General features: G+C 34.9%; 60 protein-coding genes and 2 pseudogenes (2 of these 62 cut by a window edge). 42 read left to right on the top strand and 20 right to left on the bottom strand.

Annotation, left to right across the window (positions count from 1 at the left end):
• The 4 genes from MKZ17_RS11885 to MKZ17_RS11870 all read left to right on the top strand — a co-directional run.
• Window positions 1–132: the end of a DUF2812 domain-containing protein gene (locus tag MKZ17_RS11885; RefSeq protein WP_340723945.1), read on the top strand. It extends 1,062 nt beyond the left edge of the window; 132 of the gene's 1,194 nt are visible here — the last part of the coding sequence; its start codon lies beyond the left edge, outside the window; its stop codon occupies window positions 130–132.
• Between the two features lie 177 nt (window positions 133–309).
• Window positions 310–1,347 (top strand): serine hydrolase domain-containing protein, encoded by a 1,038-nt coding sequence (locus tag MKZ17_RS11880; protein ID WP_340723944.1) that lies wholly within the window; start codon window positions 310–312, stop codon window positions 1,345–1,347.
• 123 nt (window positions 1,348–1,470) lie between these two features.
• Window positions 1,471–2,223: an SDR family NAD(P)-dependent oxidoreductase gene (locus MKZ17_RS11875; protein WP_340723943.1), complete on the top strand. Its 753-nt coding sequence runs from the start codon at window positions 1,471–1,473 to the stop codon at window positions 2,221–2,223.
• A gap of 289 nt (window positions 2,224–2,512) precedes the next feature.
• A complete protein-coding gene (locus MKZ17_RS11870) occupies window positions 2,513–4,357 on the top strand; it encodes an S-layer homology domain-containing protein (protein ID WP_340723942.1) in 1,845 nt (614 codons plus the stop codon).
• A 129-nt stretch (window positions 4,358–4,486) separates the two neighbouring features.
• On the opposite strand, the gene MKZ17_RS11865 is transcribed toward MKZ17_RS11870, so the two are convergent.
• Window positions 4,487–4,807, bottom strand: a complete 321-nt coding sequence (locus MKZ17_RS11865; protein WP_340723941.1) for a heme oxygenase — start codon at window positions 4,805–4,807, stop codon at window positions 4,487–4,489.
• Between the two features lie 198 nt (window positions 4,808–5,005).
• On the opposite strand from MKZ17_RS11865, the gene MKZ17_RS11860 reads away from it, so the two are divergent.
• The 3 genes from MKZ17_RS11860 to MKZ17_RS11850 are packed head-to-tail and all read left to right on the top strand — an operon-like array spanning window position 5,006 to window position 7,805.
• A complete protein-coding gene (locus MKZ17_RS11860) occupies window positions 5,006–5,980 on the top strand; it encodes an ABC transporter substrate-binding protein (protein ID WP_340723940.1) in 975 nt (324 codons plus the stop codon).
• Between the two features lie 12 nt (window positions 5,981–5,992).
• On the top strand, window positions 5,993–7,030 hold the full coding sequence (locus tag MKZ17_RS11855; protein ID WP_340723939.1) for a FecCD family ABC transporter permease: 1,038 nt from the start codon (window positions 5,993–5,995) through the stop codon (window positions 7,028–7,030).
• Window positions 7,017–7,805, top strand: coding sequence for an ABC transporter ATP-binding protein (locus MKZ17_RS11850; protein ID WP_445326913.1), 789 nt, complete (start codon window positions 7,017–7,019; stop codon window positions 7,803–7,805). Before MKZ17_RS11855 ends, MKZ17_RS11850 begins: the two co-directional genes overlap by 14 nt.
• A 41-nt stretch (window positions 7,806–7,846) precedes the next feature.
• On the opposite strand, the gene MKZ17_RS11845 is transcribed toward MKZ17_RS11850, so the two are convergent.
• Together MKZ17_RS11845 and MKZ17_RS11840 are read right to left on the bottom strand one after the other, a co-directional pair.
• The gene (locus tag MKZ17_RS11845; protein ID WP_340723938.1) at window positions 7,847–8,323 is read right to left on the bottom strand and encodes a YusW family protein; all 477 of its coding nucleotides are present in this window, start codon (window positions 8,321–8,323) and stop codon (window positions 7,847–7,849) included.
• A gap of 113 nt (window positions 8,324–8,436) precedes the next feature.
• Window positions 8,437–9,072, bottom strand: a complete 636-nt coding sequence (locus MKZ17_RS11840) for a hypothetical protein (protein ID WP_340723937.1) — start codon at window positions 9,070–9,072, stop codon at window positions 8,437–8,439.
• Between the two features lie 121 nt (window positions 9,073–9,193).
• On the opposite strand from MKZ17_RS11840, the gene MKZ17_RS11835 reads away from it, so the two are divergent.
• The 4 genes from MKZ17_RS11835 (at window position 9,194) to MKZ17_RS11820 (ending at window position 13,017) form a co-directional block, all read left to right on the top strand.
• Window positions 9,194–9,709: a hypothetical protein gene (locus tag MKZ17_RS11835; protein WP_340723936.1), complete on the top strand. Its 516-nt coding sequence runs from the start codon at window positions 9,194–9,196 to the stop codon at window positions 9,707–9,709.
• A gap of 361 nt (window positions 9,710–10,070) precedes the next feature.
• A complete protein-coding gene (locus MKZ17_RS11830; RefSeq protein ID WP_340723935.1) occupies window positions 10,071–10,577 on the top strand; it encodes an RNA polymerase sigma factor in 507 nt (168 codons plus the stop codon).
• Entirely contained in the window at window positions 10,564–11,442 is an 879-nt protein-coding gene (locus tag MKZ17_RS11825) for a DUF3298 domain-containing protein (protein WP_340723934.1), read from the top strand. The genes MKZ17_RS11830 and MKZ17_RS11825 overlap by 14 nt, the downstream gene beginning before the upstream one ends.
• 222 nt (window positions 11,443–11,664) lie before the next feature.
• Window positions 11,665–13,017: a TraB/GumN family protein gene (locus MKZ17_RS11820; RefSeq protein ID WP_340723933.1), complete on the top strand. Its 1,353-nt coding sequence runs from the start codon at window positions 11,665–11,667 to the stop codon at window positions 13,015–13,017.
• 50 nt (window positions 13,018–13,067) lie between these two features.
• On the opposite strand, the gene MKZ17_RS11815 is transcribed toward MKZ17_RS11820, so the two are convergent.
• Window positions 13,068–14,435, bottom strand: a complete 1,368-nt coding sequence (locus MKZ17_RS11815) for an FAD-binding oxidoreductase (RefSeq protein WP_340723932.1) — start codon at window positions 14,433–14,435, stop codon at window positions 13,068–13,070.
• Window positions 14,436–14,599: 164 nt separating this feature from the next.
• Between MKZ17_RS11815 and MKZ17_RS11810 the strand changes: the two genes are divergently transcribed.
• The 5 genes from MKZ17_RS11810 (at window position 14,600) to MKZ17_RS11790 (ending at window position 19,202) form a co-directional block, all read left to right on the top strand.
• On the top strand, window positions 14,600–15,610 hold the full coding sequence (locus MKZ17_RS11810; protein ID WP_340723931.1) for a methionine ABC transporter ATP-binding protein: 1,011 nt from the start codon (window positions 14,600–14,602) through the stop codon (window positions 15,608–15,610).
• Window positions 15,603–16,271, top strand: a complete 669-nt coding sequence (locus MKZ17_RS11805) for a methionine ABC transporter permease (protein ID WP_340723930.1) — start codon at window positions 15,603–15,605, stop codon at window positions 16,269–16,271. Before MKZ17_RS11810 ends, MKZ17_RS11805 begins: the two co-directional genes overlap by 8 nt.
• A gap of 12 nt (window positions 16,272–16,283) precedes the next feature.
• Window positions 16,284–17,102, top strand: coding sequence for a MetQ/NlpA family ABC transporter substrate-binding protein (locus tag MKZ17_RS11800; RefSeq protein WP_340723929.1), 819 nt, complete (start codon window positions 16,284–16,286; stop codon window positions 17,100–17,102).
• Window positions 17,103–17,215: 113 nt separating this feature from the next.
• A complete protein-coding gene (locus MKZ17_RS11795; RefSeq protein WP_340723928.1) occupies window positions 17,216–17,749 on the top strand; it encodes a sigma-70 family RNA polymerase sigma factor in 534 nt (177 codons plus the stop codon).
• Window positions 17,736–19,202 (top strand): hypothetical protein, encoded by a 1,467-nt coding sequence (locus tag MKZ17_RS11790; protein ID WP_340723927.1) that lies wholly within the window; start codon window positions 17,736–17,738, stop codon window positions 19,200–19,202. Before MKZ17_RS11795 ends, MKZ17_RS11790 begins: the two co-directional genes overlap by 14 nt.
• 38 nt (window positions 19,203–19,240) lie before the next feature.
• On the opposite strand, the gene MKZ17_RS11785 is transcribed toward MKZ17_RS11790, so the two are convergent.
• Window positions 19,241–19,582: a GlpM family protein gene (locus MKZ17_RS11785; protein WP_340723926.1), complete on the bottom strand. Its 342-nt coding sequence runs from the start codon at window positions 19,580–19,582 to the stop codon at window positions 19,241–19,243.
• A gap of 340 nt (window positions 19,583–19,922) precedes the next feature.
• On the opposite strand from MKZ17_RS11785, the gene MKZ17_RS11780 reads away from it, so the two are divergent.
• From MKZ17_RS11780 to MKZ17_RS11740, 9 genes are all read left to right on the top strand, one after another.
• Window positions 19,923–20,720: an AraC family transcriptional regulator gene (locus MKZ17_RS11780; protein ID WP_340723925.1), complete on the top strand. Its 798-nt coding sequence runs from the start codon at window positions 19,923–19,925 to the stop codon at window positions 20,718–20,720.
• A gap of 124 nt (window positions 20,721–20,844) precedes the next feature.
• Entirely contained in the window at window positions 20,845–21,849 is a 1,005-nt protein-coding gene (locus tag MKZ17_RS11775) for an ABC transporter substrate-binding protein (protein WP_445326950.1), read from the top strand.
• A gap of 82 nt (window positions 21,850–21,931) precedes the next feature.
• Complete coding sequence (locus MKZ17_RS11770; protein WP_340723923.1) at window positions 21,932–22,942, top strand: FecCD family ABC transporter permease; 1,011 nt, start codon at window positions 21,932–21,934, stop codon at window positions 22,940–22,942.
• Window positions 22,932–23,960: a FecCD family ABC transporter permease gene (locus MKZ17_RS11765; protein ID WP_340723922.1), complete on the top strand. Its 1,029-nt coding sequence runs from the start codon at window positions 22,932–22,934 to the stop codon at window positions 23,958–23,960. Before MKZ17_RS11770 ends, MKZ17_RS11765 begins: the two co-directional genes overlap by 11 nt.
• 6 nt (window positions 23,961–23,966) lie before the next feature.
• Window positions 23,967–24,755, top strand: a complete 789-nt coding sequence (locus MKZ17_RS11760; RefSeq protein ID WP_340723921.1) for an ABC transporter ATP-binding protein — start codon at window positions 23,967–23,969, stop codon at window positions 24,753–24,755.
• A gap of 9 nt (window positions 24,756–24,764) precedes the next feature.
• Window positions 24,765–25,496, top strand: coding sequence for an alpha/beta hydrolase (locus tag MKZ17_RS11755; protein WP_340723920.1), 732 nt, complete (start codon window positions 24,765–24,767; stop codon window positions 25,494–25,496).
• 309 nt (window positions 25,497–25,805) lie between these two features.
• Window positions 25,806–26,864 (top strand): ribosome small subunit-dependent GTPase A, encoded by a 1,059-nt coding sequence (rsgA, locus tag MKZ17_RS11750; RefSeq protein ID WP_340723919.1) that lies wholly within the window; start codon window positions 25,806–25,808, stop codon window positions 26,862–26,864.
• A 90-nt stretch (window positions 26,865–26,954) separates the two neighbouring features.
• Complete coding sequence (cls, locus tag MKZ17_RS11745) at window positions 26,955–28,403, top strand: cardiolipin synthase (RefSeq protein WP_340723918.1); 1,449 nt, start codon at window positions 26,955–26,957, stop codon at window positions 28,401–28,403.
• Window positions 28,404–28,541: 138 nt separating this feature from the next.
• The gene (locus tag MKZ17_RS11740; RefSeq protein WP_445326912.1) at window positions 28,542–30,341 is read left to right on the top strand and encodes a M3 family oligoendopeptidase; all 1,800 of its coding nucleotides are present in this window, start codon (window positions 28,542–28,544) and stop codon (window positions 30,339–30,341) included.
• A 47-nt stretch (window positions 30,342–30,388) separates the two neighbouring features.
• Here MKZ17_RS11740 and MKZ17_RS11735 read toward each other — a convergent pair whose 3' ends face one another.
• Window positions 30,389–31,447 (bottom strand): nucleoid-associated protein, encoded by a 1,059-nt coding sequence (locus MKZ17_RS11735; RefSeq protein WP_340723917.1) that lies wholly within the window; start codon window positions 31,445–31,447, stop codon window positions 30,389–30,391.
• A 707-nt stretch (window positions 31,448–32,154) separates the two neighbouring features.
• Here MKZ17_RS11735 and MKZ17_RS11730 point away from each other — a divergent pair.
• Window positions 32,155–32,748 (top strand): YpjP family protein, encoded by a 594-nt coding sequence (locus MKZ17_RS11730; protein ID WP_340723916.1) that lies wholly within the window; start codon window positions 32,155–32,157, stop codon window positions 32,746–32,748.
• A gap of 245 nt (window positions 32,749–32,993) precedes the next feature.
• On the top strand, window positions 32,994–33,407 hold the full coding sequence (locus tag MKZ17_RS11725) for a molecular chaperone (protein ID WP_340723915.1): 414 nt from the start codon (window positions 32,994–32,996) through the stop codon (window positions 33,405–33,407).
• 306 nt (window positions 33,408–33,713) lie between these two features.
• On the opposite strand, the gene MKZ17_RS11720 is transcribed toward MKZ17_RS11725, so the two are convergent.
• Window positions 33,714–34,049, bottom strand: a complete 336-nt coding sequence (locus MKZ17_RS11720) for a L,D-transpeptidase (protein WP_340723914.1) — start codon at window positions 34,047–34,049, stop codon at window positions 33,714–33,716.
• Between the two features lie 311 nt (window positions 34,050–34,360).
• Here MKZ17_RS11720 and MKZ17_RS11715 point away from each other — a divergent pair, with 311 nt between their 5' ends.
• Window positions 34,361–35,047, top strand: coding sequence for a DUF421 domain-containing protein (locus MKZ17_RS11715; protein ID WP_340723913.1), 687 nt, complete (start codon window positions 34,361–34,363; stop codon window positions 35,045–35,047).
• Between the two features lie 57 nt (window positions 35,048–35,104).
• Here MKZ17_RS11715 and MKZ17_RS11710 read toward each other — a convergent pair whose 3' ends face one another.
• The 4 genes from MKZ17_RS11710 to MKZ17_RS11695 form a co-directional block, all read right to left on the bottom strand.
• The gene (locus MKZ17_RS11710) at window positions 35,105–35,281 is read right to left on the bottom strand and encodes an asparagine synthase (RefSeq protein WP_340723912.1); all 177 of its coding nucleotides are present in this window, start codon (window positions 35,279–35,281) and stop codon (window positions 35,105–35,107) included.
• A 181-nt stretch (window positions 35,282–35,462) separates the two neighbouring features.
• The gene (locus MKZ17_RS11705; protein ID WP_340723911.1) at window positions 35,463–35,762 is read right to left on the bottom strand and encodes a gamma-type small acid-soluble spore protein; all 300 of its coding nucleotides are present in this window, start codon (window positions 35,760–35,762) and stop codon (window positions 35,463–35,465) included.
• A 230-nt stretch (window positions 35,763–35,992) separates the two neighbouring features.
• Window positions 35,993–36,316 (bottom strand): DUF378 domain-containing protein, encoded by a 324-nt coding sequence (locus MKZ17_RS11700; RefSeq protein ID WP_340723910.1) that lies wholly within the window; start codon window positions 36,314–36,316, stop codon window positions 35,993–35,995.
• A 262-nt stretch (window positions 36,317–36,578) separates the two neighbouring features.
• Window positions 36,579–36,962 (bottom strand): RidA family protein, encoded by a 384-nt coding sequence (locus MKZ17_RS11695; RefSeq protein ID WP_340723909.1) that lies wholly within the window; start codon window positions 36,960–36,962, stop codon window positions 36,579–36,581.
• Between the two features lie 105 nt (window positions 36,963–37,067).
• Between MKZ17_RS11695 and MKZ17_RS11690 the strand changes: the two genes are divergently transcribed.
• Window positions 37,068–37,406 (top strand): winged helix-turn-helix transcriptional regulator, encoded by a 339-nt coding sequence (locus MKZ17_RS11690; protein WP_340723908.1) that lies wholly within the window; start codon window positions 37,068–37,070, stop codon window positions 37,404–37,406.
• A gap of 182 nt (window positions 37,407–37,588) precedes the next feature.
• Here MKZ17_RS11690 and MKZ17_RS11685 read toward each other — a convergent pair whose 3' ends face one another.
• Entirely contained in the window at window positions 37,589–37,993 is a 405-nt protein-coding gene (locus tag MKZ17_RS11685) for a VOC family protein (RefSeq protein ID WP_340723907.1), read from the bottom strand.
• Between the two features lie 249 nt (window positions 37,994–38,242).
• Here MKZ17_RS11685 and MKZ17_RS11680 point away from each other — a divergent pair, with 249 nt between their 5' ends.
• Entirely contained in the window at window positions 38,243–40,030 is a 1,788-nt protein-coding gene (locus MKZ17_RS11680) for a S9 family peptidase (protein ID WP_340723906.1), read from the top strand.
• Between the two features lie 577 nt (window positions 40,031–40,607).
• On the opposite strand, the gene MKZ17_RS11675 is transcribed toward MKZ17_RS11680, so the two are convergent.
• The 5 genes from MKZ17_RS11675 to ku form a co-directional block, all read right to left on the bottom strand.
• Window positions 40,608–41,549 (bottom strand): FecCD family ABC transporter permease, encoded by a 942-nt coding sequence (locus MKZ17_RS11675; protein ID WP_340725547.1) that lies wholly within the window; start codon window positions 41,547–41,549, stop codon window positions 40,608–40,610.
• A gap of 52 nt (window positions 41,550–41,601) precedes the next feature.
• Entirely contained in the window at window positions 41,602–42,603 is a 1,002-nt protein-coding gene (locus MKZ17_RS11670; RefSeq protein ID WP_340723905.1) for a FecCD family ABC transporter permease, read from the bottom strand.
• Between the two features lie 111 nt (window positions 42,604–42,714).
• The gene (locus MKZ17_RS11665) at window positions 42,715–43,632 is read right to left on the bottom strand and encodes an iron-hydroxamate ABC transporter substrate-binding protein (protein ID WP_340723904.1); all 918 of its coding nucleotides are present in this window, start codon (window positions 43,630–43,632) and stop codon (window positions 42,715–42,717) included.
• A gap of 18 nt (window positions 43,633–43,650) precedes the next feature.
• A complete protein-coding gene (locus tag MKZ17_RS11660) occupies window positions 43,651–44,433 on the bottom strand; it encodes an ABC transporter ATP-binding protein (RefSeq protein ID WP_340723903.1) in 783 nt (260 codons plus the stop codon).
• Between the two features lie 307 nt (window positions 44,434–44,740).
• The gene (ku, locus tag MKZ17_RS11655; protein WP_340723902.1) at window positions 44,741–45,568 is read right to left on the bottom strand and encodes a non-homologous end joining protein Ku; all 828 of its coding nucleotides are present in this window, start codon (window positions 45,566–45,568) and stop codon (window positions 44,741–44,743) included.
• 107 nt (window positions 45,569–45,675) lie between these two features.
• Between ku and MKZ17_RS11650 the strand changes: the two genes are divergently transcribed.
• Complete coding sequence (locus MKZ17_RS11650; RefSeq protein ID WP_340723901.1) at window positions 45,676–47,511, top strand: DNA ligase D; 1,836 nt, start codon at window positions 45,676–45,678, stop codon at window positions 47,509–47,511.
• Window positions 47,512–47,588: 77 nt separating this feature from the next.
• Window positions 47,589–48,305: a 3-ketoacyl-ACP reductase gene (locus tag MKZ17_RS11645; RefSeq protein ID WP_340723900.1), complete on the top strand. Its 717-nt coding sequence runs from the start codon at window positions 47,589–47,591 to the stop codon at window positions 48,303–48,305.
• Between the two features lie 390 nt (window positions 48,306–48,695).
• On the opposite strand, the pseudogene MKZ17_RS11640 reads toward MKZ17_RS11645, so the two are convergent.
• Window positions 48,696–48,884: pseudogene (locus MKZ17_RS11640) on the bottom strand (winged helix-turn-helix transcriptional regulator); the annotation flags it as partial.
• 42 nt (window positions 48,885–48,926) lie between these two features.
• On the opposite strand from MKZ17_RS11640, the gene MKZ17_RS11635 reads away from it, so the two are divergent.
• The 3 genes from MKZ17_RS11635 (at window position 48,927) to MKZ17_RS11625 (ending at window position 50,722) form a co-directional block, all read left to right on the top strand.
• Window positions 48,927–49,214: a zinc-binding dehydrogenase gene (locus MKZ17_RS11635; protein WP_340723899.1), complete on the top strand. Its 288-nt coding sequence runs from the start codon at window positions 48,927–48,929 to the stop codon at window positions 49,212–49,214.
• Window positions 49,215–49,522: 308 nt separating this feature from the next.
• Window positions 49,523–49,939, top strand: a complete 417-nt coding sequence (locus MKZ17_RS11630; protein ID WP_340723898.1) for a hypothetical protein — start codon at window positions 49,523–49,525, stop codon at window positions 49,937–49,939.
• Between the two features lie 288 nt (window positions 49,940–50,227).
• Window positions 50,228–50,722, top strand: coding sequence for an RHS repeat-associated core domain-containing protein (locus tag MKZ17_RS11625; protein ID WP_340723897.1), 495 nt, complete (start codon window positions 50,228–50,230; stop codon window positions 50,720–50,722).
• Window positions 50,723–51,099: 377 nt separating this feature from the next.
• On the opposite strand, the gene MKZ17_RS11620 is transcribed toward MKZ17_RS11625, so the two are convergent.
• Complete coding sequence (locus tag MKZ17_RS11620; RefSeq protein WP_340723896.1) at window positions 51,100–51,318, bottom strand: hypothetical protein; 219 nt, start codon at window positions 51,316–51,318, stop codon at window positions 51,100–51,102.
• A 68-nt stretch (window positions 51,319–51,386) separates the two neighbouring features.
• Between MKZ17_RS11620 and MKZ17_RS11615 the strand changes: the two are divergent.
• The 6 genes and pseudogenes from MKZ17_RS11615 to folA all read left to right on the top strand — a co-directional run.
• Window positions 51,387–51,584: pseudogene (locus tag MKZ17_RS11615) on the top strand (tyrosine-type recombinase/integrase); the annotation flags it as partial.
• A gap of 399 nt (window positions 51,585–51,983) precedes the next feature.
• A complete protein-coding gene (locus MKZ17_RS11610) occupies window positions 51,984–52,712 on the top strand; it encodes a YiiX/YebB-like N1pC/P60 family cysteine hydrolase (RefSeq protein WP_340723895.1) in 729 nt (242 codons plus the stop codon).
• Between the two features lie 58 nt (window positions 52,713–52,770).
• A complete protein-coding gene (locus MKZ17_RS11605) occupies window positions 52,771–53,952 on the top strand; it encodes a hypothetical protein (protein ID WP_340723894.1) in 1,182 nt (393 codons plus the stop codon).
• 185 nt (window positions 53,953–54,137) lie between these two features.
• On the top strand, window positions 54,138–54,329 hold the full coding sequence (locus MKZ17_RS11600) for an ABC transporter permease (protein ID WP_340723893.1): 192 nt from the start codon (window positions 54,138–54,140) through the stop codon (window positions 54,327–54,329).
• Window positions 54,330–55,142: 813 nt separating this feature from the next.
• Window positions 55,143–56,123, top strand: coding sequence for a thymidylate synthase (locus MKZ17_RS11595; RefSeq protein WP_340723892.1), 981 nt, complete (start codon window positions 55,143–55,145; stop codon window positions 56,121–56,123).
• A 25-nt stretch (window positions 56,124–56,148) separates the two neighbouring features.
• Entirely contained in the window at window positions 56,149–56,619 is a 471-nt protein-coding gene (gene folA / locus MKZ17_RS11590) for a type 3 dihydrofolate reductase (protein WP_340723891.1), read from the top strand.
• A 57-nt stretch (window positions 56,620–56,676) separates the two neighbouring features.
• Here the strand turns inward: folA and MKZ17_RS11585 are convergent, their stop codons facing one another.
• Window positions 56,677–57,267 (bottom strand): hypothetical protein, encoded by a 591-nt coding sequence (locus MKZ17_RS11585; protein ID WP_340723890.1) that lies wholly within the window; start codon window positions 57,265–57,267, stop codon window positions 56,677–56,679.
• 145 nt (window positions 57,268–57,412) lie between these two features.
• On the opposite strand from MKZ17_RS11585, the gene MKZ17_RS11580 reads away from it, so the two are divergent.
• Window positions 57,413–57,671 carry the beginning of a tartrate dehydrogenase gene (locus MKZ17_RS11580; protein WP_340723889.1) on the top strand. The gene runs 794 nt beyond the window's last position, so only the first 259 of its 1,053 coding nucleotides appear in the window; its start codon is at window positions 57,413–57,415; its stop codon lies off the right edge, out of view.

Below are 57,671 nucleotides of genomic sequence, written 5' to 3'. Positions count from 1 at the left end.
GAGGCTGAAAAGAAGGAAATATTTGCTTCGAAAGGAAAAGCGGTAATGTACATCCGATATTTTGGATATGCAGAAATGGATGTGCTAATTGAGCATGCTGCGCAAAAAATTAATCTACTTACTGAGGATTAACCATAACTACATAAATTGAGAAATATGTAGATTTAGAAAACTTCCAAGAAACTGTTTATTTCTTTTTTGCACTATGTTAGGCTAGATTTGCCAAGTTTTGTTATTCTGATTAATCAGAAAATATTTGCGAACCAGTTTTTTATCTTAAATTAAAAATTCCAATTGAGGGGAAATAAGATGAAAATGAATATGGTTGAAGAGAAAGTTAAAGAATTAATTGAAGAAAATGATTTTTCAGGGGCTATTTTTGTTCAAATGAATGAATCGTTGATCGAGCAATTTAGCCATGGCTTTGCAAATCGTACGGATCAAGTATTGAATCAAGTTAATACACGATTTGGTATCGCTTCCGGTTGCAAATTATTTACAGCTATTGCGATTTGTCAACTTGTTGAGCAAGAGAAAATTACGTTTGAAACGAAGTTAAAAGATTGTTTACATTTCATGTTTCCAGCTTTTGATTCATCAATTACAATTCATCATTTATTAACGCATACTGCAGGTATACCGGATTATTTTGATGAAGAGTTGATGGATGATTTTGAAGAATTATGGATTACACATCCGATGTATTTAATTCGAAACTTAAGTGACTTTCTACCTTTATTCCAAAATAAACCGATGAAGTTACAGGTTGGTGAAAGGTTCCATTATAATAATGCAGGGTATATTATACTTGGACTTATTGTGGAAACTGTCAGTGGTATGAAATTTAGTGAATATGTAACTGCGTATATATTTAAAAAGGCGAATATGCATGCTTCCGGTTATTTTGAATTAGATGCACTTCCTTTGAATACCGCGACTGGATATATAGATTTTCCAGACGGTAAATGGAAATCGAATATTTATTCGCTGCCTGTTAAGGGCGGTGCTGATGGCGGTGCATTTGTTACAGTCGAAGATATGAGTAAACTATGGGATTCATTAATGAATTTTCAATTATTAAGTGAGACGTATACGAAAAAATTACTCACACCATACATTCATACAGATGATGACTTTAATCGATTTTACGGCTATGGGATATGGATTGACCAAATTCATTATGAAATTTCCAAGTATCATGTAATGGGCTACGACCCAGGTGCAAGCTTCCATGCAGCCTATTATCCTATTAATAAAGCGATATCTGTAGTTTGTTCGAACAAAAGTACAGGTGCATTCCCCATTTTTAATGCGGTTGAACAAATGATAAACGACCAAAAAGAATAGTTATTTTTGAACAATTTAGGATATACATTTTAATGGTAAATCGAAACAAGTTTGACATATGGTTTTGAGTTTTCTTTTTTTGCTTATACTAGCAGTGAATTTATTAAAAGGGAGTTGTTTAGTATGCGTTTACAAGATAAAGTCGTTCTTATTACTGGTGGTGCTGGTGGTATCGCAACAGGCATGGCTACAGCTATGGCAAAAGAAGGTGCCATCTTAGCATTAATCGATATTAATGAAGAAGCAGGGAAAAAGGTAGAAGAAAAAATCAAAGAAATTTCTCCAAAATCTATGTTTTTCATTGCAGATTTATTTGACGTTGAGAACTTACCTAAAATTATTGAAAAAGTAATTGAAACGTACGGTAAATTAGATGTATTAGTCAATAATGCACACGCATCAAAACAAAAGCCTTTTGAAGAAATTACACAAGAAGATATGGATTTATCCTTTGGTACAGGTTTTTATCCAACATTTTATTTAATGAAAGCTGCATTGCCACATTTAAAAAAGACGAAGGGATCTGTCATTAACTTTGCATCTGGTGCAGGGTTAGCTGGACAACCAACACAAACAGCATATGCGGCTGCGAAAGAGGCCATTCGAGGAATTTCTCGAGTAGCAGCAAATGAATGGGGTAAATACGATATTAACGTCAATTTAATAAGTCCAATCGCAAAATCACCAGCTGTAGATCGCTGGGCAGAGGAATTCCCTGAAATGTATCAAGCAAGTTTACAACGAATTCCACTTGGACGTTGGGGTGAGCCAGAAGAAGATATCGGGCGTGTAGCTGTATTTTTAGCCTCTGAAGATGCCCGTTATATTACTGGTCAAACGATTATGGTAGATGGCGGTTCGATTCAATTGCGCTAATTTATGAAATTATAATGCATGTTATCTGATTTAATAAAAGGAGTTGCCTTGAAGAGGGTAATTCCTTTTTTAGTATAAAAAATAGTATTTTAACTATTATATTATAAACAACCACAACTTGTAATTTATGGTACAATAATTGTAATAATATTAAAATTCTTTCAGTGGAACGCTACCTTTAAAAACTGATAAGAATAAATCCTATAAAACATTTATCAATATTCCAAATGAAGTTATTACAGAGAGAATTAGCCCCGTGGCGTAATTGATTTTAGAAAGGTTGAATTCAATGAATTATAAAAAATCAGCAGCATTATTTTCATTAGTCGCAATACCAATGGCAGTTACGATGATTCCAAATTCAGAAGTTTTCGCAGAGGAAAATAAGGAGAAGTTTTCTTATTATTGGGATGGGAATTATTATTCTAGCCAAGCATCCTATGTAGAATATTTAATTAATCAGATTAATGCATCCCATAGTTCCTTCCAATACAACTTACAATTGGCACATAACGCATATGAGGCACTTACTGCTATTGAAAAGGCGCAAGTTTCCAATGCGTGGCTTTTAATGAACTATTTAAATACATATACGAATAATCAAACGATTGTTTCGAACTTTACGGCGAAAATGGCGGCAATTTCGATTCGCAATAGTACATTTATTCGTGATGTCGATGCTGCGAGTCGCTATTATAACGCATTAACTTCTTTAGAAAAAGCGGCCATTCCGACATATTTAGTCACACAACTACAAAACTATAAAGACCGTATTTCCGAAATGAAAGCAGTTGAGGAAAGATTTGCAGCTTTAAACGTGCTAGATTCGAATTACCAGGCAAATTATTTATCGGTGATGCAGGCGTACAATGCATTACCATATGATTATCGATTATTACTCTCTACACAAGTGGCAGAGAAAATAAAAGAATATGAGCTTTATCATTCCGTTGAGTATAATCGTCAAGTAGCTCAAACGGTTATTACAGCAATTGGAAAATTATCAACGGTTTCATCACCTAAAGAAGTAGAAAATGTACGAAATCTTTATGAAAAACTAACAACTTATCAAAAAGCCTTTGTAACAAATAGTAAGGAGTTAGTATATATCGAAAGTGTTTTGAAAAATCCACATTTAGGTTGGGATCCGTACTATTACGATTATGATCAGAAGGAAGAAGAGGATTCGAACGAAATTCAAATCCAACAAAATGGGAATCATTATGCCATTAAGATTCCAATGACAGATATGAATCGTTATTCGCCAACTACGATTTCAGTAACCGAAAATGTTACATTAAAAATGAATCGTACGACTATACCAGGAGTAAATAATAATAGTGTAGTTGCGGTTTCACTAGATGAAGTAGTGGGCGAGTCCATCTCATTTTATGCAACATTATTAGATAAAGAAATTCATTTTTCGAATTATGTTGATATCGAGGTAAGTGGTCTTCCACGAAATGCAGTCATTTTACGGATGGATGAAAACGGGCAATACACTGCAGTCCCTCATACAAAACGAGTAAATAAATATATTATTAAAACAAAGACGTCCGGTGAATTTGTCGTATCTACACAGAATGTTACATTCCAGGATATTCGAACAGATAGTAACCGGGTGCAAATTGAAGAATTAGCAAAGCGCAAAATTGTGTCAGGTGTAAGCACAAATCGCTATCAACCTCATGGGCAAATAACAATTGCGCAGTATTCTACAATGATTGCACGAGCGATGGGATTAAAAGCAACAACTTCATCTTCTTATGTAGATGTTCAATCTCAATGGTTTGAATCTTCTATCCAATCATTACTGGAGGCAGGAATTTTAGAGAGTAAAAAATCAAATTACTATAATCCAAATCAAGTCGTTACTCGTCAACAAGCAGCAAGTATAGCTGTTCGGATGCTAAAAGCTGCTGGCGTTTCGTTGCCGGCTGCAAATTTAAACACAGTTCCATTCAAGGATTGGAATAAAATTTCTCAACAAGATCGAGCAAATGTAGCAATAGCGTATCAGCTTGGTATTTTTGGGGGGAAATCAGACGGTACTTTTAATCCAACAGCAAAATTAACACGCTCTGAAATGGCAAAAGTACTCCATAAAACATTACAAATGGCCAAATTAATTTAATGATTATAACGGTAACAATCAAATTATATCGTTATACAATTCGTACGAGGCACATAACGTCATTTCTTAGATAACAAAAAAGCAGCATTTTTCTTTTGGAAAATGCTGCTTTTTATGTCCAGCTTTTAATTAAGCTAATACGGCTACAATTTCTGAAATAACAACACGGTTAGAAATAACAGGCGATTCCCCATGTCCACCACTGCCTTCACTACCACGGCTGTGAGCAGCTTTGAAATCATCTGAAGCGCGCCATGCTTCAAATTGCTCTAAAGTGTCCCAATACATCATTACATTCATTTCATCATGTGCTTCATCTTGTGTACATACATTCACTTCTACTTTATGGAAACCTTCCCAATTTAATAACGCTTTGCTAGAAGTGAATGCAGGAGCCATTTTATGACCCATTCCTTTTTTTACTAAAATACGGTTTGTTACGGTATACATTTTTTCGTCTCCTTTTATTAAAATAATTATGAGAATGATAATCAATTAGAATTACAACATATTATAATTGAGAATGCAACCCTTTATTTATAAGGGTAAATTAATAAATTATCTTATTGACAATCATTATCAATTCCAATAAAATGAAATTTAAATTTGAGAATGATTATCAATTAAAACGAAAGAGGAGTTTTCAATTTGAGAAAATATAAATTTTTATTAATAGGAGCATTAGTATTATCATTAGCAGCCTGTGGTGAGGAAAAGGAGACAGTGGAAACGTCAGCTAATTCTAACTCCACTGAGGAAGTAGAACAAAACGAAACAGTTGTAGATGTAAAACCGGTAACATTTAAAGATGCATTAGGTTATGATCACGAATTTGAAGCTGTACCAGGTTCCATTGCAACATTAAATCCTGGAATTATGGATATTTTAATAGAGTTAGATGCAAATATTATTGGGCGTCCAACAATACATGCGGATATGTCGTCTGAGATTCAAGCTATACAAGAAATTGGAAATCCTCATGAACCATCTTTTGAACAGATCGTTTCGTTAAATCCGGAAGTTTTAATCGTACCACCAAGCTTCCAACGATTTGCTTCAACATTAGAAGCAACGGGAATTAAAGTTGTTTATGAAAATATGGATTCATTAGAAGGGATAAAGGAAACAATTACCCGCTATGGTGAAGTATTTGGAAATGTAGAAAAGGCAAAGCAATTAATTGCAGAAATTGATAGCGCGGCAACTAAATCTACTGATTCAACAAAAAAAGCATTAATTGTTTATGGTGCTCCAGGGACATATTTAGCAGCACTAGATAATTCATTGTATGGTGATATTTTAAAGGCTGCAGGTGGAAACAACATTGCTGCTGATTTACCAGCATTAGATAAGTACCCAACATATGCAAGTTTAAGTGCAGAAAAAATTGTTGAAGGAAATCCACAAATCATTATGTTAATTACGCATTCTGATCCTAACGTTGTAAAAGAAGGTTTTGAAAAACAAATGAATGAAAATGCGGCTTGGAAAAATTTAGACGCCGTAAAAAATGGGCAGATTATCATTTTACCATCTCAATTATTTGATAACCCAGGTACACAAGTTGTCGAAGCATTAGATTATATGCGTGATTTATTAGAAAAAGCTGAGGCTACAAACTAACAGGAGTAAGCGATGAGAGTAAAAGAGGAAAAATCAGTGACTTCGATACATCCTCTAGCTAAAAAGCGAGCAATTGTCCTTATTACACTACCGATACTACTTTTTGTAGTTAGTATCGGTAGTTTAATGATTGGGCAAGTATCGTTTTCAGTTGGGGAAGTATTTCAAGGAATAGTAAGTTCAGATGATAGTCTTGCTAGAAGAATTGTATGGGAAATTCGATTTCCCCGTATTTTAGTCGGTATTATCGTTGGGATGTGTTTAGCAATTGCTGGTGCAATGCTCCAAGGTATTATGCAAAATCCATTGGCTGATCCAGGGGTGATTGGCATTACAGCTGGTGCAGGGATTATGGCTGTGCTTGTGATGATTGTCTTTCCAGGTTATCTATTATTTTTACCAATTGCTGCTTTTTCAGGTGCGTTTGTCGCAGCGATGATTGTTTATATTTTATCAGTAAAAAAAGGAGGGACATCGCCAACTCGAATTATATTAGTTGGGGTAGCAGTCAATGCAATATGTGGGGCTGGTACGAATATGCTCATGATGCTATTTAGTGATCGGGTACAATCTGTACTGCCTTGGCTATCTGGGGGATTAATGGGTGTCGGATGGGTACAATTTGAATCTATTATTTATTATGTACTTTTCGCGCTACTATTAGCGATTTATAGTATCAAGCATATCCGCATTATGCGTCTTGGTGATGAAATGGCGCAATTACTTGGCCATAATGTGGAGCAAAGTAGGCTATTTTTGATTGTCATTAGTACGTTATTGGCTGGCCTAGCAGTAAGTGTCGCAAGACTTGTTGGGTTTGTTGGCTTAGTCGTACCTCATATGATTCGCCTACTAATTGGTGGAGATTATCGTTACTTAATTCCAGCATCTGCAATTGGTGGGGCATTATTAGTCGTGTTTGCAGATACGATTGCACGCTCTGTTTTTAATCCAATTGAAATACCTGTTGGAATTCTTTTAGCTTTTATCGGTGGTCCGTATTTCCTTTATTTAATTCATCGAAGGGGGAATTCTATTGCTACGAACTGAGTCCATTCATTATGAACATGATTTAACAAAGTTTCGTTTAAATGATATTAGCCTAAGTATTAATGAAGGCGAAATCGTTAGTTTAATTGGTCCAAATGGTTCCGGAAAGTCAACATTGCTTCGCGTCATTTCAAGATTGTTAAAGCCTAATAGCGGCACGATTTATTTAAGGGAAGAAAATATTCAAAAAATGAAATCAACAGAAGTGGCTAAAACATTAACAATGCTTCCACAAATGAATAATCACCTGCTCGATTTAACCGTGCGCGAATTAGTGGAATTCGGTCGTCATCCATATAGTGGAAATAAGCTTGGGTTATCAAAAGAGGATAGAGAAATTGTTGAGTGGGCTCTTGAAGTAACAGGGCTTAGTCAAATGCAAAATCGTTTAATTCCATCCATGTCAGGAGGGGAACGTCAGAGAGCATGGATAGCCATGACTGTAGCACAGCACCCAAAAGTATTACTGCTTGATGAGCCGACGACGTATTTAGATATCGCTCATCAGTTAGAGGTGATGGAGCTCGTAAAAGATTTAAATTGTCAATATAATATGACGGTCATTATGGTGCTGCACGATATTAATCAGGCTGCAAAGTATAGTGACCGAATGATTGTGTTAAAACAAGGTCAGCTACATTATGATGGGTTACCACATTGTGTACTTTGCAAAGAAATGTTCCAATCCATTTTCGAAATAGAAGCAGAAATATATAACCAGGATGGACGTCCTGTATTTACTCCGATTCGAAAATGTAATCGTAATTGTCAATAAAAGAAGCTGTCTCAAATTTATTTTGTGACAGCTTTTACAAACTACATAGGTTTTTTATGGCGATATTCTTTTGTTGTACCATCAGTAAATTTTACTTCTAAATCAAACTCAAAATAAAGTTCTGATAAATTAAACTTTTGTAAAACTTCATCAATTACTTGTGCATCTGCTGTTGTGTGATCGAAAGTTAAGCTTTCAAATATTGGAATAAGTGTATTCATTGCTTCATTGCCTTGCGTTATTTTATTGTTAAGTTCATCTTCAATCTTTGCTTCAGCACCAGCAGTCTCATTTTCATATTCTACATCGTAAGTTCTTTTGTTTGGATATTCTACATCTAGATCAAAATGTGTGAAATTAAAAGGGGCATTGACAGTAGTAGAAGTATCGCCTGCAGTATTATTTTTATTTGTTTCTACCGGTGCATTGTCAGGAACGTTTGTCGCTTCATCCTTATCACCGCATGCTACCAATAAAAGGCTTGTACTGAATGCAACAGTTAATATCATTTTTTTCATTTTATTTACCACCTTTCTACTATATAAATTACCCCAAAAAAACCATTTTACTCGTAGAAAATATAGTGATTGTTTATTTTTTAATTCCTCTTAAATGTAGTCGTTTATAATTATCATACAGTAGCTACATCACGAACTATTCCAATAAGATACCATGTTCCATCTCTTTCTTGGTAGATGAACCGTAGTGATTGGAAAGAATGTTCATCCTTTCCTGGAGAATGGTATTCCACATATATAGCATCCGGATAGTATTCATGAATAGTACTTATTACACCTGCAAAATTTTCAGCAGGCTCATTATAAGTAACAATAATATATTGTATTTCTTCATTTCCCCATCTTTTTAATAGCATTTGTTGGGTATATTCATGTAATGATAAATTATATTCCGTGCCAGCTTCATCTTTTCCCCATAAATACTTTTTATCATATATTTCACTTATGTCCTTCTTTGATAAATTTACATAATTCCCTCCATAGCCATCGGGATTACCAAAGTCTGCATAAAAAGCAAAAGTAACTCCATGTATCGGATCAACCATTTTAGATATTTCTTTAAAGTTATCCTCCGTTAAAAAAGAAAGTATTTCTTCAGACATTGCTAATAATTCCTTTTCAGTTTCTTTATCCGAACGAATGTATACAGTGTCTTTAATTGAAGACACGGGTTGTTTTTCAACTCCATTACAGCCATACACCAATAACAAACTAAAGACTATGAAAAAAAGACCTTTAAATATATCCATTTCCCTCCAATTGTTTAAAAAGATTTTATGGTTATGTAGACAACAATTATAATATAATTAACAAAAATATGGTAAATAATTATAAAATTACTTATAATAGTAAAAAATAAAGGGTGGAGTTATGAAAAAAAATCGGTTAACGATTGTCATTATCGGCATTATATTATTTGCTATTGGATTCGGTGTATGGATATATAATAGTACAAATGCTGATCATAATGAAAGTCGGGAAGAAAAAGTTTATACAATGCAAGAGGCTTTATCAACTGAGTTTTACACTGCTAACTTTAATGTTGAAGCAAAATCACTAGTTATTTCAACTCAGCGTCTTGAAGGAGATAAATTTACAAAAATAACAGAATTATCGATTTCAAAGGAAGATGAACAAATACTAATTAATGAAATAGAACAATTAAAGTTAACTAAAGGAAATTTTGAGTCATATAAAGCATTCAATGCAGATTCTTACTACTCATTATACTTAACAATAAGTACGGGCTACCGTTTACTGTTAGACTCAAAAGAAAAGACTTTATACATTTCAGAAGAAGAAACAAGTTATATAATTAAAAATGGAGATAAATTCTTTGCCCTTTTAGAAAAAATAAAAAAGAAACACCTACAAACTATAAATTAATCTATCTGATAGATCCTTTAGTTGAATAAATAAATGAAAACAACATATTTGATTCATAAACTCGAATACAATCCACTGTTACAGGTGCTTTAATCCCACTGGATTTGTATAGTGCGTATAACCCTACAGAGTGCATGAAGTCTATTTGATCTGGTGCTGATGTGCTAACTGGTCAAGTTTTTTTAAGGCCGCATTTAATGTTGATAGATAGGTGAAAAATTAGAATAAAAATAATAAACGTGTCAAAATACTAGTTATTATATAAAAATAACTAGTATTTTTCATTTTGTAAAAATAAACTTTCCTCTCATCTTTAACCGTCTAATAGTTGTCGACAAAAATATAGAAAGGGTCCTTCGCTATGAATAAACGTTTAGAACAGCAATTCATTCAATATGTGCGGGACAACAAGAAGCAGCTTTATTTATTAGCTTATAGCTACGTCAAAAATGAACAAGACGCACTCGACGTCGTGCAAGAAAGCATTCAAAAGGCTTGGCAATCGTTACACACCCTGATTAACATTGAGCAAATGAAAAGTTGGTTATACAAAATTGTTGTCCGTACAGCTATTGATTTTTTAAGAAAAATGAAACGTATCCAAGTAATGGATGATGAAACCCTCAGTTATTTATGTGAGGAAAAATATGATGAATACCGTGATACAGATTTAGAAATCGCATTGGATCATTTACCGATGCAATTTAAAGAAGTAATTATTTTACGGTATTTTGAAGATTTAAAAATTGAAGATATTGCAGAAATTTTATCAATTCCATTGAGTACGGCTAAATCACGCCTTTATAAAGCGTTAAAATTATTGAAAATCGAATTAGACGATGGAGGAGAATACTATGAAAAAAAATAAGTTACAAAAGCTAAAAAATCAATATGAGGAAACGCCAATTCCTGTTGAATTAGATGAGGTAATAGAAAAAAGCTTACAACGAAATAACAAAAAACGTTGGCAACCGAAATGGTTTATAGGTACGGCTGCAGCAGCAATGATTTTATTTACAGCTGGTATCAATAGTAGTCCAACATTTGCAAAAAATATTGCGCAAATTCCGATATTAAGCTCTGTTGTTGAAGTACTATCTTTTACTAAGTTTGAAGTGAAAGATGGGAATCACGAGGCATCGATTGAGGTTCCAAAAATCACAGGCGATTCAGAGGAAATTAAAGCGCTTAATGCTCAATATGAAGCAGAAGGTCGTGCACTTTATGATCAATATTTAGATTTTGCTGAGGAAATGGATGATAAAGGGCATTATGGAATTGATAGTGGGTATGTTGTATTTACTGAAAATGAACAGCTGCTTTCTTTTGGTCGTTATGTAGTAGAAATGGTTGGGTCTTCTTCAACGACGATGAAGTATACGACCATCGATAAACAACAACAAATTGCGATTACTTTACAAAGTCTATTTAAAGATAATTCCTATATTTCTATAATTAACCAATATATTGAACAAAAAATGCGTGAAGAAATTGTGGAATCCAATCAAGAAAAAATGTATTGGGTTAGAGACGGTGAAGGTGTTGAAGAAGATTTAATCGAGGTTTTTGAAACGATAAAAGAAGACCAAAATTTCTACATTACTGAGCAAGGAAAACTTGTAATTGCATTTGATAAATACGAAGTTGCACCAGGGTATATGGGATTAGTTGAATTTGAAATCCCTACAGAGCTACTGAGTGATGTTTTAGTAAGTAACGAGTATATAAAATAAAACATAAATAAATGAGGTTTTTACCATTTCTGCATAGTTTATGCGGATAACATACTTAGAAAAGAATGGGACATTTTCTGCCCATTCTTTTTTGTACGCAAAAAATACACATTTGGATAATATATACATATTATTTTATATTATACAGAAAATTCGATATTGTTTATGCTATAATATTTTGGAAATTATAACTATTTTCAAATTATATGAGGAGGTCGTCAAATGAAAAAAATGACGAAACATGCTTTAGCTACCGCATTAGGAACATCATTAATATTTACTTCTGTTGTTCCAGCGATTCAAGCACAGGAAGTAACGCCAAATATTAGTAATTGGGCAATTGAAACATTGAATGAAGGGGAAAAGTATGGCATTTTCCCGTTGGAATGGTACTATGAAGGTTTTCGTACAACAATTTCAACGGAACGTTTAAATGCTTTAATTGACTTAACTGAGAAAAAAATTGCCAATTTAAACTTGGCGAAAAACGAACAGTTTACTCCTGCAGTTGTAAAAGGTAATTCAACAAGAGGTGATATTGTAAATCGCCTATATAATATTGTCGCACAATATGATGTTGAAGCTGGCAATAATTCTGTTGAATATTTACAACAACGTCAAGTGCTAATAGGTTCTGACAAAGGCTTAATGTTAGATGAACTTGCTTCGACACAAGATGCAGTTATTTTAGCTGTTCGTTTAATTAAGGATACATACGCGCTAACTGAACAAGGTGCAAAAGGTGTAGCTTGGGTTGTGGAAGATGAAGATACAAAAATTTATTTACTTGGATCTATCCACTTAGGTATTCCGGATTTATATCCATTTAACAAAAAATTAACAGATGCATTTAACGAATCTGAAGGATTATTTGTGGAAGCAAACATTCTTGATCCAGAAGGTATGTCTTACTTCGCTGAAAAAGCAATGTATTCGGATGGTACGACGATTCAAGAAGTAATTAGTGAGGAAGCCTATTCGAAACTTGAAAAGGTTGCAGAAAAACTAGAGATTTCAATCGATGAATTAGCCATTCAAAAACCTTGGTTAATTTCTAATCAACTTTCATTGCTAACGATGGACGATTCGTTTGGCTTAACCTATGAAGAAATGGCAATGCACGGAATTGATATGCAGTTTTTACTAAGTGCATTATTACAGCAAAAGCCAATTTATGAGCTAGAAGGAACAAAAGCTCAAGCAGATTTATTTGATTCACTAAGTGCTGAGGCACAAGAGAAGGAGTTAGTAAGCGTTTTAGATAGTATTTTAGAGCCAAAAGGACAAACAGAAGAAAGTATTGAATTATTGGCTTCTTGGTTTGATAGCTGGAAAAATGGCGATGTAGAAGGATTTAAAGAAAGCTTTACTGAAATGGAAGGGGAGCCAGCAGAATTTAATCAAATGTTGTTTGGTAAGCGAGATGAAGAAATGGCGAAAAAGATTGTTTCTGTGCTAGAAGAGGATCAAGGAACTTATTTCTTAGTTGTAGGGGCTGGACACTTTTTAGTAGATAAAAACATTCGTTACCATTTAGAGCAAAGTGGTTATAAAGTTGTACCATTTTATGAATAAATAAAAGAGGTTGTGTTGTTAGTTTTTATGGCTAACAACGCAACCTCTTTTTATAGCAATTTATTAGGATTCATAATATTATTTGGATCTAGGGTTTGTTTAATTGCTTTCATGACAAAGTAGGCATTGCCATGTTCTTGTTGTTGATACTTTCTTTTACCAATCCCTACCCCGTGTTCCCCAGTACATGTACCTTCACGAGTTAGTGCATAATCGACAATTTCTTGATTATATTGCTTTGCTAATTGAACTTCATGTTTATTTTTTATATCAATCATAATTGCCGCGTGGAAATTCCCATCACCGACATGTCCCATTATACCTCCTGTAAGTTGGAGTTGTTTAAGTAAGTTCGACGCGAAATCGACAGCACCAGCTAGCTCATTAATAGGTACACATACATCTGTTGACATCAATTTTTTTCCCGGATTCGCATGTTGGAAGGCATAGGCAATATTGTGTCGTGCATTCCAAAGCTTATTGCGCGCTGCTGTATCCTTTTCAAATTGAAAGTTCGTACAGTTATAATCCTGTAAAATTTCACTAGCAAATACAACATCATGCTGTAGTCCAGCATCATTCCCTTGAAATTCTAGAAATAGTGTCGCTTGTTCAGGATAGCTAGTATTACTGTAACAATTTACTGCTCGAATCGATGAAGGGTCAACAAGCTCTACTCGACCAATTAAAATGCCAGCATGTTTAAGTGCTGTAACAGCTTGTACAGCTAATTCCGTCGAAGGAAATTCTGCTCTTCCTGCTACCTCATGTTCTGGAATTCCGTAAACTCGTAATGTAAGCTCTGTAATACAACCTAAAGTACCTTCCGAACCAACAAATAGTCCATTTAAATGTAAGCCGGATGACGATTTTGCCGCACTGTTTCCTGTATGTATAATATCCCCATTTGCTAATACAACCTCTAAATCCTGCACTTGATCTCGCATAACGCCGTAGCGTACAGCTGTCGTCCCACTTGCATTTGTTGCAGCCATGCCACCTAAAGTTGCATCAGCACCAGGGTCAACGGAGAAAAATAATCCATGCTTTTTTAATTCTTGATTAAGTTGTAAACGTGTTACACCCGGTTGAACTTTGACGAGGAAATTATCAGGTTCAATAGCTAAAATAGTATTCATTTCATTGAAATCAATTGATATGCCTCCATCGTATGGAATGATATGTCCCTCCAAACTTGTGCCACGTCCAAATGGAATTACTGGGAATTTATGCTCGTTGGCTAATTTTAAAATTTGACTTACTTCCTCTGTTGAATGGGGGAAAACTACTAAATCCGGCAATGCTGGTTCATGATAGGATTCATCTTCACCGTGCTGTATTCTTACTGTTTCGTTGTCTGATAGTTGTTCTTCGGTTAAAAAATTAAGTAATAGTTCTTTAATATACTTGTAGTCCACAAATAACCCTCCGTCTATATGCATGAATATCGTAACAATAAATGAAATTGCCTAAAATGTAAACGTAATATTCTGAATGTTATAGAAATATATATTGACTTTTAATTCAGAAATATTTAGTATTAAATCTATTCTTACTATTCAGCTATGTTTTGGAGGTTTAAATGATTGAAGTACGAAAATTGTCTAAAATTTATGAAATAAAGAAACGCCAAGTAGTTGGTGTCGATAATGTGTCGCTTACTATTAAGAAAGGGGATATCTTTGGCATTGTTGGCTATTCAGGTGCAGGGAAAAGCTCATTACTCCGCTGTATCAATTTATTAGAAAAGCCTACTACTGGAGAGATCATTGTTGATGGGCAAAATTTAATAGACTTGTCGAGTAGTGAATTAAGACAGGCAAGGCTTAAAATTGGCATGATTTTTCAACACTTTTATTTAATCAATCAAAAAACGATTGCTGAAAATATTCGATTTGCTTTGAAGGCTTCGCATTATCCAGCAAACAAAATGGATCAACGAATCGATGAGTTACTCAAAATGGTTGGTTTATCCGATAAGCGAGACGTATATCCAAGCCAATTATCAGGTGGGCAAAAGCAACGTGTTGGTATCGCCCGTGCCCTTGCGAATAACCCTTCTGTTTTATTATGCGATGAAGCGACAAGTGCACTGGACCCAAAAACAACGCTGTCGATTTTAAAGTTACTGAAGGAAATTAACGAGCGATTAGGTATTACAATTGTTCTCATTACCCATGAAATGGACGTTGTAAAGGAGATTTGCAATCGGATGGCAATAATGCAGGATGGTCGTATTGTGGAAGAAGGGGAAGTATATGACATATTTGCGAGCCCAAAACAAGCTTTAACGCAAGAGTTTATTCAAAGTGTTGTCTCATTTCATATTCCTCCGGCTATTTTACAAGATGTCCAAGGTGAAATTATCCAAATCATTTTTAAAGGAGATATTGCCGGAGAGGGGATTATATCGGATATGCTTCAGCAATTTTCGATTCGAGGGAACTTCTTGCACGGGACAATTGAATATATTCAGGACAAACCGCTTGGCATTTTTATTATGGAACTACTAGGTGAAAAACAAATAGTAGAAGACGCAAAAAAATATTTATTAGCGCGCGGTACCGTTGTGGAGGTGCTTCAACATGTTTGATGTAGCCCATTTTGTTTCTATGATACCAGATATCGGAAAATCGTTTAGAGAAACATTGCTCATGATAAGTATTTCAACTGCAGCATCCTTACTAATCGGTTTGCCATTAGGTGTATTGTTGTTCGTGACGGAGAAGGGAATGTTTTGGGGAAATCGATTTATACATAGTGTCTTTGGCTTTAGCATTAATCTTGTTCGCTCTATTCCCTACATCATTTTACTTGTTGCACTGTTCCCATTAACAAAGCTACTCGTTGGAAGTACGATTGGACCAATTGCTGCAAGTGTGTCGTTATCTATTGCCGCTATTCCATTTTTTGCGCGAATTGTACAGACATCGATGCGTGAAATTGATCCAGGGATTATTGAGGCAACGATTGCAGTTGGAGCATCACCGTGGATGATTATTAAGGATGTTCTATTACCGGAAGCACGTTCTAGCATAATACAAGGTGTGACCTTAACAATTATAAGCTTAGTTGCTTACTCTGCCATGGCAGGAGTTGTTGGCGGTGGTGGAATTGGGGATTTAGCCATTCGCTTTGGCTATTATCGTTATGATAATACGATTATGATTTCGACAGTAGCTATTTTAGTTATACTCGTTGCACTTATTCAAATAAGTGGCGATTTAATAGCAAGAAAAGTAGATAAAAGATAAGGAGTTTTATTCATGAAGAAGTTAACGATTTTATTGCTATCCCTTTTAACTGCTCTCTTTTTAGCAGCATGTGGAGGAAATGATAGCGCCACAGACGATAAGGAAATTAAGCTTGGAGCAACTGCTGGACCGTATAGTGATATGTTAAAGAAGATAATAATTCCGCAATTGGAGGAAAAGGGCTACTCAGTTGAATTAGTTGAATTTAGTGATTATGTTCAACCAAACGTTGCATTAGACAATGGGGACATTGATGCGAACTTGTTCCAGCACACCATTTACTTAGAAAACTTTGAGCAGCAAAACAATATGGATTTAGAAGCATTAATAATTGTACCAACTGCACCAATGGGATTCTTCTCTAACTCATTATCTAACGTAGAAGATATTAAGGAAGGAGCAACTGTTGCCATTCCAAATGATCCGTCCAATGCTGCGCGTACACTTAGTACATTAGCAAAACAAGGACTAATTGAAATTAGTCCAGACGTAGAAGAACTAAAAGCATCAGAAAAGGATATCGTGAAAAATGATTTAAACTTAGTATTTCATCCTGTAGAAGCGGCTTCTTTACCACGTCAAATTGATAGTGTAGATATTTCTTCTGTACCAGGGAATTTTGCTCTCGCAGCCGGGTTAAAATTAACGGATGCACTATTTTTAGAAGATATGCCTGATCAATACCGTAATGTTGTAGCGGTAAAGGCAGATAATAAAGATTCCCAGCTTGCTAAGGACTTAATAGAAATTGTTGAATCTGAGCAGTTTGAAAAGAAAATTGATGAGGAATTTGAAGGTTTTGGCAAACCAAGCTGGATGAGTAATCGTTAAATAAAATATGTTTGACCATTTGATTAGATTCTTTTCTAATCAGATGGTTTTTTTGCATTTATTCAACCTCACCTATGTTACTGTCGTTATATAAGTAGAGGGGAGCGAAAGCAATGGATGAACAGCAATTGGATACGCTCATGAAAAAGCATACTGCAGCACTTTTTCGGATTGCTTATTATTATACAAAAAATTTACATACAGCTGAAGATATTGTGCAGGATGTGTTCATTAAATTTTATGAGAAGCAGCTAGAGATGAAAGAAATTGAAGCAACAAAATATTTAACAAAAATGACCATTAATAAAGCAAAGGATTATTTGAAAAGCTGGCATTATCAAAAGTTACTTTTTCAGGAAAAGTGGTTGAAATTTCATAAAGCCAATCATATAGACCCCTTAATAAAGTGTGATGAGGAAGCAGTCATAAGTAAAGCAGTCATAAGTAAAGCAGTTTTAAGCCTCCCATTAAAACTTCGAGAGGTCATCGTCTACTATTATTTAGAAGGCTATAGTGTGAAGCAGGTAGCTGAATTTTTACAGCTGAATGAAAATACGGTGAAATCAAGACTTGTTAAAGCTCGAAATGAATTAAAAGGAAGACTCGAGAATGTCGAATGGGAGGTATTACTGAATGACTCGATTTAAGTTAAAGGAACTTCGAAATACCTTGCCACATGAGCAAAACATTTATAAAAATGTTCAACAACATATAAAGCAGCCAAAAAGAAAACGAACGCTTCATATACCGATGCTGATTGCGATCGTTACAATTGCAGTCTGTGTATTTGTTATGAATCAAATGCCCCCACAACAAACCGAGAGAAATCATGGGAAAGAAGCTACATTATTAAATGTGTTTCATGAAATTGATGGAAAAGGCGTCGCCTATAGCGAATATTTTAAAGAATATGACATGCAACATATTCGTAATTTGTATTATTTTAAACCTGTGTCATTAAAGCGATTTATTGAAGCCAATGCAATTCAATTTCCACAATTACCGGAGCCATTTCAAGCTGAAGAGGGTGAAGTAATTGCGGTCAACGATGGGTTTTTCACCGAGCTCCAATTTCATTTTAAATCCAAAGGGGGCTTTTTAAATATTTCGATGGCACCTTCATTTATGAATCCTGTAGCAAATGAAGAATTGCTAACTGTTGATGTTGATACAGTAGGAAATAAAGTGGAGGCAGAAAGACTAGATGCTTCGACAACGCTTTTCCGTCAAATCATTACGACAGATAGCTCGCTCGTTTTTTCATATTATCATTATGATGATATAGATGAAGCTATCAATATTACGAACTCACAAGCAAATGAGTTTTATACGTATCATAATGGCATTATTTATCACATTGGCTATAGTCCAAATGAAAACATTAATTTTAATGAAGTAGATGATTTTGTAAAGGAATTTATATTAAATAATGAAGTAAAGACGTTAAATTTAGAACAACAATTAATCGAGGATAATTGGTTGAATAGTGGTGGAAAAGCAATATTAATTAGTATTTTCTTATTAGTATTATCGTTTTTATTGTTCCATTGGCTTACGAAAAACCGAAGTAAAAAGGTCAATCGAATCGTTTGGAGCTTTGTCTGGATATTATTTATGGCACCGATTGTTTCATGGCTATTTTCTTTTAGTATCGGTATCCTTTATAAAGATGGTTTTGCTGGAATAGGAATGCTTATTTTAAGCTTTCCGATTAGTATTTTATTCGGATTAATTGTCATTTTACTTCAGAAACGAGCATTTAAAAAATGGTTGATAGGCTTCATAGGAATAGTCTGGATCTTTGCATTTTGTGTTTCATTGTATAATGCTTTAGATCATAGATTTATTATGGTTGAAGATGTAGAAAATTTTCCGATCCCAAAGGCAGCTATCCTAAATAAAGATAGCCCATTAGCAAATGATTATTACTGGGAACCATCACGTGGGACTTCAATTCCGATTACCTATCAGCTCATAATAAAAAAACAAGGCTGGAAAAAAATTGAGCAGGAAGGTCAAAGTGTAACCTACGAAAAGCAAGGAAAAATAGTATCGCTAGCAGTCCACGAGAATTACTTTACACTTATTATTAGGGAATAAAAAAGCGATGTCACTCACGAGTAGTGACATCGTATTTTTTATGCTTGTTGGATCATTGTCACAATTGGTTTACCTACTGCCATAAAGATAATATAAATAGCGAGTGCAGTTAATACTGCTTGTCCGGGTTTCCATAAGGTAGTGAAATAAAAAACAAGTGCTGTAAATAACACCATACCGAGAGCACCGAAAATCGCATTTTGTTGAACGAGATGAAAGGTTTCCTCTGTCATGCTCTTCATTTGAAGGTGCATATTGAACAAAGTTAAAATAGGCAGCAATGTAATAACGCCTGATAAAAAATGCAGGTTGGAGCGACTAAGCCACGCGGCAAGCAGCATAACAGTCCCCCCGATAATAAACTGGATGACATAAAACACGAATAATTCCCTCAATTCCCCTTAAATACATTCACTATAGACAACTATCAAAATACTTTCAATAACATTATAAATTATTAGAAAATTTCGTGTAAAGGAAGAATTTTATCCCTTTATAACAGAAAAACATGCATGGCATTTTTCCATTTCGATACTGCAAATCTCCTATCTACAAAAATTACACATTGGCTACACTACACTAATATTCACTAGCTACATTATTCCGAAGCTAGTGAATATTAGTTTTTCGCTACTTGATTTATAGAAAAGAATGTTTTAACCTTAATGAAAATGATTATCATTATCGAGTTACGAGTATTGATTAAAAGTGAGGAAAACGATGAACATTCAACTGAATGATATAATTAAATATTTTGCTGAAGCATCCATCCAATTTGCGGATTTATTTGTAACAAATTTGGTACCAGGTATTCATGATACGAATCGCACTACTGCAGCCCATTATAGTGGACTAGTCATTACGCTTTCAGGCAGTGCTGATTTTTCATTAAATGGTACGACGTACTCTTTACATAAAGGTTGTATTTTACATGCAGGCCCAACAATGCACATTGGAATTAAAGCAACGAGTATAGAACCGTGGAAATATGTTGTATTTCATTATAAAACATTAGAAAGCGATATTCAGTTTGGCAATTGTCATTTTTTAATTGAAACTGGAGAATCAAATCGGCTCGATTATTTTGTTCAACAACTCCTTTATTTTGAAAAAATCCCTGGTGATTTAAATAAGCTTAAGTGTAAATCCCTATTTTTAAAATTCGTAGAAACAATGCTTGTTTGCGCAAAAATGCAAACAACAAGTAATGTCGTAGATCATGCCATCGCATTTATGACGGAAAATTATCCACAGCCTATTTCTATTGCAGAAATAGCGGAAGAAGTAGGGTGTGAGCGAAGAAGATTATCCTATTTATTTGATAAGCAGATGGGGATGTCTCCAATTCAGTTTTTAACAGAAATACGTTTAAAGCAATCTAAGGAAATTTTACGTACGACGACGATACCGATAAAAGAAATTGCAGAGATGGTTGGCTACCAAGATGGTTTTTATTTTTGTAGAGTATTCAAAAAACAATACGAGCTTACACCTTCAGAGTATCGAAAACAATTTTAACAAAATGAGCAAAAATCCATTTTTATTGTAAAAAACTCTATTTACTTCAAATTTCCTGTTTGATAGTATCGTTATTGTAATAAAACGATAACGAGAATCATTTTCAATTATACAGGAGGTATTTATTGTGAAAAGATATCAAGCGATTTTAAGTGTTGCAGCATTATCGTTAATGCTTGCAGCTTGTAATGCAGACGAAGAGGAAGTAAAAACATCTTCCGCTACGCAAACAGAAGAGGCTTCAACGGATGGAGCAAAAACGGAAGCAGCAAATGAAAACGCAACGAAAACGATTGATTATTTAGGTCAAACTTATGAAGTACCAGTTAAAATCGATAAAATAATCGCTGCAAGCTTAGAATCAATGGAAGATTCAGTAGTATTAGGTATAAAACCAGTAGGTGTTATTTCAGCTGATGGTAGTTCAATTCCAAAATACTTAGAAAAAGAATTAGCAGGTGCAACGGTTGTAGGTAGTAAAAGAGAACCTAGTACAGAAGCAATGTTAGCTCTTGATCCCGATGTTATTGTAAGTTCAAGTAAATTCGATGAAACAAAAATGGCTAATTTCAATAAAGTAGCAACAACATTCCCTTACTCACACATTTCGACAAATTGGAAAGAAAACCTAGCTCTATTAGGTCAATTAGCTGGTAAAGAAGCAGAGGCGAAAGAAGCGATTGCTAATTATGAGTCTGCATTACAATCAGCGAAAGAATCAATTGCTACTAGTGAATTAAAAGGCAAAGATGTGTTATTAATTCGCGTACGTGGAGGACTAGCTGTATATCCTGAGGCAGTATATTTCAATCCATCATTATATGAAGATTTAGGTTTACAAGTTCCCGCCGGCTTAGCCGCTTTAAAAGCAAAAACTGAAACGAAAATTACTTATGAAACTTTAGCAGAATGGAATCCAGATGTGATTCTTTTACAATTCTCTGAAGACGAAAATACGGACACGCCTGAAATATTAAAAGAAGTTTTGGATAATCCAATTTTCAACAGTGTAACAGCAGCAAAAGAAAATCAAGTCTATGTAAATATCATTGACCCACTAGCTCAAGGTGGTACAGCTTGGTCAAAAATTAATTTCTTAAATGCATTTAATGAAAATGTAGCGAAATAATGATGTGAAAAGCTGGTAAGACATTTCTTGCCGGCTTTTTAAATGTAATTTTTACGAACACATGTAAAGGGGGGATCACACGTTGAAAGGCTCGAACCAGCACATTTTATTGTTTTCTATCATTATGCCTTTTTTAATTGTAGCGGTATTTTTCATTTCAGTTTCATTTGGTACGAAAGCAATTCAATTTTCTGAGATTATTGATGCAATATTTAGATTTGATGAGAGCAATGCCAATCATCAAATTATTTTATCTGGTCGTATTCCGAGAGCTATAGCGGTACTTCTAGTTGGTGCCTTTTTAGCAGCAGCTGGTGCCATTATGCAAGGAATCACCCGAAATTTTTTAGCATCTCCTTCTATTATGGGGGTTACGGATGGGTCAGCTTTTTTCATTACAATGGCTTTCGTATTTTTACCCGGGATTTCAAGCTTTAAATTAGTATTAATTTCAATGTTGGGATCTTTATTTGGGGGGGCATTAGTTTTCGGTTTTGCCTCTGTTATTAAAAATGGTTTATCACCTGTAAGGTTAGCAATTATCGGTACGGTTATTGGAACATTTTTAAGTAGTTTTGGTACAGCGATTGCGATGTATCATCAAATTTCACAAACAATAACGATGTGGTATAACTCAAAAGTACATATGGTCAATATGGATTTAGTGTTACTTTGTGCGCCAATTGGACTTGTAGGGCTACTACTTGCTATCGCTCTATCAGGTGCTGTCACAATTACTGCACTAGGTGAAGATGTGGCCGTAAGCTTAGGGCAAAAAACGCGCGTAGTTAAAGTATTAAGTATGCTATCCGTAGCGATATTAACAGGTACAGCGGTTGCATTAGTTGGAAAAATTGCATTTGTTGGACTTGTAGTCCCTCATATTATTCGTATGTTAATGGGGGTAGATTATCGTATGATAATTCCTTGCTCAGCAGTGTTTGGTGCCTTTTTCTTATCCGTGTGTGATTTAATGAGTCGCTATGTAAATTTTCCATTCGAGACACCGATTGGAGTAGTGACTGCAATAATTGGCGTACCATTCTTCTTATATTTAATTCGTAGTAAGGGCGGTGAAAAATATGCCGCTTAAAAAATCAAAACTAATTATTACATTAACGATTATGTTCTTGATGCTACTTATATCGATGTACCTACATTTAACAAGTGGTGCCTTTCCTTTGACAACATCAGAAGTATTTAAAACCTTATTACGAATCGAATCAACAGATAATTTTGATCTTGTAATATTTGATTTTCGATTACCGCGTATTGTAACAGCTGCTTTAGTCGGGATGGGGCTTGCGATGGCCGGGGTTGTCTTACAGGGGATTACAAAAAATGCTCTTGCCGATCCAGGAATTATTGGTATTAATGCAGGTGCTGGGTGTGCAATTGTTATTTTTATGTTCTTCTTCCAAGTCGAACTGATAGGTGTCGAAATTAATAGTATTGTGAAGATTTTAATTGTTCCTATTTTTGGCTTTGTAGGGGGTGCGCTTGCTGCCTCGATTATTTTAGTAATGTCGTACAAATATGGACGTATGGATATGCAAAAGCTTATTTTAACAGGGATAGCGATTAATACAGGTTTTAGTGCATTGACATTGTTTTGGTCATTAAAAATGGATGAAAGTGATTACCAATCAGCGGCGATTTGGATGAACGGATCAATTTACAATTCAAATTGGTATTTCGTTGCCTCGATGCTCCCTTGGCTTATAGTTTTGGGCGTATATATTTACCGAAAAGCCTATATTCTCGATTATTTCCAATTAGAGGAAGAGACGATTGTTAGTCTAGGGATCTCTCTTGAAAAGGAAAAAATAAAGCTGCTTTTAGCAAGTGTAGGTTTAGTGAGCGCTTGTGTTTCTGTGTCAGGCAGTATCGGCTTTATCGGATTGATGGCCCCTCATATTGCCCGTCAACTAGTTGGAATTCATCATCGTTATGTCATGCCAGTAAGTTTATTTGTAGGAGCAATCCTTCTAGTGTTTTCCGATTATATTGCAAAAAACGTGTTTTCACCGGTTGAATTATCGGTCGGTATTGTCGTATCACTAGTCGGCATTCCGTATTTTTTATATTTACTTGTGAAGGCGAAAGGGTGAGTAAGTATGACACATGTTTTTGAAGTAAAAGATTTAACGACTGGCTATGAGCAAGTACGAATCATTGAGGATCTAAATGTATCGATAAAAAAAGGGAAAATAACAACAATTATCGGGCCGAATGGGTGTGGCAAGTCGACATTTTTAAAAACAATTGGCCGCATTTTAAAAAAAGAACGCGGAGAGATTTTTTTACAGCAGGAAAATATGAATACAATGTCCACAAAGGATATTGCGAAGAAGCTTGCACTTTTAGCACAAGCCCCATCTGCACCAGGTCAATTAAAGGTGCAGGAATTAATTGCATATGGCCGTTATCCGCATCGTAAAAATGTAGGCCGATTAACGAAAGAAGATCAAAAAAAAATAAATTGGGCAATGGAAGTAACACAAACTGACGAATTTAGAGACAGAGAAATTGCTGCACTTTCAGGGGGACAACGACAGCGTGTGTGGCTAGCAATGGCATTAGCCCAGGAAACAGATATTTTACTTTTAGATGAGCCAACGACCTATTTAGATATGGCACATCAGCTTGAGGTGCTTGAAATTGTCGAGCAACTGAACAAAAACTTTGGCTGTACGATTATCATGGTTTTGCATGATTTAAACCATGCTGCACGCTTTTCGCATGAACTTATCACGATGCGAGAAGGCAAAGTACTACATACAGGAACACCAAAGGAGCTCATGACTTGTGATATATTGAAAGACGTTTTTCAAATTGATGCAAAAATTATTTATGATTATGAACATGATGTTCCTGTATGCTTTTCATATAATTTAATGAAATAGGTGAAGCTTATGAAATCAACTATAAATGATTATGACTATATTATTGATGTGTTCGTACCTGATGAGGCGCCACCCACTGAAGGGTTTTCTGTTGTACTCGTATTAGATGGAACGCGCTATGCTAGATTGATGTATGAAACTGTAACGAATCAATTACGTAACCGTGCAAAAACTGGAGTTGAGCCTGCCATAATTGTAGGTATAGGTCATCAAGAAAGTGATATTCCAAAACAACGATTTTTTGATTTTACAGCACCTGCACTCGAATATAAATTTCCAATAAGACGTGGAAGAGAAATGGAACCGATGCCGGCTGGAGGTGCAGAAAAGCTTATGCAATTTATATTGATGCAAGTTATCCCGATGATGTCAGAAAAATATCATGTTAATCACGATAAAATCTCCTTATATGGTCATTCTTTGGGAGGGTTGTTCGTACTGTGGAGTTATTTAAAGCATCCTGGTAGCTTTTCGAAATACGTTGCACTTAGCCCTTCAATTTGGTGGAATGAGTATGAACTATTTACAACCTTACGGAATGCACGAGGAAATTACATAGCACCCCTCTATATTTCAGTAGGTGGGGGTGAAGGAGATATGGTAGATGATGCACAAAAGTTTTATTTTATAGGCAAAGAAAAAGGAATTGACAGTGAATTTTATATTGCTGAACAAGAAAATCATGCCTCTGTAATCCCAACTACGATGAGTCGCGTCTTACGTTTTTTAAAAAGTGAATAAAATGAATAAAGTATACTATTTTTGGAAATAAAAAATATTAGAAGCATATTGACAAATTACTGAGCATTTTGGTATAGTTAACCAAAATAAGAGAGAAGGTGATGAATTATGACAAATGTAAATGAGATTGGTTTAATGCAATTCAGTTTGTCATCATTTACTCGCCTGATGTGTCCGTATTTTTAAATACGAACATGCTTCTTAATTGTGCGGATGTAACCTTATGATGAGCTGAATTGCTTATTATGAGGTTTTTTTGTTGCCTAAAAACAAAAATTAAAATTATTCAGCCATTAGGAGGCAACCCCATTGAAAATGAAAACATTAGGTTTTACAACTTTTTTTGAAACACAATTAGAGAAATTATCTGTTCCCTCTTCTAAAATTCCGGGACGTATTACATTAGAGCATAAGCATTCGTACCGTGTCGTAACAGAAAACGGTGAAATGCTTGGAACCGTATCTGGTAATTTTGCTTTCCATGCATTCTCAAGAAAAGATTATCCTGCAGTAGGTGACTTTGTGTTAATCGAACAAATGCCTGGAGAAGAACGGGCGATCATTCATCATCTGTTTGAGCGAAAATCAAAGTTTACACGTAAAATGGCAGGATTGGAAATTGATGAACAAATTGTTGCAGCGAATGTTGATATAGTGCTGCTCGTAATGAGTTTAAATGCGGATTTTAATTTACGCCGTTTAGAAAGATATTTAGTTGCTGCATGGGATTCTGGTGCAAAACCAGTCATTATTTTAACGAAAGCAGATTTATGTGACGATGTTACAACTTTTGTCCAAGAAGTAGAATCAATCGCTTTTGGTGTGGATATCATTGTTGTAAGTGCTTTGACAGGTGAAGGCATTGAGAATTTGAACGAGATGTTAACAGAAGGAGTAACTGCAGCATTACTTGGCTCGTCAGGTGCTGGAAAATCCACTTTAACAAATGCACTACTTCAAAATGATCAAATGAAAGTTTCGAACATTAGAGAAGACGATGCTAAAGGGCGTCATACAACAACCCATCGAGAGCTTGTACTTTTACCATCCGGTGCATGCTTAATCGATACACCAGGAATGCGCGAATTGCAGCTTTGGGATCAAGGGGATAGCTTAAGTGCGAGTTTCTCAGATATTGAACAATTAGCACAAGCATGTCGTTTCCGTGACTGTACCCATAAAAATGAGCCTGGCTGTGCGGTTTTGAAGTCGATTGATGAAGGCGTACTTGAGCGTGCACGCTTTAAGAGTTATATAAAGTTGCAAAAAGAGCTTGCCTATATTGAAAAAAAGGCAAATACAGATGCTCAATTAGCCGAAAAAAGAAAGTGGAAGCAAATATCAAAGCAACAAAAGAAACTGAGATAAAATTAAAGAGATAGATAAAGATTGACTATACGGAAAAATGTAACCTTTCGTATAGTCTTTTTATGATTTATTTAAAGGGAGGTGAGCGTATTGACATTTACGGGGTTTATGACGATTACTTTATACATATTAAACATAATTTTTGCTTTAGTTGTTATCTTTTTTAGTCGAAAAAGCGCTTCTTCTACATGGGCTTGGTTATTCGTCTTATTTTTCTTACCGATTGTCGGCTTCATTTTATACTTATTAATCGGTCGTAATTTACAAACGAAACATTTTGTACGTTGGATGACGGTCAACCAAGAGGAAACAGCAGAAATTTTCCGTGAGCAACAAACGCTTTTACATGAGGGGAGATTTGCGTTTCCAAATGCGATTTCAAAAAAGCACGCCGCTTTAATTCAAATGAATGTTGATTATAATCACGCTTTACTAAGCTCAAAAAATGATGTAAAGATCCTTACTGAAGGAAAGGAAAAATTTAAATCGGTTATAGAAGATATCGAAAGGGCACAGCATCATATTCATATTCAATATTATATTTACAAAATGGATGATGTCGGTCGAAGTATATACAATGCACTTGTGAAAAAGGCACGTGAAGGTGTCGAAGTGAAAATGATTTACGATGATCTCGGCTCACGTAAATTACAAAAAAAACATTTAAAAGAACTAATTGATGCTGGGGGACAAGTCGAGGCGTTTTTCTCATCTTATTTTACATTACTGAATCCACGTATTAATTTCCGAAATCATCGGAAATTAGTTATTATCGATGGGCAAATTGGTTATATCGGAGGCTTTAACGTCGGAAATGAATATGCCTGTTTAGACGAAAATTTTGGATATTGGCGTGATACCCATTTACGAATTGAAGGAAATTCGGTCTATAGCATGCAAGCGCATTTTTTATTTGATTGGCATCAAGCACGAAGCGACGCATTCAATTCTGATGAGGAAAAATATTTCCCTTCATTTGAAATCGAGCCTGTAATTCCAGTACAGATTGTATCGAGCGGACCTGATACCGATACCGAATCCATTAAAAACAGCTATATTCGAATGATTTTAAGTGCCAAAAAATATGTTTATATACAATCTCCTTATTTTGTACCCGATGAACCATTTTTACATGCAATTCAAATTGCTGCATCATCGGGTGTGGATGTCCGGATTATGACACCGGCAAAAACGGACCATCCATTTGTTTTTGGTGCAAATTCTGCTTACGGAGGAGATTTACTTTCCTATGGTGGACGTGTATTCCGTTACGAAAAGGGATTTTTACACTCAAAAATGATGGTTGTCGATGATGAGTTGGCAATGATTGGTACAGCAAATATTGATGTACGTAGCTTTAGTTTAAACTTTGAAATAAATGCAATTGTTTTTGAGGAAGCAATTGCGATTCAATGTCGAGAGCTGTTTGAGTTAGATCAACAAGAAAGCTTTGAAATGACGGAAGAACGCTACGCACAGCGTAGTAATTGGACAAAAATACGGGAGGCAGTCTCTCGATTACTTTCACCGATTTTATAATATTATATTTTTTAGGCTACCGTTCATATTTTTGAAGGTAGCCATTTTTTATTTCAAATGTCGAAATATTTTCGAGCATTTTTCTGAATAGTTTAGTAAAATAGAATGGAATGATTATTCTGAAAGCGAGGAATGGAAATGGTGTCTAACGTAAAATACCCAGAAGTATGGGATTTAGATGTATTTTTCCCTGGAGGAAGTGCATCACCTCAATTAAAAGAGCATATTGAGAATTTAGCTCCAAAATTTGATGTATTAAAGGAGAAGGTGGATCAGTTTGACATTCCAACTTCCAATGAAGCAGCATTAGAAATAGCGTCAATTTTAGAAAATATTAAAGAGACTTTGATGCATATTTCACAAGCGGGTGCGGTACTTTCTTGTTTAACTTCTCAAGACACGACTGACCGTGAAGCATTATTACTACAGGGGCAACTTTCAGGGATCGCTGCTACTTTGTCACCAATTATCGAAAGCTTTAATCAAAAGTTAGGAAAAATTGACCAAGCTACTTTTAATAGCTTACTTGAAACAACAGAGCTTAACCCATTTTCGTTCATTTTAACGGAATGGCGTGAAAAATCAAAAGAGTCGTTATCAGAAGAAGAGGAAGCACTTATTTCTGCATTAGGCGTTGATGGTTACAGCTCTTGGGGCCAGCTTTATAGCATGTTAATCGGCGATATTAAAGTAGAAGTGGAAGTCGATGGTGAGAAAAAATTACTTTCTGTTGGACAAGCGAATAACTTAAGCTCTCATGCGGATCGAAAAGTACGTAAAGCAGCATTTGAAGCTTTAGAAAAGGTATTTACAGACCGTGAAGAGTTTTTCGCTAAAACATTAAACCATTTAGCGGGCTTCCGTTTAGCGGTATACAAAAAACGCGGGTGGGAATCGGTAACGAAAGAGCCACTTCAAATTAACCGTATGAAGCAAGAAACAATCGATGCAATGTGGGGTGCGATTACTTCTCGTAAAGCAACATTTGCTAGCTATTTAACACATAAAGCAAACATGTTAGGAACAGAAAAATTAGACTGGTTTGACTTTGATGCACCCGTAACAGATTCAACAGCGACGATGAGCTATCAAGAAGGCGCGGAGTTTATTTTAAAGCATTTCGGTCGTTTCGGATCTGAAATGGAAAGCTTTGCACGTACAGCATTTGAAGACGGATGGATTGAAGCAGAGGATCGTGATAATAAACGTCCGGGTGGTTTCTGTACGGGTATGCCATTATCAGAACAATCACGTATTTTCATGACATATTCAGGCTCAATGTCAAATGTATCAACATTAGCACATGAGCTAGGACATGCGTTCCATTCGTATGCTTTGCGTCCGGTACATCCATTAAATCGTCGTTATGCGATGAATGTGGCAGAAACAGCTTCTACATTTGCAGAAATGATTGTGGCAGATGCAGCAGTGGAAGAAGCAACGAACGAACAAGAAAAAATTGCATTATTGGAAGACAAAATTCAACGTTCTGTGGCATTTTTCATGAATATTCATGCTCGCTATCTATTTGAAACACGCTTCTATGAGGAACGTAAAAAGGGGATTGTTTCAACGAAGCGCTTAAACGAACTAATGGAAGAAGCCCAAATTGAAGCACATGCTGGTGGCTTAGGTGAAACCCATCCTCATTTCTGGGCATCAAAAATGCACTTCTACATTACAGGTGTACCATTCTATAACTTCCCGTATACATTTGGTTACCTTTTCTCATTAAGTATTTATGCGAAGGCAAAAGAAGAAGGGAAAGGTTTCGAAGAGAAATATATGGCATTACTTCGTGACACAGCCATTATGACAGTGGAAGATTTAGCGATGAAGCATTTAGGAGAAGATATTACGAAGCAAGACTTCTGGTTAAAAGGCATCGCATTATGTGAAAAAGACGTAGAGGAATTTATCGCGTTAACGTCTAAATAACAAATTAAGACGACTGTGAAGCTTTTCTACACAGTCGTCTTTGCATTTTATAGATTTTTCTTTACTAATTTAAAGCCAACTGAATCTGCATCACGAATCGTAATCGTATATGTGCCATTTACTTGGTCATGATGTACATCAATATTGTCTAATCGCTTGTCGTATTTAAATACAATTTCATTATTTTCTGCTTTATATAAGACGTGTAAATCATCGCGCTTCACTTCAAAATTTGGTGTGAATTCAGGATTTCGATTCGTAAATTCATCAATAAACAATTTTGATCCTTGTGCAATAAAATCGTCCCGATTAACTTGTGGAGCAATGGCATCATAAATATTGTGTACAGACGCTTCAAGCTCAATATACTTACCATTTTCAAATTCCGTATCAATTGCCTTTTGTAAGCGCGGTGTTTGTTCTTCAGAGATGGTTGGTTGAATTGTTTCATACAATTCCTTCATTAGCATTTTCGTTTTCTTTTTATCACTTGCAATCGGTGTTGCCTGAAGGAATGTTTCCATAAAGAATTTTGCCGGCTCTCCGTCCGACTGCTTGTCGAGAACATATACATTTTCTTCAAGTGGATTATAATTCATCCGGATGAGTGCACATTTTTGAACACGACTTGATGCATCTGGCAATATATTTTCAATAGTTTTTAAATCGAGCGTTTCTAAATCAATTTGTACAGCATCCTTTGGATCTAGCTTTAATAGCATAATATAAGCTTCACCAATGAGTTCAATATGAGCAACAAAAACTGAACCATTACTATTAGAAACAGTTTGCATCACTTGATAGAGTTTATTGGACAATTCATTTGCTAACGATAAAAAATGGACATCATCTGGATATTCTATGTAACGATTCATTTTCGTCAAAATGTCATTGTCTCTGTCTAAAAATTTACAGGCAACAGATTTTGGACTATTAAATGTGGCGTCGATATATTGCTCAAAAAATTCACTATAAACTTGTTGTTCAAGGGCAGATAAGTCCATTGTTTTATTAGCTGATACGAAACGGCTTTGCTGCATATCTAATAGCGTCACAGCCATTCGCTTCATTTGAATGGCTAAAGATGTTTCTAATTCGTTCGTCATTGTATAAAGCTCCTTTACATCTGTTCAATTATTCGATTATAACGGAAAGGGGAATTTTTTGCACATGTACTATCGATTTTACAAAAGCGAACGTATATGCTATACTTTAGAAGTGCTATTTTAGGTAGTGCTATAGATAAATTGGCATTCTGCTAGTGTTTTTAAGGATACTTATTCACACTGGCGCAAGCTAAAGGGCTGCAAGGACATAGTAGCAGGTAGGGACTATGTTGCTTAAGTTAGAAAAGATTAGTGGAATTTTACCGCGGTTAAAACAGAAGTACATGCTTCTAATAAGATAAAAATTCCCCGGGTGATCGGGTTGAGACTTTCATTTATTTATAAAACTATCTATTAAATACTAAAGGGGTGCCTTCTTCATTGAAGGCACCCCTTGTCCAATTTCAATTAAAATAGATATGTACTATAAAAGTCAAAATAATAACCATCTAGCAAAACTAGATGGCAATAGCATAAAAATAATATTAGTCCGTGAAGCAAAGAGAAGTCATGTAACCAAGCATTAATAGTAAACCAAGGCCAAGTACGATTGAAGTGTTCATTGAATAACCTCCTTTAATAACCTACAATTTCTTCCTATTTATTGTACAATGAAACAAATAAAGATGAAACCTTTTCTTCTGTTAATCGTACTTAATTATGAGAGCTTGTTAAAAAAATATACATAAATGAAGTAGGTGGTATTTTTGAAAAAGTGGCTACATAAATCAATTATGGTATCAGTCGCATTATTAACTTTTGGACTAATTACACCAAATCATGAAATTTGGGCCAATTTTGATGAGGACCGCAATGCAAAATCTATACTAGAGCGTCCCGATCAAAATCATATTACAGAAGCATATCAGTTAGATGAAATACTTATTGCCGAAAGTGAGCAGCCAACAATCGAATCATTTGTGGCTGCAGCTAAAGAGCAGTCCTATATGAAGTTTGGCACACGTGTTGGGCCAGTAATCGAAGATGAATTTGAAACAAATATTTTTCCTAAAATTGAAGAAGCCATTGCGACAACAGTAAATCGTATAGGGGATGAACAAATCCGTTCATTAGCTATTACGGAAAAGCCTAGTGGGGAGTATGCAGAAAAGATTTTCCACATTGTAAATACTGAATCGAAAAAAGACGTGATTCGCTTCCACGTACGTACAGAAAATCGACCATTTGATGGCTATTACTACAACTTCCACTTCCACACATTTGAGGACAACTTCGCAAAGCATTACAATCTTGGCGAAATTTATTGGAGCAAAAACACGCCACCTAAGTGGTTGTCATAAAAAGAGGGGAACACTCGTATTCATTTACGAGTGTTTTTTTTGTTGGTTGAAACAGAAGTACTCCAAATTAAACAAATTTATGAATCGAAGGAATTTATTAATTTATACATTTTCAAAGCTTTTAAACTTGCATATTTAAAGGAAGCGCATGGAAGGACTCGAGCGCAAATTGAAAAAAATATAAACGACTATATAAAAAAATGTGAAAAAAGGGTATAGGGTAGATGTATAGGAGGAGTAAAGATATGAAACTTGAATTCTTAAAAGTTGATCAAATTGTAGAGACAGATAAACATAAAATTATTTATATTCCAGCTGGAGGCATGCAGTTTGGATTTAAAGATAAGATCATTTCTTTAAGGGATCCATTACAAATTGGAATGACACATGGAGGCAGCTTCCTTAATGTTGCCCGCTACATAGATTTCGTCGTTTACGAGGACCAATCAATATATACGACAGGTGAGATTAAACGAGAAGCTTTATTTGGAATCGTAGCTCACGAAGAGGTACAATTAGCCATTCATAAAGTGCTGAATAAAAGCTGCAAGGTTGTTCCGTTTTTTAAACAATTGGATGTTAAAGAAATGTTTTGTCGTGAATTTGAAGAGGCTTATGAGCAGTTGTTGGGAGAAAAGGAATCCCAATTAACAACGTAAGATGACGGATAGTGCGATACGTCTTGCTAGTTAGACGTGAAAGTTGTTGTTGTTAGGGAATGAAATGGCCAAGAAAACAGGCGTATATATCATAGGATTATATCAAGTTATGGCAGCAGACTTTAGTGATAAATTTAGGTTTTCATGTATGATTCAAAAGAAAGTAAAGAATACAAATTAATTGTACATATGATAGCAGCACTTCATGGACTGGATACCAAAGTAAGCACTAGTTGGTATTTTACGAAAAACAATTAAATTAGATAGCTAAATTCGCTATTATGCCATTTTAGGAAAATTAAGGAATTAATTGTGAATAGATACTAAGGTACCAAGTGGGACTCTAGATGATAATTCAAGAACATCCTGATTAAACATCCTAATACATCCATGCGAGCGATTTTTACCGATTGAAGATGGGTTATTTGTTCCGTGTATACCGTAATGAGGTTTTGATAATCCCATCCAAAGTACTCCAAATGGATCGGGTGGATCGGATTGTTTATTAATAATCGTATAAATGCCAGTAGGTGTTGGGGTCAATATTTTGCCAATCGCAATTGGGTAAGCTTTTATAAGTCTGTTGTTATCCATAAGCATTAATTGATGTTTTAATGTAGATACGTCAATCCATATTACCATGAAGATCCACCTCGTTTTTGATATTGTATGAGGTTACTCAGGCACTTGTTAAAAAACAAAATTCGATTGAGCAATAATTGTAGAGAACGATTTAATGGGGATTGTAGTGACAATCCTCATTTTATTTGTTTGTGTACGATAAAAGGGGTAAGTTGCTGTAGGAATTAACAAGAACTACATAGCAGTAGAATTTACACTGGAGAAGATTTTAAGGTAGAATGCCACCGCATCTCAATCATTTTGAGATTGTGCTTCATTGACTAATTTATTTTCTATTTGACCATTCTTATATTAGAGACAGGAGTGTGAAAATGAAAGATATTAGCTACTTACAGATAGCCCTCGAAACAATTTTAACTTTTTTTGTCCTGCTAACTCTTACACGTTTTTTAGGGAAAAAACAATTAAGCCATCTTACCTTTTTTAACTACGTCACAGGAATAACAATAGGCTCTATGGCTGCGAATATGGTTGTTCTTAGTACAAATGATTATAAAAAGGATTTACTCAGCCTAGTAATTTGGTGTTTACTTACTACAATTCTTAGTTTTATAAGTCTCAAGTCTGGAAAAATTAGAGTTATCCTTGATGGTCAACCTACAATTATTATAAAACAGGGTATGATAGACAGAAAAGCATTAAAAAGAACTGGTGTTAATATCGATGATTTAACGATGATGATTAGACAATATCAAATTTTTTCAATATCAGAAGTAGATTATGCTATTTTAGAACCAAATGGAAGACTTAGTATTCTTAAAAAGCCTGAATACCAAGAAACACAAAAAGGCGATTTAAAAATATTTCCACCACCCCCTAATTATTTACCAATAGAAATTATTACGGATGGAAAATTATTACCTAGAAATTTATTAGAAGTTGGTAAAACTACAGATTGGTTAATTAGCGAATTACACAAGGAAAAAATAAAACGTATAGAAGAAGTGTTTTATGCTGAAATTTTATCGGATGGAAGTTTATTTATACAAAAATTTTAAAGAAATAGGGATCGAATAGTACACAAAAGAAGAGCACAATAATGTGCTCTCCAATTACTAACGACGATGTTCTACTAGGTCAATTGCACCCAACAAGATGTGCGCTAAACCGAATCCAAATACAGTATGTGCAATCATGTTATTAGGGTTATTTTTTTGCTTTAATGCTATTCCAGTCATAGTAACAGCAGACCCTAGAATTGTTGGGATTAAACCTTCACGAATTTTGTTCATAAAAAATCCCTCCATCGTAGTTTTTTGGTGTTATCACACCACTATTACTATTTGCTAATAAAGATGATGCTATACTTCAGAAATGTTTTACCAATTAAGTTATTTACTGAATAAAGTTAATACTACAATAAGGTGTATAAAAAACCGGCAAAAAAGAATGCCGGTTGGGGATATAATCAAGTTATTTGTTATTGTTTTGGTTACGGTTTTTAGCAAATAAACCAGAAGTTTGTTGCTTTTTAGCTTCAGCTTGTTGGTTTTGTTGCTTAACTTGGTTGACATTCGTCTCCATCCCAAATTCAGCGTTCATAGCGCTAGAGCTTGGTTGGTAAGGATTGTTAGCGAATGCACCAGAAGCTTGTTGCTTTTTAGCTTCAGCTTGTTGGTTTTGTTGTTTAACTTGGCTAACATCTGTCTCCATTCCAAATTCCGCATTCATTTTTTGTTTTGGTTTTAGGTTATTGTTTTTTTTGTTTGGCACGTATTTCACCTCCTGAATTTAGTCTGTACAGCGGAGGTTTTATTATTCGGTAAAAAGCTTAATCTTTTTTAAAATAATCTTTTTTATTTCTTTAACTTTTAAGAGCAGTTTGGAACTAAGCGCTTCTATACTTAATCGATAAAGGTTTTCTACAATTTTTATGTGTATAGCCACAATTTATTTCAACATAAATAAAACTGACGAACTTAAAAAGTACGTCAGTTAGCTTGTTATTTTTTGTTATTGTTGTTTCTTGGTTTTTCCAAATCTGAGAAATCTTCTTCTCTTCCCGCTTCCATACTATAATTCGGATTGTTGTTTACTCTTGAATCTGAAGAGAAAGCAATATCCTCATCATTCGTTAGTGGTTTCATTAGGATTGGTATAGAAATCAATCCTGCAATTCCAACAAGTGCATAAACTATTCTAGATAACCCAGCTGTTTGACCACCGAATATAGAAGCCACTAAATCAAACCTGAAAAAACCAATTAGTCCCCAGTTTAGTGCACCAATAATTACGAGAACTAAGGCAATTCTATATAATATTCCCATCGTGTCACATCTCCTTCATTTTTAGATACGATGCTCCTTACATACGAAAGAAGCTCGAATCAATATCTGCTCTTATTTTTTACAGAAAACATTTATTTATTCGTCATATGAAGTGATGTGTAAAAATTATCTTTGAACACAGATATGGACAAAATAGTGAATTAAATTACAAATTCCAATCCAAGTTCATATCCAATTTAATCGCAAAGTGGATAAATTTAAAATCATCTTATTAATTTTCGACTTTCATCCCAAAATAATTTTAATCACTATGTGCGATAGCGCTTATTTCAATTAATTGTCCTGGAAATGCTAAATCGCTTATACCAATGAGGCTGCCAGCAGGACGATGTTGTCCAATATATTCTTTAAAAAGGCGAATAACAGGCTCAGTATGGTCTTTTGCATTTGTTAAATAGATTTCGAGATAAGCGAGATTGTACTTCGATACTTTTAGGCCTTCAAGTACGCGATCTAGATTTTTAAGTGTTTGTTGCGTCTGCGCTTCAATATCACCCTCACCAATAAAAATCCCCTCCATATTATGTGAAAATTGACCTGAAATGTAGATTGTGCCGTTAACAATGTAACCTTGTGTAATTCCATGATCCCATAGGTCATGATTGTAAGTTTTAACTTTAGACATCTTGTTCTCTCCTTTACTAGTAAGTAAGCTAAGTATAAAATGGACAAAAATAAATAAATAGTACGCACTTTTTTGATAGGTACTACCTGAAAGGATAGTGTTAATATGGGAATGTCTGACTATATTGAAAAGGGTAATGTTCAAGAAACACCAGTTGGTTATACAATATCGGTAATTGGGGGTAAATGGAAAATGCTGATTATTTACTTATTGGCAGAAAACCAAACAGTACGCTTTAATGACTTAAAAAGAAAAATAGGAGCTATTACTTATAAAACATTGAGTTCGCAACTTAAAGAATTGGAAGCAGATGGGATGGTTATAAGGAAAGAGTATCCTCAAGTTCCACCTAAAGTGGAGTATAGTCTTACACAAAAAGCAGAAACATTACTACCAGTGTTGGAACAGTTATGTGAGTGGGGTTTAAATAACTACAATAAGTAATTTGCTTAGAGGCAATACACCAAAAAAGTTAATCTAGAAATGATAAAGCATTGTTATCAATGATTTAAAGGTAGATGAAGAAAACTATAAATGAGTTCGAGTTAATGCGGAACCCATTTTACGCATGCTTTTAACATCAACATGCGTAAAGGGAAAATTTAAGCTTATTTTAGAATAGGGGATTAAATTCCTTTGTTGCTACGAAGTTCAACTATTGTACCTTCGGGTGCTTTTACTTTGCATAAATACCCATTTTCAACTTGGTAAATGAATTCATTATTCTTCAATAAAAATTCGATGCCCAGTTCACACAACCGTGATACCTCTGCTTGTAAATCTTCCACCCATAAACAAAAATGAATAAGACCTTCAGAATTTGTGTTTACATGATGAAGTATTTCATCCTTTTTCCCAGTTTGCAATTCAATATAAAATTCACCTAATTGAATCCATGTATTAAAGTTACGCCCATGAAAATCTGGGGACTCTTGAACTAATGTGAAGCCTAGCCCTTCCGTATAGAATTTTAGCGATTCAAAATATGTATTTGTTTGGATGCATAAATGATGCACAAAACTTTTTTTCATAAAATACCTCTTTTAAATGGATTATTGTTCATTAAATGATTATATCAATTTAGAAGAAGTGAAGAAAGTAAGCTTTTAATCAACATTAATGTATATAAATAAATTTGCACCTTCGGAAATATATTTATCAAATTTAATGAATGAAGAAGGAGATTTATTCCAGTTACCGAAAATATAAAAGGGTCAGGGAAAATGACTCGGAAAAAACGAGTTTAAAGCTAAACAAACTATATAGAATAGAGGTAATTTATGTTGGAATTTGGTAAACCGGAAGTAGAACAATTTTTTCAAACGTTAACGGTTGAAAATTTTACGATTAGCCATGACGAAAAACAGTTAATTATTAGTACAAATATTAACGGTCATTTTAATCTATGGGGAATGGACTTGCCAAACCTTTTTCCTTATCCATTAACATTTAATAATCAATCTGCAAATACACTTGATTATGCAAAAACGGGGAATTTCATTTTCGTCGGTTTTGATCGAGATGGAGATGAAAATACGCAAATTTACGCTTTATCTCCTGAAGGCGGGAAGCTTTTGCCACTTATTCAAAACGAAGGAGAACGTCACTTTTTAGCGTATACGTCAGAAGACGCAAAACGAATTTATTACGCCACTACTAAAGGTAATGCGCAATATTTAAACAACTATGTATATAACTTTGAAACGAAAGAAACAACATTATTACTTGAAGGATCTGATGCGCCAACATTCATCTTTGCATTGAGCCCGTCAGAAAACACCTTTGTTTCCATAAAAGAATTCGGGAATACATATTGTTTAGGATTTGTGCATGTAGATGGAGAGCAATTCTTATTGACGCCTAAAACCGAAGAACAGCATACGGTTTCGTCAATTACTTATATTTCAGAGAATGAAATTTATTTTGTTACAAACTATGAAGCGGATTTAGCTTATGTGGCAAAGTATAATATCAAAACCAAGGAATTCAGTACCGTTTTACAATTAGAGAAAGAAGATTTTACAGAAATAAAATTTGCTAAAGAAGAGAATAAATTATATTTACTAGGTTCATATGGTGTTGAAGATCGCCTTTATTGCTATGATTTAGCAACGAACGAATATTCAATTTTATTAACCCCGACAAGCGTAGTAGAAAAAATAGTCGTTACAAAATCCGGCAACATTTATATGAAAGGTCGATCATCAACTCGCCCGTCAAATGTCTTTGTGTCAAAAGATAAAGGGCTAACTTGGGAAGAATTAACGAAATTCCGCGTACCTGGAGTGCGAGATGAGGATTTAGTAGAACCTGAAGTAATTACGTATCCCTCGTTTGATGGTTTAGAAATTGAAGCGCTATTCTTCCGTGCTCATGACCAAAACAACAATGGTCACGTTATTTTATGGCCACATGGTGGACCTCAATCATTAGAACGAAAATGGTTCCGTTCGATGTTCCAAGTACTCCTTAATCGCGGGTATTCGATCTTTGCACCGAATTTCCGTGGCTCATCTAACTACGGTTTAAAATTTATGAAAATGGTAGAAGGTGACTGGGGACATGGACCACGCTTAGATAATATGGAGGGCGTAAACTGGCTTATACAAAACAACTATGTTGATGCAGATAAAATGTTATTACTAGGTGGAAGCTATGGTGGCTATATGTCGCTTCTTTTACATGGGCGCCATGCCGATGCGTTCAAAGCTGTCGTTGATATTTTTGGACCAAGTGATTTATTCTCATTCATTAACTCTGTACCTGAGTTTTGGAAATCATTTATGGATCAATGGGTAGGTCACCCAGAGCGTGATAAAGAGCGCCTAATAGCGGATTCTCCAATTACGTACTTAGATGGTATGACAAAGCCGATGCTTGTAATCCAAGGTGCGAATGATCCACGTGTCGTTAAAGCGGAGTCAGATCAAATTGTTGAGGCGTTAAATAAAAAAGGCCGTCCTGTTGAATATATTGTATTAGATGACGAAGGTCATGGCTTTTCAAAAAAGAAAAATGAAATTCTTGTATACTCAAAAATTCTAGAATTCTTTAAAGAACAGCTTTAAAATGTGGCCTTCATTCTTAATGAATGAGGGCTTTTAGAAAGGATACATCAATGCGGCATATTATTTTTCTCTTCATCAGTTTACTTACACTATTTAGTGTCTATTTTCTTTTATCAGCGGTTATTCAATCTTCCATCTTAACATTACTTCTTATTGTCTTCATCGGGACAATCGGGTTTATCATCCAAAAAAAAGTCTATCAGTTTTTTATTGTCGAAATTCAATTTTCTTATTTTGGGAAAGAAGTGACTTTTCCAACTACTATAAAAAAATACGAGATACTGGAATGGAAATAACGTTTATTTTTATATTAGCTTCAATAGGTATAAATCCAATAACCGATGTTATTGATTTGAAATAACCAACATTTTCAGTCCATTCACTGTATTTAGAACTCGCATTAATTTCTACAGTAATAGCGGTTGTACCATCACTATTTTATTGCTACTACTTTATTTGGAAAGATAGCGCCCAATAAGTAAAAGCGAATTTAGAAAACGTGTTGTTTTTCCAAATCCGCTTTTTTTATGGATATAGCATAGGAGAAAAAAATGCTGTGAGTGTTTTCTTTTCCATATTAGCTACGCTTTTTCAGTAAATATAAGAAATAAGGTGCACCGATAATAGAAACAACAATACCAACAGGAATTGAAGCAGTTTCTATTAATGTACGACCGAGCATGTCGGCAAAAACAAGTAAAGTTGCACCGATGAATAGGGCTAGGGGTACAAAGCGTTGATGGCGAGGCCCAACAAGTGCTTTTGCAATGTGTGGAGCCATTAAACCAACAAAGCCGATACTACCTGTAACCGATACAGCAGCTGCTGCAAGTGCTACTGCTATAATAAGTAAGTAATAACGCTCTCTTTTTAAAGAAATACCTAAGCCGATAGCAGTTGGCTCACTTAATGCTAAAATATTTAAGGCATTTGCTTTATATAGTACGACCGGAATACATACTACAAGCCAGGGAGCTAAGGCTAAAACAAATGGCCAGTCTGCACCCCAAACATTACCGGCAAGCCATTTTGCAATAAAATCGACATTTGAACGCTCTGCAGAAGAAATTAATAAAATCATTAATCCAGATAAAGCAGTCGCGAATCCGACACCTACTAATACGAGTCGAAAAGGTTGGATGCCTTGATGACGCTCGTATGCGAATAAATAAATACAAAGAGCCGTTAGCAACGCACTAATAAAGCCTACTAATGGTAGCATGTAAGCGAAATTGCCCATACTATCACTTGCGAATAAATAGAAAATTGTAATGCCGACTCCAGCGCCAGCGTTAATTCCAATTATACCTGGGTCTGCTAAGTCATTACGTGTTAGGCTTTGCAATAACGAGCCGGCCATTGCTAAAGCCATGCCTGCTAAACATAAAACTAAAACACGAGGCATCCGCACATCATATAAAATAAAGTTTTCCTTAAACGAGCCATCGCCCATTAAAATAGGGAAGAGTCGATCAAATGACACAGAAGAATAGCCAAATGATAAACCGAGCACAATCATAATACATAAAAGTACGATACTACTAAATAGCCATGGTAAAAAGGCTTCGGTTCTACGCAAAGAAACGACCTCCTCTGCGGATTAATAGTAAAAAGAAAGGTAGTCCAATAACTGAAACCAATGCAACAATCGGTGTTTCAAACGGAGCGTATAACGTGCGCCCAATAACGTCTACACTAACCATAAATATCGCACCAACTAAAATTGACATTGGAATAATCGCTCGATAATCTGCACCGACAAGTCCACGAACGATATGGGGAATCATTAACCCGATAAAGGCCAAGTTGCCAACAATTGCAACCGCCGTACCTGCTAGCACAACAACGACAACAAATAGTATCGTCTTAATTAAAAATGTTTTTTGGCCTAAACCAACAGCAACTTCTTCATTTAAGCTTAAAATTGTTAGTTGGCGACTAAAGCCGATACTTAAAAGCAACGCAACAATAACAAATGGTACAACAACTAATGCTTGCCACGTAACACCGATTAAACCTCCAGCAGTCCACATGGATACATCCTTAGACACTTTAAATAATATCCCTAATCCTTCTGCAAGCGCTTGTAAAAACATTGAAATAGCTGAACCTGCAAGTACGAGCTTTAATGGCGACATGCCACCTTTAGAGGAAGCACCTACACTATAAACGAGTACCATACCAATAGCAGCTCCTAGAAAGCAAGCAAGCATAATTGGAATATAGTTTAAGGATGGTAAAAAAATAATTGCTACTGTTAGCATTAAATTTGCACCTGCTGTCAAACCGAGTAAGCCTGGATCTGCAAGAGGATTACGTGTCATCCCTTGCATAATTGCACCTGCTACTGCTAAGGCTGCGCCAACGATAACCGCAGCAATAACGCGTGGAAAGCGAATTTCACGCAAAATACTTGCATGTTCACTACTATTATCTGACCAAATCGCATGCCATACATTGGAAAGAGAAGTATCTGCCGCACCAAATGATACGCCAAAAAACATCGTAAGCAATAACAGTGCGCTTGCAATAAATAGTTGAATAGATAGTGGGATTTTTTGAATCCTGCTCATAAACAATCACTTCCTATTGATAGTTTTATAGCGTATAAATGAAAGCTATAAAAGGGAAGACAAAGCCAAAATTGACTTTGTCTTCGAATACTTATGTTTAATTGTCAAAGACTACTCTAAAAATGCCTTACGGAAAACATTTAATTGGTAATCTAATGTGTAGGCATCATTAAAGTAGAAGCGGTTTGCATCTACAACAATCATTTTGCCATCCTTAACAGCAGGAATATTTTTGAAAGCTGCTGTATCCATAAATGAATTGTCTTGCTCTTCGAATTTACTTACGATTAAATAATCACCTGCGAAATCAGCAATTACTTCCGAAGATAGGGCATAATAGCCTGGCTCTAATGCTGTTTCTTTTACTTTTGCAGGCATTTCTAATTCCATAGCTTGATATAATAGCTCCGTACCACGGCCCCAATTTTCTCCGTAAACATAAATTTGCTTATTGAAGTTTTCAATTACGGATACAGTTGCATCAGCGCCAATTTTAGCCTTAATTTCTTTCCCTGTTTCCACTGCACGTTTTTCGAAATCAGCTACCCAATCTTTTGCTTCTTGTTCTTTATTAATAACTTTACCAACTTCAACAATTTGATCTAAATAGCTATACTCTCCGTATGTGAATAATACAGTTGGTGCGATTTCTTTTAACTTGTCAGCATTTTCAACAGTGTCTAAACCTAAAATTAAGTCTGGCTCAAGCTCGACGATTTTCTCGATTTCTTCATTTGATACTTCAATTGCATCTTTTAAATACTCATCAAATTCAGGATTTTGCATAGACCATGCATCTGCACCAACAGTTGGTACACCAAACGTTTTTAATGTACCGACAAAGCCGTATAGTACTACAACTCGCTTAGGATCTTTTGGTACTTCAATTTCTTCACCTTTTGACGTTGTGTATGTAATCGTATCAGACCCAACTCCACTGTTTGCAGTATCTTTCTCATCATTTGATGAACTACATGCTGCTAAAACCACAACAAATAACGCTATAATTGCAAATAACCAATTTTTCATCATTGCACCTACCTGTTTTTATTTGACTAAATTGTACGTAATACACATTGGCTTTTGTGTACGAGGATCTTCACCAATTACGGCATCAATCTGGAAAACTTTTTGTAGTACATCGGGTGTCATCACTTCAGCCGGTGTACCAGCTTTTACTAAAAGACCTTGCGACAAGGCAATTATATAGTCTGAGAAACGGGCTGCTTGATTTAAATCATGTAGCACCATGACAATTGTCCGTTGTTCTGTCGCATTCAGTGTTTGCAAAAGTTCCAATACTTCTAATTGATGTGCCATATCTAAATAAGTTGTTGGCTCGTCTAAAAAGATAATATTCGTTTCTTGTGCGAGTGCCATGGCGATCCAGACACGTTGACGTTGCCCACCTGATAGTGCGTCTACAGGTCGTTTTCGAAATTCAGCAGTATGGGTTACGTTTAATGCCCAATCAATGACTTCTTTATCTTTGTTTGTTAAATTACCAAAACCTTTTTGATAGGGAAAGCGACCGTATGATACAAGCTCTTCCACTAATAAGCCATTTGCACTTTCTGGACTTTGCGGTAAAATAGCGAGCTGTCTTGCTAAAGCTTTTGTATTCATCTTATGAATATTTTCACCGTCTAAAATAACGCTACCAGTATCATGTGGAATAATGCGGGTAATCGATTTTAATAATGTCGACTTTCCACAGCCATTCGAACCGACTATGGTTGTTATTTTTCCATCGGGGAACTGTATTGTTAAATCATGAACAATAGTTTGACCGTTATAACCTACACGTAGATTTTCAACACGTAATCGCATGGAAGCCCCTCCTTTCTATTTTCTAATTGAGAATGATAATCACATTCGCCATAAGCGTAATTATAATTGTTCTATACAATGTGTCAATAAAAATTTTAAAAAACAGTTAATTAATTTATTGACGGAAAAAAATAATAGGGTGAGTTGCTGGGAGTTTTCTAGATTAAAACGCTGTTAAATCAATCAACAAAACAGGTGAAAAACACCTTTCCATTGATATCACGATCCTAAGAAATCTGTGTATCAACAAAAGGTGTTTAGTGTTTACTTTGTGTTATAAAGTTAGCAAGGGGATTGTTTGATGAAATTAAGCGTTCTTTTTTGCTTTCGTGGACCGTTTTCTTGGCGCTGGCTTCTTCTTCGTTTTTTCCAATGACGCTTGAAGGGCAGACATGAGATCAGTTACATTATCGGGCAGGGGTTGTTTATCACTCGCAGTAACTGTGCCCGTACCTTCTGCTTTTTTCTCCTCGATTAATTGCATGAGAGCTGTACGATACTCATCTGTATATTTTGTAGGGTCAAACACAGTCGTTAATTGTTCAACTAACATTAATGCGGTATCAAGCTCTTTTTGGACAACCGTATCAATTTGTGGAATATTTGGAACGTCACTAACACTACGTACTTCGTCAGGAAAATGAATGACTTCCATTACTAAAGTGTCCTTATAAACACGCACTACTGCTAATTGTTCTTTCGCTCGAATTGTTATTTTTGCAACACCGATTTTACCAGATTCCTCTAATGTCTTTCGAAGTAATGCATACGCTTTTGCACCGGTTGTATCAGGAGATAAAAAGTAAGTCTTTTCAAAATAAATAGGGTCAATTTCTTCTAGTTTTACAAAATCGATAATCTCAACGGCTTTGTCTTCGGATTCTTTCCGCAAATTTTCTAAGTCTTCCTCATCTAATACGACAAATTTATTTTTCGTATATTCATAAGCTTTTACAATGTCTTCTTCTTTCACTTCTTTCTGGCAGCCTTCACACACTTTTTTATAGCTAATCGGTGTGTGGCATTCCTTATGAAGCTGTCGGAGCTTCACATCTTTATTTTCAGTAGCTGCATGTAGCTTTACTGGAATATTAACTAGACCAAAACTTATGCTACCTTTCCAAACAGTATGCAATATTGTCACCTCATTTTTCATTACTATGGTGCCAATTAAATATTTTTATGTATCGTTATGACAAAAAAACAAAAACTACTACTAAAAATGAAAGCGGGCAGTGTAATTTGAAACCAATGTTATTAACGGATTCAACTGAAATTCCAGTAGGGAATGGATGGTTATACGAAACAAAATATGATGGCTTTCGTTGTCTTTTAGCTTGGGAAAAAGGGGAGCAAAGGCCGGTTTTGAAAAGCCGAAACAACCATTTACTTAATCCAATGTTTCCAGAAATCATTCAATTTTGTGAGGATAATTACACGCATTTTGAACCATATTTACCGCTTTTACTAGATGGGGAATTGGTATATTTAACGAATAATTTTCAAAGTAATTTTTCTATTGTTCAAAAGCGAGGAAGAATGAAAAACGCTGAAAGCATTAAAACACATGCGAAAGCATTTCCTTGTCATTATATTGCGTTTGATTTGTTGAAATATGATGGCAAACTGAAAACAACTAGCCGTTTAAATACACGTAAGGAACTATTAACGGACTTATTTGAAACAATTGGACTTCCAAAAAGCATCAATTACAAAAATACGAAACGATTACAAGTCATTAATGTTTTTGAAGATGCTACATATTTATGGCAAAAAGTAAAAACGTATAATGGTGAAGGTATAATCGCAAAAAAAAGTACAAGTAAATGGCAAGAAGACACAAGGTCGAAAAATTGGTTGAAAATAAAACATTGGAAACATGTAATGGTTATTTTAACTAAATTTGATTCTACCAATCATTTTTTTCATGCTGCCATTTATAAAGAGGATGAATTAACAGAGGTCGTGACATTTAAACATGGTTTAAGTGAGGAAGAATCAAAAATCTTAATCCAACTGTTTAAAAAATATGGCACTTTACAAAAGGAAGGTGTGTGGGAACTTCCCGCATCCATATGCGTAACAGTCGCTTGTATTGATTTTGATGGTAGTAAGCTAAGGGAACCAAAATTTCATACATTCAACCATAACGTCTCACCTGAAACTTGTAATTGGCAACAAATGCAACGGCAATTACATCCAATACCAGAAAGTGTTGTCGTCACTCATCCAGATAAGCCTATTTTTAAAGCGAAGGGCCTTTCAAAAGATGACTACTTATTATATCTCCAAAAAATCGCACCCTATATGCTGCCTTTTTTACAGGACCGATTATTAACGGTTATTCGCTATCCACATGGAGTGCCAGGAGAGAGCTTTTATCAAAAAAACTATGAAAATATACCGGAATTTGTGCATACACATTTTGAGGGAAATACAAATTTTGCTGTATGTAACAATATCGAAACTTTGCTATGGCTTGGAAATCAACTCGCACTCGAATTTCATATTCCATTTCAGCCAATTCTTACCGAAATGCCAACGGAAATTGTGTTTGATTTAGATCCGCCATCTGTAGATGAATTTCATTTGGCAGTTCACGCCGCTTTAAAGATGAAAGTAATTTTTGATCAATTTCAGCTGAAATCTTTCATCAAAACCTCGGGGGGAAAGGGAATGCAAATTTATATTCCATTACCTATGAATAGATTCTCCTATGAAGAAACTGGCATTTTCACGGAGTTTGTATGCAAATTTTTAGTTCAACAATATCCCAATATGTTTACAATCGAACGACTTAAGAAGAACCGAGGAAATAAGTTGTATTTAGATTATGTACAGCATCGTGAAGGGAAAACGATTATCGCACCATATTCAACACGAGGAAATGAAAATGGGTTGGTTGCTACGCCTTTAAATTGGAAAGAAGTGAACGAGCAACTACGACCTGAGAAGTATACGATTCACTATGTCATGGAACGAATAGTTCAATTGGGAGACCCTTTTAATGACTTTAGAGAAATAGGAGAGAAGCAAGCTTTTCAATCGGTACTTAATCAATTAAAAGGTTTAAGTTAAAAATAATTCATTTTATAGGCAATGAAGGGTAATCATTGTTATACTAGTATATATTTAGAAAGAAATGAGGGATAAATATGGAATCAATCCAAGGTAAAGTTGCGCTTATTACTGGTGCTGGACGTGGTATAGGTAAAGCAACAAGTATTGCCTTAGCAAAAGAGGGAGTTCATATTGCATTGATTGGCCGTAGTCAAGCTAATGTAGATGCTGTAGCGAAAGAAATTGAAGGATATGGTGTTAAAACAATTGCCATTGCAGCAGATGTAACAAATCTACAACATATTGAAGAAGCGGTTACTAAAATTAATGATACACTAGGATCAATTGATATTTTAGTTAACAATGCAGGAATCTCAAAATTCGGGAAATTTTTAGATTTAACGCCGGAAGAATTTTTCAATATTATTAATGTAAATGTTATGGGTGTTTATAATGTAACGCGTGCGGTGCTACCACAAATGTTAGAGCGCAATGCCGGTGAGATTATTAATATTTCTTCAACGGCTGGTCAAAAGGGTGCTCCGATTACAAGTGCTTATTCGGCGTCAAAGGCAGCAGTAATTGGAATGAGTGAGTCTTTAATGATGGAAGTACGTAAATCGGATATTCGTGTTGTCACATTAACTCCAAGTACAGTCGCTACAGATATGGCAGTTGAGTTAAACTTAACAGATGGCAATCCAGAAAAAGTCATGCAAGCAGAAGATTTAGCAGAATTAATTGTCACAAGTGTAAAACTGCCGAAACGTGTCGTTTTAAAAACTGCTGGTTTATGGTCAAATAATCCATAATCGTAATTTTAAAAAATCAAAAAGCCGGTGAAATTTTATTTGTAAAATATCACCGGCTTTATAATGTATGAATAACAAATGGATTTGTGTGTATTAGACTTAAATAAAACCAATTCACCATTTACCCTGTTCGACCTTTGATTTCGTCATAGGCAGTATTAGGCAGTATTTAAACATTCATGTAGATCCATATCGTTTTTTGGAGCTAAGATAATTAAGTGACAACCACATCACCGATAATAATTTTTAAACTAAGGCTGACATTCCTACCGCTTGATTCTATTTCATTTAATATCAATTAAACTTACAAGGGCTTCTAATTAGAATCAGCGCTCGTTTTTCTTAAAGGGTCCGTATTGTTGAATAAGAAAATATTAAATATTATTGCTATCAATTATTTAATATTTTGTTTGTCATTCTTTTTTCTCCCCATGCACACATGATGTTTAGAACCTCTCTTAAAGACTCTCCTGTATTTGATAGTGAATACTCTACTTTAGGGGGTACTTGCTGATATACAAAACGATTAACGATTCCGTCTTTTTCTAACTCTCGTAATTGCTGTGTTAACATTTTCCTGAAGCTACTGAAGACTTAAAAAGGTTAGCATTTTCTGGACAATTGTCTTACATTGCGGGAAGGCCTGACCTTTCAACCATTAAACCCTTTTCTCTCTCTCCGTCCATACATGAGATAGCTCTAGGTGCTGCTCACACTAGTGGTTCCATTCGTGCGAAGAAAAACTTAAGCTTTATGGCTGAAGAATTAATGCAAAGAGTGAAAAAAGGAACGCTCAATCCGATGATAAATGAAGTTCTTCCTCGAGAAGAGTTGCCTTCTGGTTTGAAAAAACTAAAAGGACATCATGTTCGAGGGAAAATTATTGTTAGGATGCAACCAAATTTATAAAAATGTCAAGAAACTATTTTTATTAGTGAATTATTATTTAATGTCACACATTTAAAAATTAAAAGGATAAACTTCTGTATTACCTGGATTAGATAGTCAGAAAATAAGTAAAAGTTATAATATGGAAAGTGGAAGAGCAAATACTTAAGGTCTGTATCTATTATTTTCTTACGAATATGCTCTTTTGGGCTCTTTCTTTATTTTGCAATTTACCCAGTTCTACATTATCAAAGTAATCAATGAAATCATTCTTAAACCACACTTCGTTTGAATAAAATAATAAGAAGTATATTAGGGGATATTACAATATGAAAAAAACTTTGTCGCTAATTTTATCATTGGCTTTTATTTCAACTATTCTTTTGGGGTGCCAATCAGAGGAAGACAGTGAAAAATTGAAACTTAATGCAGAAGTAATAAAAGTTAGTATTTCAAATTCACAAGGAAATAGCGAAACCATTTTTGAAGATGATGCATCTATAGAAATTTTTAATACTATAATTACAAGTGGTGTAAAAATAAAGGGCTTCCCAATGATGGCAAATCCGGAGTTTTATATGGATGTTGTTTATGAAAATGAAAATAAACAAAGTTTTCATTTATGGATTGGTGAAAAAGGTGAAGAAAGCACAATAATGAAAATAGATGATACTCATAACATTTATACCATTTCAGAAAAGATGACAGATAAATGGTATGAGTTAATTGAATTACATATCCATTAAAAGTTCCTAAAAGAAAGGATAAAAAGCTGTGTTAGCTATAGAAAGGTGAATAATGAATAGTTTATTTTCATTAATTAGTGTAGCAAGAAAATTACCCGGATAGGGTTGGTAATGTGAACGATTATGTTAGAACGTGGAATAATCTTATATTAAATTGTAGTTTTGAAAATACATATAAAACTTCGTGGTCAAAAGCATTAGTATAATGATCATAATGTAATAGTTTATAACTTTAATGACGTTGCAAAATTATGTTTAAAGTATTAATTTTTCGGAGTATTACGAGCGTTGAAAAGATTAATTATCACTTCAGGTGTAACCCAAATTCTATTCCACGATTTCCGTCATCACGTATTATTCGAGGAAGATGCAAGTGGCGAAATTACAAAAGCCTACACGTATGATGATAACGGGCTTCCATTAACAATGACGTATAGTGGGAAAACTTACTACTACCTGACAAATTACCGTGGGGATGTACTATCTTTAACGGATGAAAGTGGGACAATCGTTGCTGAGTACACATACGACACATGGGGCAATATTTTAACGCAAGATAAATTAGATACACTTAATATCGCAAAAGAAAACCCTTACCGTTATGCAGGATATCGCTTTGATGAGGAAACGAAGCTAATGGCTCGGTATTATAACCTGGATACAGGGGTGTTTATGTCACTAGATCCGGTGCTTGGAAATAAACTAAACCCAATCACAATGAACGGCTATAATTATGTCAATAATAATCCGGTGATGATGGTGGATCCGGATGTATTCGGCTAAAAAACTAATGGCCAGTCTCAAATACGGTTTTAAGAAAGCTTTAGAAATTTTCATAGGAAAATGGTTCTCGGGAATTAGGGGAAACTATAATTCAAGTTACTTTGATTTTTGTCTTTGGCAGTATAGCCTTTGTTCGTTTAGCCAATACAGAGCAAAAAAGTCTAAAAGCATATACAAGTTATATAAAAAAAGTTGCAGGTAATTTTACTGGAACTTTGATAAAGACTGCAAAAAATCAGTTAATTAAGAGATTAGGAAGAACAGCTGCTTTAAAAATTATCGGAGGAGTGGCTGGTGTAGGCCTAAGTGAAGGAGTAGTTTTTACGTATAATCTGTCTTACTACGCAATTAAGTATTATCGAAATTGATAATACGAATTAAGAAAGGTGAAAAAGAGGTAAAATGTTACCGTTTAGCATAACTCTCATAATATTTGGTGTAATCCTTGCAATTATAGCTAAGAATATAGATCCATTTTTATTCTTCTTAATATTAGGATGTGCAGGTTTACTGTTTGAATTAACAAAATTTATATTTAAATCATTTGGAGTATCAGGGCTTACTAGCGCTCTAATGGGATTAATTGTTTCCTGCATTTTTTTATTAGCTACTAAGAAACTAACAAAAAAATTAAAAGTTTAAGAGTAAAAGTACGAAGGTACCAAACATCCGTTTTCATGATATTCGGCACACGCATGCATCGATTCTTATTTCAGAAGGTGTATATATCGTTAAAATTTCGAGGCGATTAGGTCATGCCAACCCTAAAATCACGTTAGAATTTTATGCACATTTATTGCCGAATGCAGATAATGACATTGCAGACATTTTTCACAATGCCCTCCAAAGTAACACTAACTAATTGGAAAAAATCTTGCGGACAAATTGCGGACAAATCATAAAAAAGATGTGAAAGACAGTAAGTCATTAAAAAAGAAAAAACTGTAAACGTTGATATATCAACGTTTACAGGCACTATAAATAATGGTCTCGACAAGTCTCGAACTTGCGACCCCCACCTTGTCGAATTTAAGCATCTCAGAGTATTCTTTGTAATTTCGTAAGCCTCAAAAATAAAAATATTAATAAATATATTAATAAATATTATTGATGAATCATATAATTTTAAAAATGAAGGAGGATTGTCATTATTTTATGATTTTTCCACTTCTTAGTTGCCTGTGATAAGCATACATAAGCGATTTCTAATAATAAATTTTATTGGAAAGCGTCTTATCACTAAATGCGAGGAGTTGGAAAAATGAAGAGAGCTATTTTGTCTTTCGTTTTGTTCGCTTCAACGTTTTTAATCCCATTCAGTAATGTAGGTGCTTCATCAGTTGTTGATGACATATTAATGCTTCAACCGGATGTATCGCAGGAACAATTGATGGCAGATGTTGAAAGTATCGTTTCAAATACTGGTATGACAGAGAATGAAGTATTGGACAAAATCTACAGCGAATTAAAAAACAATCAGGAAAAGGGAATGACAGAACAAGCAGCGTTACAAAAGAAGGGGAATTCGACTTTCGGAGGTTCAGGTGGAACGGTGAGTGTAGGGTCTAGTACAAAAGGGAATTTCTATTATACACCGTCAGAAACAGCTTACTTAGATCATGGCCATGTCGGCTTATATTATGCAACTACAACAATTGTTGAGTCTGTACCATCCGATGGCGTGCGACAAATTTCTACAACTGCGCGTAAGGTAGATAGTTCGGGTGCTGTTGTTAAATCTGTCTCAACATCTACTACAAACCGGAATAATGCGGCAAATTGGGCATATTCTCAAATTGGGCAATCGTATTCATATAATTTCGCGACAAATCGCTTAACAGGTCACGATGGAGCAAAAAACTGTTCAAAGTTAATTTGGTCGGCTTATAAGCTACATGGAAATTTAGATTTGGATGTGGATGGGGGTCTTGGTGTTTATCCTAGAGACGTCCGTGATGCTCCCGGTACTGTTTTAGTAAGAAATATATAATCTCTTGTAAGATCGTCTTTAATTCGTTAGAGACGATCTTCTTTATGGAGGTGTTTTTTTGAAGAAAATGATTTATATTGGAAGCATTGTCCTTATAGCGATTTTAGTATTCAGTCTATTGTTGTTTCGATTTAGTGTAAAGGAAGAATTCTCAATTATTACTGCAGAAAGCATTAATAAGGATGTACTAAATAATACGAAGGCAATTATTTATTTTTCAACGACTGCAGATCAAGATTATGATAATAAAGGCGTAAGCTATGCTGTTTTTGTTCAAAAAAATCATATGTTAAAAGTATTTCCAATGAATGGATTGGAATTAGGTAGTATAGCAATAGGTAATGATCAACTATTATTAGAGGATAAAAATTCATTTCATCTTGTTGATGATGAAATGAAACAGTTTCATTTAGAGGAAGCTCAATATACAGGGGAGAGAACGGGCTACCTTCCAAAGCAAGATATCTTCTTTAGCATTTATAATACAGGCTTTAATTCGGGTGGGTATCAATCGGACGTGCGTTATGGTACTTCGGATGGAATTAAAACGGGAAGTATTCCGCATTATATTGTTGCTTCAGGTGTAAACGCTGACCGTGTAAACATTTTGACACAAGATTTTGAAAAGAATATATATACATTACAAGAGGTGTTTATTGAAGAAGATATTGAAGTAAAGGAAATTAGCGTTCTTCAAAATGCTTCTCCAGAAAATATGCAAGCTTTAGCGCCGATTTTAGCGGATAAAAATTTTTATTATTTAATTTTATCGACGATTGAAAGTGAGACAAATGAATCTGTAGGCATTTATCGAATAAATAAAATAACTCGGAAACAAGATTATTTTGAATTCATTAAATATGAAAACACTGATTTAACTGCAACAATTCCGTACAATTATAAAAACTCTGCAACGATCTATGAAGAGAAGTTGTATTATATTAATGGGTTAGGGGAAGTGTATTCCTTTGATTTGCAAACAAATGATATTATTCGAGAATTTGAAATTGACCATGCAAGTAAGTCAAAGGTTCGGAATAATGAAGAGACTTATTTTTATGAAAATCAACTATATGTATTAAGGTATCAACAAAATACGCGGTCAGATTATTCCTTAGAAACGTATTCACTTCAGCAGGGGAAACGAACGGACGTTTTTGATATTTTGGCTTTGGATAAAGTGTTACAGTTTAAGAATAATAAACGGGTGTATTCCTATGATTTAAAGGTGTTACACTAACAAATAATTTGTAAATACGACAAACGTGTTTGGCTGTTTCAACAGCAGCACGTTTTTTCTATCTGTTTTAAGCCATTCTTTTGCTCAAATTTTAATTTTTCTAAAAAATTTAGGCGACTATTAATGAATTTCTTTGTGAAAAAGGGTAAACTAGTATCATACTATAAATAAAAGGGGGACTGCCGATGGTGACCGGTCAGTTAGAGCGAGCATTCCAATTAGCGGAAAAATTTAAGCTCGACGTAAGCACAATTTTAGAATTGAATAAAATTATTGAAAAGGAGGTCAATAGCTCTCCTAAAAAAGAAGAACAAATTTTAACACAGCTTCTTCACATTTTGGAAAATAACAAAACAATCCTTAAGGAGGCCACGTAGGAATTGGGAAAAACAATTGAACTTTACGATGATTTAGACACATTTGATTAAAGGCGCTACTCAGCAGATGAAATACGAGTAGCGCCTTTTATGTTGCCTTTTTTTCTTCGGGAAGATTGAATTATACTTACTCAAAATTATTTTAATCAATGAATGGATTCTATATTTTTTTCTGTTAGCTTTGTTCTTTTGATTATTTGATTAAACTGATAATTCTCTGTATGATCAAGCCAATTCTGTAAGTCCTGAAAAAATCTACCTATGGGTACACCATCGACTAACGCGTGATGAGCTTGGATGGATAGAAGTAACTTGATTTTGTTTTTTTACTCGAAAAAATTACCCCATGCAATACGTGGTACACTGTCAGCTGTGCTACTATGTATAGGGTGAAAAATGGTTGTAAACGATACCCAAGGAATAGTAAATTATCTACACCTTCTTTATCCTCTAAGTCCACTTCTTGTTCTACTTCTCCATTTTTCTTGAGTTTTCCTACAGAAATAAAGAAAAATCATCCACAAAAGCTGCATTACAAAAACTAAACAAATCGTAAGAGGACATTACCGTAAAAGAAGGATGAACTTTTTCATGCTCTACTACATCATCTTCACGAGTTCGACATTTCTATATATTTCATTTATTATAGCATCTCATTCCAGGTCAGCTGCATCATATATACGTTAAATATCGTAATTGAAAACTTTCGAATATTTTTGCCACTTAGGAATTACGGACTTTTTCTCAGACGTAGTTCAAAAAAGAGTTTTTTCGACTATAATAGATAAGGAATTAGATTTGGAGGTAGTTTTCATGGCAAATGAGTTAGAAAAAACATATTTAGACTTTATGCAATACATTTTGGATAATGGTATGAAGAAGGAAGATCGCACAGGTACAGGTACTGTGAGTGTATTTGGCTATCAAATGCGCTTTGATTTATCGAAAGGCTTTCCTTTATTAACAACGAAAAGGGTTCCATTTAAAAGGGTTGCGAGTGAGTTGCTTTGGTTTATTAAAGGTGATACAAACATTCGTTATTTATTACAAAATAACAATCATATTTGGGATGAATGGGCGTTTAAAAAATGGGTTGAATCCGATGAGTATACAGGTCCAGATATGACGGATTTTGGTCGTCGAGCTCTAGTAGATGATACGTTTAATGAACTATATAAAAAAGAGTTAGCAGACTTTTGTAAACGTGTGTTAGATGATGACGAATTTGCACGTAAATATGGTGATTTAGGAAATGTTTATGGCAAGCAATGGCGCAATTGGACAACTTCTGAAGGTGAATCGATTGATCAGCTACAGGATGCAATCAATCAAATTAAACATAATCCAGATTCACGTCGTATTATCGTCAATGCATGGAACCCTGAGGATGTAATTAATGCTGGTGCAAAGGGGAGTAAGGCTGCATTACCACCATGCCATGCGATGTTCCAATTTTATGTAACAAATGGAAAATTAAGCTGTATGCTTACACAACGTAGTGGCGATACATTCCTTGGCATACCATTCAATATTGCAAGTTATGCACTATTAACGCATTTAATCGCACATGAGTGTGGTTTAGAAGTAGGAGAATTTGTTCATAGTATTGGAGATGCACATATTTACTCGAATCATATTGAACAGGTGAAGGAACAGCTTTCGCGCGAGCCGAAACAATTACCAACACTTCAATTAAATACTGAAAAGAAATCGATCTTTGATTTTGAATTAGAAGATATATCGGTAGAAGGCTATGACCCTCACCCGACAATTAAAGCACCAATCGCAGTATAAGTAACTATGGAATGGAGCGAAGACGATGATTTCATTAATTGTAGCCCACGATCTTAATCGTGTCATTGGATATGAAAATGGGATGCCATGGCATTTACCAAGTGAGTTGCAGTATTTCAAAAAAATGACGATGGGTAAACCGATGATCATGGGACGGAAAACTTTCGAGTCCATTGGGCGACCATTACCAGGGAGAAGAAATATCGTTATAACGCGTAATACTAACTACAGCGCGGACGGTATTGAAGTAGTTGGAAGTTTAGATGAGGCACTACAGCTAGTTCAGGATGTACCGGAAATTATGATCATTGGTGGTGCACAAATATTTGAACAAGCCATGGCTATTGCAGATAAGCTTTATATTACGTTAATTAATCATGAATTTAACGGGGATACTTACTTCCCACAGTATGAAGAGTGGCAGCTTACATCAAGCAGTGAACCTATCAACACTGATAACGGCTATACATTCCAATATTGTATATTTGAAAAATAAAAATTAGGTGAAGCCGTTGAAAAAGACGGGTTCACCTCATTTTTTCATTCGTATTTACTAAAGTGATTGATTGTTTAGTAATAAGTATTGTGATAGAGCGGATGAGTTTTGAAGTTGGGACAATAACGTTTGATTCATTGTGTTTGCTTCGTTTTTTTGTTTGAAATAATTTGTGAGCTGTTCTACATTTTTATTCATTTGTAGTAAACGGAACTTTTCCGCTTCGCTTGGATTGTCCCCGATTTGTTCCTTATACTCAGTTGCCTTCACATTAAGTTTTTCCTTAGCTGATGCTAATAAATCCATTTGCTTTGCTTGAAAATTATTTTGTAAATAACTAGTAAACGTATTTTGCATTGCTTGCTCATCAAAGTAGCTTGTATTCCCATTAGCCGAATTTAAATAGGATGTAATGAGGGAACTATTATTTACATTGCTACTAAGTAAAGTAGATAATGCGCTAGAAGAACCAAATGAAGATAAATCTTTATACAGTGGATTCATATTTTGCTCATTTTGTTTTGATGAAAGTGCATTTAAAAAATAATTTTCGAACGAAGTTGTAGAAGTATTCGCTCCGAATACATTACTCGTTAAGTTTGAATTACTCGTTAAAATGGATTGTAAACTAGATAGATCGATTTTCATTTTTTCACCTCTATCTTTTTATCGGTTTGGGTTGTGCATTATGTAAGGTGAAATTGTGTGTAAATTTAAAAAACTACTACACAATTTGTAAAAAAAGGATTATGATTAGTGGCATCTTCAAGTCATACATAAAAGGGTGAAACAAATGAAATTATATAAAATTGCTGTTATTGAAGGAGACGGCATTGGTAAAGAGGTTGTACCTGCTGCGATTAAAGTGTTAAATGCTGTTGCGGAAATGGACAGTACCTTCAAATTTGAATGGACATACTTCCCATGGGGGTGTGACTACTATTTACAGCATGGAGAAATGATGCCACAAGATGGTATTGAAACATTAAAGCAGTATGATCAAATCTTTTTAGGGGCAGTTGGTATGCCAGAGCTTGTACCGGATCATATTT

The organism is Solibacillus sp. FSL R7-0682, from assembly GCF_038005985.1.
GTDB lineage: Bacteria > Bacillota > Bacilli > Bacillales_A > Planococcaceae > Solibacillus.
Note: the sequence above shows the minus strand (reverse complement) of the source record. Positions and strands in the feature narration are given on the sequence as shown.

What these genes read in the sequence shown, in the direction of transcription:
- MKZ17_RS11880 (WP_340723944.1), top strand. Translation starts at nt 310, where the DNA reads ATGAAAATGAATATGGTTGAAGAGAAAGTTAAAGAATTAATTGAAGAA.
- MKZ17_RS11875 (WP_340723943.1), top strand. Translation starts at nt 1,471, where the DNA reads ATGCGTTTACAAGATAAAGTCGTTCTTATTACTGGTGGTGCTGGTGGT.
- MKZ17_RS11870 (WP_340723942.1), top strand. Translation starts at nt 2,513, where the DNA reads ATGAATTATAAAAAATCAGCAGCATTATTTTCATTAGTCGCAATACCA.
- MKZ17_RS11865 (WP_340723941.1), bottom strand. Translation starts at nt 4,807, where the DNA reads ATGTATACCGTAACAAACCGTATTTTAGTAAAAAAAGGAATGGGTCAT.
- MKZ17_RS11855 (WP_340723939.1), top strand. Translation starts at nt 5,993, where the DNA reads ATGAGAGTAAAAGAGGAAAAATCAGTGACTTCGATACATCCTCTAGCT.
- MKZ17_RS11845 (WP_340723938.1), bottom strand. Translation starts at nt 8,323, where the DNA reads ATGAAAAAAATGATATTAACTGTTGCATTCAGTACAAGCCTTTTATTG.
- MKZ17_RS11840 (WP_340723937.1), bottom strand. Translation starts at nt 9,072, where the DNA reads ATGGATATATTTAAAGGTCTTTTTTTCATAGTCTTTAGTTTGTTATTG.
- MKZ17_RS11835 (WP_340723936.1), top strand. Translation starts at nt 9,194, where the DNA reads ATGAAAAAAAATCGGTTAACGATTGTCATTATCGGCATTATATTATTT.
- MKZ17_RS11830 (WP_340723935.1), top strand. Translation starts at nt 10,071, where the DNA reads ATGAATAAACGTTTAGAACAGCAATTCATTCAATATGTGCGGGACAAC.
- MKZ17_RS11825 (WP_340723934.1), top strand. Translation starts at nt 10,564, where the DNA reads ATGAAAAAAAATAAGTTACAAAAGCTAAAAAATCAATATGAGGAAACG.
- MKZ17_RS11820 (WP_340723933.1), top strand. Translation starts at nt 11,665, where the DNA reads ATGAAAAAAATGACGAAACATGCTTTAGCTACCGCATTAGGAACATCA.
- MKZ17_RS11810 (WP_340723931.1), top strand. Translation starts at nt 14,600, where the DNA reads ATGATTGAAGTACGAAAATTGTCTAAAATTTATGAAATAAAGAAACGC.
- MKZ17_RS11805 (WP_340723930.1), top strand. Translation starts at nt 15,603, where the DNA reads ATGTTTGATGTAGCCCATTTTGTTTCTATGATACCAGATATCGGAAAA.
- MKZ17_RS11800 (WP_340723929.1), top strand. Translation starts at nt 16,284, where the DNA reads ATGAAGAAGTTAACGATTTTATTGCTATCCCTTTTAACTGCTCTCTTT.
- MKZ17_RS11795 (WP_340723928.1), top strand. Translation starts at nt 17,216, where the DNA reads ATGGATGAACAGCAATTGGATACGCTCATGAAAAAGCATACTGCAGCA.
- MKZ17_RS11790 (WP_340723927.1), top strand. Translation starts at nt 17,736, where the DNA reads ATGACTCGATTTAAGTTAAAGGAACTTCGAAATACCTTGCCACATGAG.
- MKZ17_RS11780 (WP_340723925.1), top strand. Translation starts at nt 19,923, where the DNA reads ATGAACATTCAACTGAATGATATAATTAAATATTTTGCTGAAGCATCC.
- MKZ17_RS11765 (WP_340723922.1), top strand. Translation starts at nt 22,932, where the DNA reads ATGCCGCTTAAAAAATCAAAACTAATTATTACATTAACGATTATGTTC.
- MKZ17_RS11760 (WP_340723921.1), top strand. Translation starts at nt 23,967, where the DNA reads ATGACACATGTTTTTGAAGTAAAAGATTTAACGACTGGCTATGAGCAA.
- MKZ17_RS11755 (WP_340723920.1), top strand. Translation starts at nt 24,765, where the DNA reads ATGAAATCAACTATAAATGATTATGACTATATTATTGATGTGTTCGTA.
- MKZ17_RS11740 (WP_445326912.1), top strand. Translation starts at nt 28,542, where the DNA reads ATGGTGTCTAACGTAAAATACCCAGAAGTATGGGATTTAGATGTATTT.
- MKZ17_RS11735 (WP_340723917.1), bottom strand. Translation starts at nt 31,447, where the DNA reads ATGACGAACGAATTAGAAACATCTTTAGCCATTCAAATGAAGCGAATG.
- MKZ17_RS11725 (WP_340723915.1), top strand. Translation starts at nt 32,994, where the DNA reads ATGAAACTTGAATTCTTAAAAGTTGATCAAATTGTAGAGACAGATAAA.
- MKZ17_RS11720 (WP_340723914.1), bottom strand. Translation starts at nt 34,049, where the DNA reads ATGGTAATATGGATTGACGTATCTACATTAAAACATCAATTAATGCTT.
- MKZ17_RS11715 (WP_340723913.1), top strand. Translation starts at nt 34,361, where the DNA reads ATGAAAGATATTAGCTACTTACAGATAGCCCTCGAAACAATTTTAACT.
- MKZ17_RS11710 (WP_340723912.1), bottom strand. Translation starts at nt 35,281, where the DNA reads ATGAACAAAATTCGTGAAGGTTTAATCCCAACAATTCTAGGGTCTGCT.
- MKZ17_RS11700 (WP_340723910.1), bottom strand. Translation starts at nt 36,316, where the DNA reads ATGGGAATATTATATAGAATTGCCTTAGTTCTCGTAATTATTGGTGCA.
- MKZ17_RS11695 (WP_340723909.1), bottom strand. Translation starts at nt 36,962, where the DNA reads ATGTCTAAAGTTAAAACTTACAATCATGACCTATGGGATCATGGAATT.
- MKZ17_RS11690 (WP_340723908.1), top strand. Translation starts at nt 37,068, where the DNA reads ATGGGAATGTCTGACTATATTGAAAAGGGTAATGTTCAAGAAACACCA.
- MKZ17_RS11685 (WP_340723907.1), bottom strand. Translation starts at nt 37,993, where the DNA reads ATGAAAAAAAGTTTTGTGCATCATTTATGCATCCAAACAAATACATAT.
- MKZ17_RS11680 (WP_340723906.1), top strand. Translation starts at nt 38,243, where the DNA reads ATGTTGGAATTTGGTAAACCGGAAGTAGAACAATTTTTTCAAACGTTA.
- MKZ17_RS11675 (WP_340725547.1), bottom strand. Translation starts at nt 41,549, where the DNA reads ATGATTGTGCTCGGTTTATCATTTGGCTATTCTTCTGTGTCATTTGAT.
- MKZ17_RS11670 (WP_340723905.1), bottom strand. Translation starts at nt 42,603, where the DNA reads ATGAGCAGGATTCAAAAAATCCCACTATCTATTCAACTATTTATTGCA.
- MKZ17_RS11665 (WP_340723904.1), bottom strand. Translation starts at nt 43,632, where the DNA reads ATGAAAAATTGGTTATTTGCAATTATAGCGTTATTTGTTGTGGTTTTA.
- MKZ17_RS11660 (WP_340723903.1), bottom strand. Translation starts at nt 44,433, where the DNA reads ATGCGATTACGTGTTGAAAATCTACGTGTAGGTTATAACGGTCAAACT.
- MKZ17_RS11645 (WP_340723900.1), top strand. Translation starts at nt 47,589, where the DNA reads ATGGAATCAATCCAAGGTAAAGTTGCGCTTATTACTGGTGCTGGACGT.
- MKZ17_RS11630 (WP_340723898.1), top strand. Translation starts at nt 49,523, where the DNA reads ATGAAAAAAACTTTGTCGCTAATTTTATCATTGGCTTTTATTTCAACT.
- MKZ17_RS11620 (WP_340723896.1), bottom strand. Translation starts at nt 51,318, where the DNA reads ATGCAGGAAACAATTAATCCCATTAGAGCGCTAGTAAGCCCTGATACT.
- MKZ17_RS11610 (WP_340723895.1), top strand. Translation starts at nt 51,984, where the DNA reads ATGAAGAGAGCTATTTTGTCTTTCGTTTTGTTCGCTTCAACGTTTTTA.
- MKZ17_RS11600 (WP_340723893.1), top strand. Translation starts at nt 54,138, where the DNA reads ATGGTGACCGGTCAGTTAGAGCGAGCATTCCAATTAGCGGAAAAATTT.
- MKZ17_RS11595 (WP_340723892.1), top strand. Translation starts at nt 55,143, where the DNA reads ATGGCAAATGAGTTAGAAAAAACATATTTAGACTTTATGCAATACATT.
- folA (WP_340723891.1), top strand. Translation starts at nt 56,149, where the DNA reads ATGATTTCATTAATTGTAGCCCACGATCTTAATCGTGTCATTGGATAT.
- MKZ17_RS11585 (WP_340723890.1), bottom strand. Translation starts at nt 57,267, where the DNA reads ATGAAAATCGATCTATCTAGTTTACAATCCATTTTAACGAGTAATTCA.